Consider the following 54,144-nt stretch of genomic DNA (forward strand, 5'->3'; position numbering starts at 1 on the left):
GCGCTGGACCTGATCGACTCCGAACGGCGGCTGAGCACCGTCGACCGGCTGGCGTAGCTGCTCGGCGTGATGGCGCAGGACAGCGCGACCGGCGACATCGTCCGCGCGACGCAGCAACAGCTCGCCGACCTGATGGGGGTGTCGCGCGTCACCTTGGGCGCGGCGCTCGGCGAACTGGCGCGGCGGGGCGTGGTCGAGCGCGGCTATCGCCACATTCGCCTTTGCGGGTCGCTTTCGCCGCGTGGCTGACCGGGTTATAGCGGGTCGCATGATCGCGATCCTCCGCCGTATCGGCTTCCTCCTGACGCTCCTCCTGCTCGCTCCCCCTGCCATCGCGCAGGAGCGCGGGCCTGTCGTGCTCGCGGCGGCGAGCCTGCAGGAATCGCTCAGCGAAGCGGCGGACGCCTGGGCGGCGAAGGGGCACCCCAAGCCCGTGCTGTCCTTCGCCGCCTCGTCGGCGCTCGCGCGACAGGTGATCGCGGGTGCGCCCGCCGACCTCTTCCTGTCGGCCGACGAACCGTGGATGGATGCGGTGGCGAAAGCGGGGATGCTGCGTGCGGGCACGCGCGCGACCCTGCTCGGCAACCGCCTCGTGCTGATCGCGCCCGCCGCGAGCAAGCTCCGCCTGACCCCGGCGCGCGGCTTTCCGATCGCGCGGGCGCTCGGGTCCGGCCGCCTCGCGCTCGCCGATCCCGATGCGGTGCCGGCGGGCAAATATGCGAAGGCGGCGCTGACGCATCTCGGCGTCTGGGGCGGCGTCGCCGCAAAGGTCGCGCCCGCCGAGAATGTCCGCGCCGCGATGGCGCTGGTCGAACGCGGCGCCGCGCCGCTCGGCATCGTCTATGCGACCGACGCGCGCGCATCGAAAGCGGTGCGCGTCGTCGGTGTGTTCCCCGCGTCGAGCCACCCGCCGATCCGCTACCCGGTCGCGCTGCTCAAGGCGTCGCGGCACAAGGATGCGGCGGCGTTTCGCGCCTTCCTCTTCTCACGCGAAGCCCGCGCGATCTTTGCGCGCCATGGCTTCAGCCACCTTTAGGGACGGAACTGCCCATGACGCCAATAAATAGGGACAGTCCCTATTTAATTTCCTCCGGCGCGAGGATTTACGGGCCGTACCATCGATTAAATAGGGACTGTCCCTATTTATTGGCTGCGTCGCTGCCGCTTGCGGTTTCGGCTGTCTGATGCTGTCGCCCGAAGAATGGGGGATCGTCGCGCTGTCGCTGAAGGTCGGCGGCGTTGCGGTGCTCGCGACGCTGCCGGTCGCCTTCGGCCTGGCGTGGATTCTCGCGCGCTACCGCTTCCCGGGACGCGTTGTGCTCGACGCGCTCGTCCATCTGCCGCTTGTCCTGCCGCCCGTCGTCACCGGCTGGCTGCTGCTCATCGCGTTCGGCCCGCTCGGCCCCGCCGGCCGCTGGCTCGAAAGCTGGTTCGGTATGACCTTGATGTTCCGGTGGACCGGCGCCGCGCTGGCCGCCGCGATCATGGCGCTGCCGCTGATGGTGCGCGCGATGCGGCTGTCGATCGAGGGCATCGACCGGCGATTGGAGGGCGCGGCACGCACGCTCGGCGCCGGGCGCTGGCACGCGTTCCGTACGATCAGCCTGCCGCTCGCGCTGCCCGGCGTCCTCGCCGCGCTCGTGCTCGGCTTCGCGCGCTCGATCGGCGAGTTCGGCGCGACGATCACCTTCGTCTCGAACATCCCGGGCGAAACGCGCACGCTGCCGCTCGCCATCTATTCGGCGCTGCAGGTGCCGGGCGGCGAGGCGATGGTGACGCGGCTCGCACTATTGTCGGTCGCGCTTTCGCTCGGCGCGCTCGTCCTCTCCGAATGGCTCGTCCGCCGCACCCATGGCGAAAGGCAGCGTCGTGGCGATTGATATCGACGTGTCGCGCCGCCTCGGCGACCGGGTCATCGCCGCGCACTTCACCACCGGACCGGGGCTCACCGCGCTGTTCGGCCCGTCGGGCGCCGGCAAGACGAGCATCCTCAACATGGTCGCGGGGCTGCTCCGGCCCGACCGCGGCCATATCCGCATCGGCGAGCGCACCCTGTTCGACGGCGCGACCAACTTGCCGCCCGAGGCGCGCCGGGTCGGCTATGTCTTTCAGGACGGCCGGCTCTTCCCGCACCGCCGCGTCCGCGCGAACCTGCTCTATGGCCATGATCTCGCGCCGCCGGCGAACCGCTGGATGAGCCTCGACGAAGCCGCGCGATTTCTCGGCATCGATCATCTTCTGGGCCGCTGGCCGCAAAGCCTGTCGGGCGGCGAGGCGCAGCGCGTCGCGATCGGACGTGCCTTGCTCGCAGGACCCGAAATTCTGCTGATGGACGAGCCGCTCTCGTCGCTCGACGCGGCGCGGCGCGGCGATATCATGGCCGTGATCGAGCGGATTCGCGACGAACTCAAACTGCCGATCCTCTACGTCAGCCACGACCGCGCCGAGGTCGATCGCCTCGCGACGCAGATCGCGGAGATCGGCGAATAAAGTTTCACTTGAAACCATTTTGATGATAGAAGCTGTCATATGGAAAGCCAGTTTACCCACGTCCACGACACGCCGCCGCCCGGCGCCGCGGCCGACTGGACGATTTCGCAAAATTGGGACGCTTTCACCGCCGACGAACATGCGATGTGGGACCGGCTCTTCGCGCGCCAGTCGGACATGCTGCCCGGCCGCGCCGCCGACGCCTTCCTGCGCGGTATCGATGTGCTCCGGCTCGAAAAGCCGGGCGTTCCCGATTATCGCGAGCTCAACGCGCGGCTGACGGCGGCGACGGGGTGGCAGGTCGTCGCGGTGCCGGGGCTCGTCCCCGACGACGTCTTTTTCGACCATCTCGCGAACCGGCGCTTTCCGGCGGGCAATTTCATCCGCACCCCCGAACAGCTCGATTACCTTGAGGAACCCGACGTCTTCCACGACGTCTTCGGCCATGTCCCGATGCTCGCCGACCCCGTCTTCGCCGACTATATGGTCGCCTATGGCGAAGGCGGCCTCAGAAGCCTGAAGTTCGACGCGCTGAAGCAGCTCGCGCGGCTTTACTGGTATACGGTCGAATTCGGGCTGATCCGCGAAGCGGGCGGCTTGCGCATCTATGGCGCGGGGATCGTCTCCTCCTTTGCCGAGAGCGTCTTCGCGCTCGATTCGGACAGCCCGAACCGCATTGGTTTCGACCTCGCGCGCGTGATGCGCACCGATTACCGGATCGACGATTTCCAGCAGAATTACTTCGTCATCGACAGTCTGGAGCAGCTCCTGGATACGACGGTGAACACCGATTTCGCGCCGCTCTATGCCGCCAATGCCGCGCTGCCGCCGATCCCGATCGCCGATATCTTGCCCGGCGACGCGGTGATCACTCGCGGCACGCAGGACTATGCGCTCGCCAAGAGCGGCTGAGCGTCCGGGCCGTTACTCGTCGTCGATCGCTTCCACCAGTTGGCGCCGGTGCTGGCGCGCCTTGCGGTCGGGCGGCAGGCGATAGATGGCCTGCAGAAAGGCCACGTCCTGATCCGACAGGGTGTTGCGGTCGCTTTCGCCGTCGAACAGTGACAGGATCGATCGGCCGGGCGGCGGCGGATCATCGTCCATTTCCACCAACGCAACCATCGCGGCGAAAGAGGCGACGGCTTCGAGCGGATAGCCCGAAGCCCGCTCGACGTCGATAATGACCGTGGCCGTGCTCAACGCGCGGACGGCCTGGGTGCTTATGAGGCTCGAGCTATATTGCGAAAGGCTGGGGCCGCCGATCGTCGGAACGGCGCCTTCGCCGCTGCCGGCTCCCGGCATGGGGGCGCTCGAAATGGCGGCGCCATGGCGGCTCCGCATCCGCGTCGTATGAAACCAGCGTATCGCGTCGTCGCCTTCCAGCAGGCGCTCACGCGCCATCGGGCGCATCTGTTGGAATCGCTCGGGGCGCGCGTTCGCGCGCTTCCTCGCGCGTCCGCGGCGTGCCGGTCACGACGATGGAGTCGGTTTCACTGGTCGGAGGCGCACCGCCCGGCGGCGTGGCGGCTAGCAAGATGGCGGCAAGCAGTGGCACGACCCGGCTCCTCCAACTCAGGACGGCAGGTTAACATTTTGCCCGCCGTTGTCACGCCGGCCCTACCAGCTTCCAAAGCTTGCGTCCGACGGGCTGGCGCGGTGGAACGCGCGTTCCCTGCGCCGCCAGCCGTAGCGGCGGCGCTTGACGAGCAGCAGGCAGGGCCATTCGGCGCTGCCGCCGCGCGCGGCGAGGCGAAAGCCCTGCGCGCGATAGGCGGCGAGCACGGGCTCCATCTGCCGCGCGATCAGCCCCGCGAGGATCGCATGGCCGCCCGGCGCGGTCGCGGCGGCGATGTCGGGAGCAAGCGTGATCAGCGGGCCGGCGAGGATATTGGCGACGACAAGGTCATAGGGCGCGCGGTGGCGGATCGCGGGATGGTCGGTCCCCGGCGCGACCGCAAGCGCCAGCCGTCCGCCGCCCCGGCCGAGCGGGACATGGTTGATGCCCGCATTGTCCCGCGTCACGAAAATGCTTGCGGGGTCGATGTCCGACGCGATCACCTTCGCGCGCGGCCACAGCGCCATCGCGGCGAAAGCCAGCAAGCCCGTTCCCGTGCCGATGTCGGCGACGTTGCGCGGGCTCGCGCTATGCCGCGCCAGCCGGTCGAGCATGGCGAGGCAGCCCGCCGTCGTGTCGTGGCCGCCTGTTCCGAACGCCTGACTCGCGTCGATCAGGAACGGCGTCGCGCCGGGCGGGATGCGATCGGCGTAGCTGCTCGTATGCACGAAAAAGCGCCCCGCCCGCACGGGCTCGAGCCCTTGCTGGCTCAGCGTCACCCAGTCTTCGTCGGGCAATCGCTCGACGACGGGCTTCTTGCCCCTCGCGCTCGGGACGAGCGACTGGAGTAATGCGAGCAGCGCGGCACCCGGCTTGCCGTCCATATAGGCGTCGAGCTGCCACAGCCCCGCATCCTCGTCGATCTCGCGCGTCACGACGACCGGCGCCTCCGCCATCGCGTCGAGTTCGGGAATCTCCTCCGACAGCGCCTCGGCCTCGTCGCGCGTGCAGGGGAGAGAGACGATCCAGCTCATCTAGCGCACATAGCTCGCGCCGTTGACGTCGAGCACCGCGCCGGTCATCGACGCGGGCGCATCCATCGCGCACCAGCGCGCCATTTCGGCGACCTCGTCGGGCATCGCGACGCGCCCCAAGGGAATGTCGGCGAGCAATTTGTCGCCGCCGCGGCTCGCCAGATAATCGTCGGCCATGCCCGTCATCGTGAAGCCGGGGCAGATCGCAAAGGCGAGGATGCCATCCTTCGCATAGGCGCGCGCGATCGTCTTGGTCATCGCGACCATGCCCGATTTCGACGCCGCATAATGCCAGTGCGCCGGGCTGTCGCCGCGATAGGCGGCGCGGCTCGCGATGTTGACGATGCGGCCGCCCGTCTTTTCACCTGGCGCGCCGCGTTCGTGCCAGTGCAGCACCGCGTGGCGGCATAGTTGGGCGCTTGCGGTCAGATTGACCTGCATCGTGCGGTTCCAGTTCGCGAGCCAGTCGGCGTTGGGGTCACCCAGCGGATTGGCTTCGAACACGCCGGCATTGTTGACGAGTATGTCGATGCGGCCGTCCAGCCGGTCGAGGCTCGCCTGCCACAGCCGGTCGGGCGTCACGGGATCGGACAGGTCGCCATCGGCGCTTGACAGCGCGACGACCTTCGTCGCGTCGGACGTCAGCGCCGCCGCGATCGCGGCGCCGATACCGCGGCTCGCGCCGGTGATCAGGATGTTCGTGGTCATGGTTCGCGTCTCTAGCGACACGTGGACATCAGTGCAAAGGCGATGCCCCAAATCCGTTCTCCCTGAGCTTGTCGAAGGACCGTTCCTTCTTTTTGACATCGCAAGAAAAAGGACGGTGCTTCGACAAGCTCAGCACAAACGGGTGAAAGGAATTTACGCCACCCGGCGGCTGAATTCGCTCGCGGCCTGTTCGAGTTGCTGGAGCCGCCCGCCCATCTTGGCGAATTCCTCGCTCAGCACGCTGATCTCGTTCGCGACCATGCCCGAATCGTTGCGGATGCTCGCGATTGTCGACGACATCGAGTCGGCGGCGAGCGCCGTTTCATCGACCGCGGCGGTGATCGAGGTGACCGTCTGCGCCTGCGCGTCCATCGCGTCGCGGATGCGCTGCGCCGAGGTCTGCACCTCGACGATCGTTTGCTGGATCGACTGGTTCGCGAACACCGACCCCTTGGTCGCCTGCTGAATCGCGGTGATCTTGCCCGCGATGTCGTCGGTTGCGCGCGCGGTTTCGTTGGCGAGACTCTTCACCTCCTGCGCCACGACGGCAAAGCCGCGCCCCGATTCGCCCGCGCGCGCCGCCTCGATCGTGGCGTTCAATGCGAGAAGATTGGTCTGCCCCGCGATCTCGCGGATCAGGCCCAAAATCGACTCGATCGATTCGGCGTGGTGCGACAGCGTTTCGGACATCGCGACGGCTTCGCCCGCCTGTTCGGAGGCGCGCGTCGCGACGCTCGCCGATGCTTCGACTTCGCTCCGCGCATCCTCGATCGCGCGGATCAGCCCCGCGGCGGTCGAGGCGGCCTCGCGCATCGCCATCGCCGACTGTTCGGACGCGGCGGCGACTTCGCTCGTCTTCGCGATCATGCCCTTCGCCGCCTGGTCGGCCGATGCGGCCTGCTTCGCGAGTTGTTCGCGCACCCCGTCGGTGTCCTGTACCAGCGACGCGATCGAGCGGTCGAAATCGCCCGCGAGCGTCTGCCGCTCGCTCGAAAACACCGCGCGGTCGAGCTTCGCGGCATAACGTTGCATGATGTCGAATTCGAGCAGCGCGAGCCGGTTGATCGCGCTCATCAGCCGCGCGAGCCGCTCGGCATCGCCGATGCACGCCTCGACGACATATTCGATCGTCAGCCGCTGGCTTTCGGCGATGCACGACATGACCGAGGCGAGCGGCAGCTTCACGCGCCGCGCCATATGGGTGTTCTGGCACGCGATCGTCGCGACCTCCTGGCCCGCGGCGTCTGCATATTTGACCATGGAATGGCGCGCGCTGCCGCGGACATAGCTGTCGTAGAGCTCGCCCTCGACCTTGCGGTCGACGCTGGGCAACTCGTTGAATGCGTCCCAATAGGCACGCGCGACCGCATCCTCGCGGCCGGCGATGATTTGATGGATTTCGGCGCCGCAGGCGGCGAGCTGGCCGTCGAGGTCGTAATAGGGAAAACGCTCCGACATCAAAATCGGATCGATCTGTTGCTTATGAATCGGATTTTCCTTCACCATGATCTTGGCTTCCCTGATCGATCCCAAACGCACGAGTCTGCCGCCCGCAACGCATCCCGCGAAACTGGTGAACAGGATATGCAGTGGAAGTGGTAAAAGCGGTGTTAACCCGCGAGCGAGGTCTTGCCGTCGCCGCTGCCGGAAGGGCCGGGCAGCGGATAGCCCTCGAACGCCTTGATCGTGCGCAGCGCAAAGGCGCTGTGCATCGCCGCGACGCCGGGCAGGCGCGACAGGCAATGGCGGTGCAGCCGGTCGAAATCGGCGACGCTGCGCGCGGCGACGCGCAGCCGGTAATCCGACGCGCCCGAAAGCAGCTGGCATTCCAATATCTCGTCGAAACTCTTCACCGCGCTTTCGAACGCGGTCAGCGCTTCTTCGCTCTGCGACGTCAGGCTGATGTCGACGAAGACGTCGAGGCCGAGGCCGATGCTTTCGGGGTCGAGCCGCGCGGTATAGCCGGTGATGATCCCCGCCGCCTCGAGCGCGCGGATGCGGCGATGGCACGCCGAGGCCGAAAGTCCGACGATGTCGCCCAGCTCGGCCGCCGGACGCGGACCGGTGCGTTGCAGCAAGTCGAGCAGCTTTGCGTCGATCCGATCGATCATCGTGCGTCCTCAGGTCAATTCGCGCATAATTTGTGCGCATACTTCGCGAATACGGCCAGCATATGCAAGCACCTCGCGGGGCCTTTCTGCTACAAGCGCCGACAAGTTTTCGGCGGCGCATCACGATCGCCGATGACATCCATAATCGGAGAGCGACCATGATCATCGGCACCCCCAGGGAAATCAAGAATCACGAATATCGCGTCGGCCTGACCCCCGAAAGCGCGCGCGAACTCGTCGTCCACGACCACCGCGTGCTGGTGCAGACCGGCGCGGGCGAAGGGATCGGCGCGCACGACCGCTTCTATGTCGAGGCGGGCGCCGAGATCGTTCAGGCCGCCGAAGAGATTTTCGCCACCTGCGAGATGGTCGTGAAGGTCAAGGAGCCGCAACCGGTCGAACGCGCGATGCTGCGCGAAGGCCAGATCCTCTACACCTATCTCCACCTCGCCCCCGATCCCGACCAGACGCGCGATCTGATGAAATCGGGCGCCGTCTGCATCGCCTATGAAACCGTGACCTCCCCCCATGGCGGCCTGCCGCTCCTCAAACCGATGAGCCAGGTCGCGGGGCGCATGTCGATCCAGGCGGGTGCGACCGCACTCGAAAAGGCGCATGGGGGTCGCGGTGTGCTCTTGGGCGGCGTCCCGGGCGTTGCGCCGGGCAAGATCTGCATCATCGGTGGCGGCGTCGTCGGCTTCAACGCGGCGCAGATGGCGGCGGGCCTCGGCGCCGACGTCACGATCCTCGACCGCGACCCCGAAGTGCTCGAACGCGTCGGCACCTTCTTCGAGGCGCGCGCCAAGACGCGCTTCTCGAACCGCGCCAACCTCGCCGAATGCGTGGCAGAGGCCGACCTCGTCATCGGCGCGGTGCTGATCCCGGGTGCCGAGGCGCCCAAGCTCGTCACGCGCGAAATGCTCGGCACGATGCGCCCGGGCTCGGTGCTCGTCGACGTCGCGATCGACCAGGGCGGCTGCTTCGAGACGAGCCACGCGACGACGCACGCCGAGCCGACTTATGTGGTCGACGGCATCGTCCATTATGCCGTCGCGAACATGCCGGGCGCGGTCGCGCGCACCAGCACCTATGCGCTCAACAACGTCACCCTGCCGCACGCGCTGCGCATCGCCGATCTCGGCTGGAAGGACGCTTTGAAACGCGACGTGCATCTTGCGCAGGGTTTGAACGTTTGGAACGGTAAGGTGACGTTCGAGGCCGTAGCCGAAGCGATCGGAACCGATTATGTGCCTGTCGAACAGGCACTCGCCTGACAGGACCCGTGAAGGATATAGAAAGACGATGACCGACCAAGCGCCGCCTCCCCCGCCGCACGACGACGACGAGCAGGAAGAAAATGAAGTGCTGCGCGCCGCGCGCGAGCAGCGGCAGCAAAAGGAAGCGGCCGACGCCGCCGAGGCGGCCGATCAGGACGCGGCCAAGGGCAGGCGCGGCTGGAAAACCGCCGCCGCGGCGGGCCTCGGCATCGGCTCGGCAGCGGTGATCGCCGCGCTGCTCTATGTGAACCGCGACAAGATCAAGTAGCGTTCCTCCCCCTTGGGGGAGGGGGACCATGCGAAGCATGGTGGAGGGGCACATGACGTGTTTCCTCCCCTATCTGCGCCCGCGCGACTCCGCCGGTGCCCCTCCACCACCTTCGGTGGCCCCCCTCCCCGTGCCGGGGAGGATCGGCAACCGCCGCTTGAGACCAGCCCGACGCTTCCTCCAAATTGCCCATGCCCGCCATCAACCAATAATATATTGCAAATGACTCGCAATAACATATAAGCCCGCCGACGTCGCAATCATGCGCGTGGGAAAGGAAATCGATGTACGCCTTTGTCGACCGGCCGGTGGAAAGCCTCCGCAACGGCGGGCGTTTCCTGCTCTGGGCGATGCGGGCGTGGGTCTCGGCCGCCGAGCGCGGGCAATGTCCGCCGCAGATGCTGCACCGCGGATTTGCCGCCGTGAAGGCGGCGGGGGCGTTGCCCGATTTCCATATCGCGATGGCGCTGCTCGGCGGCGAAGCCGTCGAAACGCTCATCCTCGCGCCGATGCCGTGCCTCCAGATTTCAGAGGATGAAGCAATTCTGCTTGGACTCTGGCGCGATATTTCGCTTGGGAGTTCGGTAAATGCCCATGCGACGCTGGCCTTGCTGGCCGAGGGAGACAGCGTCGGCCCGATCGCAACGGCGATGGGCGCCGCGATCGACGGGTTGGTCGCGGCGGGATTCGATATGCCGGCCCTCGCGGCCGGCACCATGACACATCAGGAAAGTCCAAAGTGATGAGTGACCGTATTGCCGAAGCCGCCAAGCTGGCCCCCTCCGCCTCGCTGACCGTCGAGGAGGTGCGTTCGGTGCGCCACTGGAACGAGCATCTCTTCAGCTTCACGATCAGCCGCCCGCCGAGCTTTCGTTTCCGTTCGGGCGAGTTCGTGATGATCGGCTTGCCGGGCGAGGGGCGGCCGCTGCTGCGCGCCTATTCGATCGCCAGCCCCGCCTATGCCGACGAGATCGAATTTCTGTCGATCAAGGTGCCCGATGGTCCGCTGACCTCGCGGCTGCAAAAAATCCAGCCGGGCGACCCGGTCTATCTCGGCCGCAAGCCGACGGGGACACTCGTCGCCGACGCGCTGACCCCCGGGCGGCGGCTGTTCATGCTCTCGACCGGCACCGGGCTCGCGCCGTTCCTCAGCCTCGCGCGCGATCCCGACATCTATGACCGCTTCAACCAGATCGTCATGGTCCATTGCGTGCGGCAGGTCAGCGACCTCGCGTTCCGCGAGGAACTCGAGAGCCAGCTCGCGGGCGATCCGCTGGTGCAGGATCAGGCGCTGCTGCAATTCCATTACCTGCCGACGGTGACGCGCCAGCCCTTCCGCACGACGGGACGCATCGACGCGTTGATCGAGGACGGTTCGCTCTTCGGCCATCCGCTGACCGGCCCGACCGCCTTCGACCCCGCGACCGACCGCGTTATGATGTGCGGCAGCATGGCGATGATCCGCGACCTGCAGGCGCGTTTCGAGGAACTGGGCTTCAAGGAGGGATCGAACGCGGCGCCGGGCGATTTCGTGATCGAGCGCGCCTTCGTCGGCTGACCGATTGCCGCTGCCGGAAACCCGATGATATAGCCGGTCCGATGACGAACCGAACAGGCGCGCGCGACGGGGATTTGGGCGGCGAGGAAAGCTCCGCCGACGTGTCGGCGCTCGGCGACGCGCCGCGCATCCGCGCGATATTGATCGCGGCGGCGCGTGAGGGGCGCAGCGTCAGCTATTCCGAACTGCTCGGCGACCTCGGTTTCCGCTTCACGCGGCCCAAGATGCGCGCGGTTTGCAAGACGCTCGAAGAGGTCGACCGGCTCAGCGCGGCGGGCGGCGAGCCCGACCTCGCGGTGCTGGTGGTGCGCGAGTCCGATCGCTTGCCGGGGCAGGGCTGGTGGGTCGGCGGCGCGGCACTGCTGCTCGGCTATGACGGCCCATGGGAGGGCGCCGCGGCGGCGCGCTTCATCCGCGAGCGGCAGCAGGCGGCGTTCGACTATTGGGCGGGGCGATAGGGCGACCGCGTTCGGCGGTAGCGTCCCCCCCCCCCCCCCCCGAGCGGTGAGCCAAACTGGAAACCGCAACCCCTCACCCCAGCCCGGCGGCGTCGATCGCCGCCAGCGCGTTCTCGGCGCGCGCGTCGCCTTCGCCCTCGACCCACACCCAGGGAAGCCGGCGCCGGTCGAGTTCCCCGACCGCGACCTCCATGAACTGCGCGCGCGCGAGTTCGCTGCCGAACAGGCGCGTTCCATCCTCCTGCCAGGGCAGGTCCATCGCGGGGACGAGATAGAGGTCGGCGACCGCGTCCCAATGGTCGATTTCGGGCAGGCGGCGGCCGAGCAGCATGATCGCCCATGCCTGCGTCATCAGCGGATCGGTGTCCGATATCAGCCAGTCGGGTTCCTGCGCGAGCGCCGCCTCGGTCGCCGCGCGGTGCCCATCGAAGATCGCGAGCAGGTCGGTCTCGTCGAGGTCGGTGCCGTTCGCCTCGGCATAGGTGCGGCCAAATTCGGGGACGATAAGGCCGCCGAGCCGCAGCGCGAGCCGCGCGGCGAGCGTCGACTTGCCGGTGCTTTCGGCGCCGTGGAGGCAGATATGGCGCGTCACAGCGCCACCCTGCCCGTCGCGGCGGCGCGGCGCCACTGGATCAGCCCGTCGATCGACAGGCCGAGCAGCACGACATAGACCGCGCTGGTCGCATAGAGCCCGCGCGAAGCGAAGAGCGGCACCGCGATCAGGTCGACGATGATCCACAGCACCCAGCTTTCGACCCGGCGCCGCGCAAGCAGCCATTGCGCGGTGATGCTGAGCATCGCGATCGCGCCGTCGAGCCACGGCGCGGCGGCGTCGGTGTGGCGGTCCATCGCGAAGCTCCAGCCCGCCCAGGCGGCGACCGTCGCCAGCGCCCAGCCCCGGCGGGCGCGGCCGCTCATCCAGCGCACCGGCACGCCGCTGGCGCCCCGCGCGCGCGTCCATGCCGCCCAGCCATAAAGGTTGAGCGCGAAGAAAAAGCCCTGGAGCAGCATGTCGCTATAAAGTTTCGCTTCGAAGAAGACGAAAGCGTAGAGCGTTACCGCGACGAGCGCGAAGGGATAGTTCCACACGCTGCGCAGCGCGACGAGCGCGACGTTGACCAGCACGAACGCCGCGGCGATCCCCTCGATCGGGCTCACGCGGCCGGGTCGCGGCGCGGACGGGTCCACAGGCCGTCGCGGCTGATCCGCCGCTGCGGCGGGCGGCGCAGCACCGACCAGCCGGCGCGCGCGATCCAGCCGAGCTTGGCGACGAAGCTCGATGCGGCGCGGTGGTCCCACGCATGGTCGCCGCGGCGCCGCACCTCGCGCGCGATGTCGCCATAGATACCCGCGGCGGCGAGCACCGCCCAGCGGCTGCGCGCGGGCAGCTTGCGCGCGCCCCAGCGCCCCGATGCCTCATATTCCTCCGCCATTTCGGACAGCCATTTGGCCATCACCGACAGGCGCCCGCGAAAAGCGGGGTGCATGTGCTGTCCCGGCGGAATGTCGAGTTCGACCATCCATTCGACGGGCAGGTAACAGCGGTCGGCGGCGGCGTCCTCGGCGACGTCGCGCGCGATATTGGCGAGCTGAAAGGCGATGCCGAGGTCGGAGGCGCGGTCGAGCGTCGTTTCGTCGGCGGGGTCGATGCCCATGACCAGCGCCATCGCGACGCCGACCGCGCCCGCGACATGATAGGCGTAGCGCAGCAGATCGTCTTCGCTGCGCGGACGCCAGTCCTTCGCATCGAGTTCGAAGCCCGCGACGATGTCGTCGATGACCGCGCGCGGGATCGCGACGTCGGTGAGCAGAAAGCCGAGCGCGTCGAAGGCCAGGTCGCCGGTCGGCTCGCCGGCAAAGGCCTTGTCGGTCCGCGCGCGGATATGCGCGACGGCGGCGCCGGGGTCATGGTCGGGCTTCATCGCGCCGCCATGATCCTGCCCGTCGGTCAAATCGTCGGCGGCGCGGCACCAGGCATAAAGCAGCCAGACGCGCTCGCGCGTTTCGCGGTCGAACAGCTGGCTCGCCAAGGCAAAGCTTTTCGATCCGCGCGCGATGCTGTCGTGCGCGAAACCGTGGAGGGCATGCGCGTCATAGGCCCCCTCTTCGGTCATCAGAGATTTTCGGCCTTCATCGCGAAGATCGTTTTGTGCGGGACATAGGCCGCCATCTTGTCGAGCAGCTCGTCGAGCCCGGCGTCGACGATCATGATCCCGGCATGCGCGGGGCGGATGAAGCCGACCTCGATCATGTTGCGGTTGAACGCGATCAGATCGTTATAAAAGCCCGCGGCGTTGAGCAGCCCGACGGGCTTCGCATGATAGCCGAGCTGCGCCCAACTGATCGCCTCCCACAATTCGTCCATCGTGCCCACGCCGCCGGGGATGGTGAGGAAGCCGTCGGAGAGGTCGGTGAACATCTTCTTGCGCTCGTGCATGCCCGAGACGACGTGGAGTTCGGTGACGCCGCGATGCGCGACCTCGGCGCCGACGAGTGCGTCGGGGATGATGCCGATCACCTCGCCGCCGGCTTCCAATGCGCTGTCGGCGACCGCGCCCATCAGCCCGAGCCGGCCGCCGCCGTAAACGACGCCGATCCCGCGTGTCGCCAGCGTGCGCCCGACGTGGCGCGCGGTTTCGATATAGATCGGATCTTCGGGGGTCGCGGACCCGCAATAGACGGCAAGGCGTTTCATGATTCTTCCAACATCAATCGGGCGGTCGCCTTGGCGCTGCCGACGACCCCCGGGATACCCGCGCCCGGATGCGTCCCCGCGCCGACGAAGTAAAGATTGGAAATGAGATCGTCGCGGTTGTGGGCGCGGAACCAGGCGCTCTGCCAGAGGACAGGCTCGAGGCTGAACGCGCTGCCCAGATGCGCCGACAGGTCGCGGCCGAAATCCAAGGGCGTGTAGTGGAAACGCGTGATGAGATTCGCACGAAGGCCGGGAAGGACGCGGCGTTCGACCTCATCCAATATGGCGTCGGCGAAGCGGGTGCCGAAGTCGCCGTCCCAGTCGGCTTTTGCCTTGCCCAGATGCGCGACCGGCGCGAGCGCGTAGAAGGTCGAGTGCCCCGGCGGCGCCATGCCGCGATCGGTGACGCTCGGATGGTGGAGATAGAGCGAGAAATCGTCGGGTACGACGCCCCCGTAAATGTCGCTGAGCAGCCCCTTGTAGCGCGGGCCGAACAAGATGCTGTGATGCGCAATATCGGGATACTCGCCCTCCACCCCGAAATGGACGACGAACAGCGAGGGCGACCAGCGTTTGCGCGCCAGCCCCTTCGCCACCTTCGTCCCGCGCGGATGACCGCCGAGCAAGTCCCGATAGCTGTGCATCAGGTCGCCGTTGGTCGCGACCATGTCGGCCGCGCCATGCCAACCGCTCCGCGTCGTCACGCCGGTCGCGCGGTCGCCTGCGGTGTCGATCGTCGCGACCGGATCGCCGAGCCGCAGCGTGCCCCCCAGCCGTTCGAACAAGCGCACCATCCCCGACACCAGCGCATTGGTGCCGCCGCGTGCGAACCAGACGCCGCCCTCCTTTTCGATCGTGTGGATCAGCGCATAGATCGCGCTCGTCGTCATCGGATTGCCGCCGACGAGCAAGGTGTGGAACGATAGCGCCTGCCGCAGCCGCTCGTCCTTCACATAGGAGGAGACGACGCCGTAAACGCTGCGCCACGCCCGATATTTCATCAGCGCCGGCGCCGCCCGGACCATCGCGGCGAAGTCGAGAAAGGCGACCGCGCCGAGCTTGACATAGCCCTCCTCATAGACCCCCTTCGAATATTCGAGGAAGCGATCGTAGCCCGCGACGTCGGCGGGATGGAGCTTCGCGATCTCATCGCGCAGCGCGGCCTCGTCGTTCGAATAGTCGAAATTCGTGCCGTCGGGCCAGTTGAGCCGATAGAAGGGCGTGACGGGGATCAGGTCGACGTCCTGCCCCATATCCTGCCCGCCGAGCGCCCAGAGTTCTTCAAGGCACGACGGGTCGGTAATCACCGTCGGCCCCGCGTCGAAGGTGAACCCGTCCCGCTTCCAGTGATAGGCCCGCCCCCCGGGCGTGTCGCGCGCCTCGACGATCGTCGTCGGGACGCCCGCCGATTGCAGCCGGATGGCGAGCGCGAGCCCGCCGAATCCCGCCCCGACGACGATCGCGCGGCGGCTCATCGCCAGTCGAGCTTCGCCAGCGCCGAAATCGCGCGGCCGATCCGAACCGGCGGCTTGCCGATGAGCAGGCGCAGCTTGTCCGCCGTCGTCGAGCGCCCGGCATAGAAGCGCGCGATCAGCTGCGGCGACAGGCGGTAGAATCGCTCGAAGATACGAAACCGCTCGTCGGGCTCGGCCGCCCGGAACAGCATCGCGCCCAGCATCCGGTAGAAACGCTGGCGCCGCCACGCCGCCGCCGCGCGCCCGCGAAGCACGGCGGCGAGGTCGCCCCGATCGACGAGCGCGGGCAGCGCCGATGCCGTCCGCACCGCGTCGGGAAGCGAATAGCCGGTCGTCGCGTGGAACCGGCCCGCGCGAACGCCGATCCGCGCGGTGCGGTCGGACGCGGGCCACAGTCGTTCGAAATCGCCCGCGATGACCACCGGCAGCACGCCGCTTTCCTCGCGCGTCGTCGCCGCGACGTCCCAGCCCCGCGCCGCGGCATAGGCGGCGATCCGTTCGCGCACTTCCGCCGCATCGAGGTCGGCATCATCGCTGTAATAAGTATCCTCGACGAATATGGTCTCGGCATCGAAGGGGAGCAGATAGACGAAGCGATAGCCGTCCAGTTGGTCGACCGTGGCATCCATCACCACCGGATGCTCGACGCCATGCCCGCCTTTCACCGTCAGCGCCTGTCCGACGAATGTCTGCCAGCCGCAATCGAGCCCCGGAAATTTGCCCGCGCCGCGCGCATCGATGACATGCTTCGCCGACAATCGCCCGCCGCGCGCCAGCAGCAGATGGTCGGGCGCGACATGCTTCGCCTTGTCGGCGATGATATGCCCCGCGGGCAGCGCCGCCGCGACCGCTTCGGCAAGCGCCTCGCCGGTGATGCTCTTATACCCCATGCGTAGCCTGCGCTCGTGCGACGGAAAGCGGACGTCGTAGCGCGGCCAGTGATGGCGCACGAGCGGCGCGACGAGCCAGCGATCCTTTTTCGCGATGTCGCTGTCGAAGAAAGACCAGATATGATTGCCGCCGACCGGACCCGGTTCGACCAGCCGCACGTCGAGATCGGGCCGCTTCGCAGAAAGGGCAAGCGCCGCGAGCCCGCCGGCGAGCCCGCCGCCGACGATCGCGATGTCGCATTTATCGATCCTCTGCCCCGCCATCGCTCCGCCTTAGCCACCCGAGCGCGCGGGCGCAAAGCCATTGCAACGCGGCGGCGAGCGACTAGCCTTGCGTGATGACCGGCTGGGCGATCCTTCTTTCCGCACTCGCTATGACCGCGATCGTCGGGGTGCGCTATCTGGTCACCAGCGGCGCCTTCGCCTTCGCGACGAAGTGGAAGCACCCCGGGCTGTATCGCGGGCTCGAACCGCAGATGAAGCGCGAGATCGGCTGGAGCCTCGCGAGCGCCGCCATTTACGGGGTTCCGGCGGGCATCGTCGCCTGGGGCTGGCAGGCGCATGGCTGGACGCGCATCTATACCGACGTCCACGCCTATCCGCTCTGGTATCTGCCCGTCAGCCTGCTCGCCTATCTCCTGCTCCACGACAGCTGGTTCTATTGGACGCACCGCTGGATGCACCGCCCGGTGCTGTTCCGCGCCGCGCATGCGGTCCACCACGCGAGCCGCCCGCCGACCGCTTGGGCGGCGATGAGCTTCCACCCGCTGGAGGCGGTCACCGGCGCCATCGTCATTCCGGCGCTCGTCTTCGTCATCCCGATCCATGTCGCGATGCTCGGCCTCGTGCTCGCGATCATGACGGTGATGGGGGTCGGCAATCATATGGGGTGGGAGATGTTTCCGCGCGCGCTTGTTCATGGACCGGCAGGGCGATGGCTGATAACCGCGACGCATCATCAGGCGCATCATGCGGCTTATCGGGGGAATTATGGTCTCTATTTCCGCTTTTGGGACAAGGCGTGCGGCACGGATATCGGGCTTGGCACTTTTGCCGATGTTGCTGACCGCCGCAGCCCCGCCGCCGCCGACCGTTGAGGTCAGCGTCACCGGGCTGCGCAGCGAGAAGGGGCAGGTCCTCGTCTGCCTGACCACGAACCGCAAGGCCTTTCCCGATTGCAGCAAGGACGCGAACTCGGTGCGCATGGCGGTGAAGGCGGCCGACGCGGAAAATTTTGCCGTCCACGCGCCCGCCGCCGGAACCTATGCAATCGCGGTCGTGCATGACGAGAATAGCAACAACAAGCTCGACACGGCGATCTTCCTGCCGAAAGAGGGCTTCGGCTTTTCGCGCAATCCGACGATCACCGTGGGGCCGCCCAGCTTCAAATCTGCCAGCTTCGCGGTCGCGGGCGACATGCACCAGTCGATCAGAATGAAATATATGCTGTAGGGTTACGCGGCGGCTTTGGGGTGGAGAGTTGCCGTTGACGGGGTTTGGGGGCGAGGTAGAATATACCAGTGAGAGGAAGAAATGCCCTAGTCATCGTTGCATGCTCTACGCTTGTGATTTTTTGGCCGTGGTTAGGAAACCCTTTTAACTACTTGCACTTGAAAGATAGCATCCGCACATCGATACCATTTTCTCTCCTTCTTGGTGAGCCTTGCGCTACTTACAAAGACGGAGCGACGATCTACGACACGAGCCCGAGCTGTTATCGTTTCGGCCCACCAAAACGCTTCAAAGGCGTTTGGCTTTACGAGTTTGAGGGGTCCACATTTTTGGAGGGCGCTACCTCCGTACCGACAAGTCGCCCTGCATACCAAGATACTGCATGGCTAAATTACGATCCCGAGTCCATCAATCCCGGATTGGATTTCAATGGTTATGACACGGCGCGTGATTGCTATCCGATTCATGCCTTTGAAATTGAGTTTATCGGCCAGCGCAGTCCCGAAGGGCACGGGCACATGGGAATCTTCGGGTCCGAGATTTGGGTGCAAAAGATGCTTTCAGCCAAGTCTCTATCACCTCCGGAGTGCAATAAATATTAGGTCCGGTGATTGTCCGCAACCGGTCGCCTTCAGACCATCCCCATCCGCAATTCACCCCGCATAAGCATCCCGCAAGTCGCGCTTCAGCACCTTGCCGATCGGGCTGCGCGGCAATTCCGCGACTTGCCGGATCGCACTCAGCCGCTGCGTCTTGCCGACCTTGGCGTTGCAATCGGCACGCACGCTTTCGGCGTCCGCCTCCTCCTTCAGCACGACGAACGCCACCGGCGTCTCGCCCCATTCCTCGCTCGGCATCCCGACGACCGCCGCCTCGACGACGCGATCGTCGGCGATCAATATCGCCTCGAGATCGCTCGGGAAGATATTGAAGCCGCCCGAAATGATCATGTCCTTCGCGCGGTCCATCAGCGTCAGGAAACCGTCCTCGTCGATCCGTCCGATGTCGCCGTGGCGATAGAAGAGATTTCCTTCGGCGTCGTGCCAGTGCATCGCCTTGGTCGCATCGGGACGGTTGTTGTACCCGGTCATCATCGCGGGGCTGCGGCCGACGACTTCGCCGACCGATCCTTGCGGCAGCTCGTTGCCCTCTTCGTCGATCACCTTCGCGATATGGCCGGGCGCGGGCTTGCCGACAGTGTGCAGCTTGTCCGGGAACTGATGCGCCTCGAGGATAAACGCCGCGCCGCCTTCGGTCATGCCGTAAATCTCGACCAGCCCGCCGGGCCAGCGTTGCAGAACATCGGCCTTGAGCGCGGCGGGGAAGGGCGCCGAGGTGCAATATTTGACGACGAAGCTGGAGAGGTCGAAGTCGCCGAAATCATCGAGCGCCATGATCCGGCGGTACTGCACCGGCACCAGCATCGTGTTCGTCGCGCGTTCCCGTTCGGCAAGTTCGAGGAAGCCGCGCGCGTCGAATTTCTTCATCAGCACCACCTGTCCGCCCGATCCGACCGTCGGCATGAAGCTTGCCATCGTCGTATTCGAATAGAGCGGGGTCGACAGGATCGTCACCGCGGCAGGACCATAAGCGGGGGCGCCGCGGATGATATGCTGCCAGCGCATCGCATGGCTGTGGACGATGCCCTTGGGCGTGCCGGTGGTGCCCGACGAATAGATGATATTAAACCCGTCCTCGGGCAAAATTTCGACCGGCGCCGGCTTCGCGCCAGCCAAAGACAGCCAGGCGTCCAGCGGCGTCCCGGTGTCGCTGCCGTCCATCGCGATCAAGTCGCTCGCGGTGATGACATGTCCTTCGAGGCTCGCCTTCGCCGCGCTGTCGAGGAACAGGTGGCGTGCGCCGGTGTCGGCGATCATCGCCGCCATCTGCTCGCCGGTCGCGCTGTTGGTGACGAGCCCCGCGACCCCGCCCGCGCGCAACGTGCCGAGGATCACCGCCATCTGCTCGACGCTGTTGAGGCCCGCGATCGCGGTGCGCTCTCCCTTCGCGAATCCGTCCTGTTGCAGCCGCGCGGCGATTCGGTCGGTCAATTGATCCAGTTCGGACCAGCTCAGCCGCCGCAGCGGATCGGCAGCCGCTACGGCATCGGGACGTTCCGCGGCATGGACACGGACAAGGTCGGGCAGGGTGGCGAAGTCGCCGTCAAGCATTTCGATACTGGTCATGCCCAAGGGTTAGCACAGCCGAAAGGCGGTGCAATGCCGGTGGGGCGGCGGCGCGACAGGATGTTGCGGTGGAGACGGGGGTCGGGGATGGCATCATCGGGTATGGAAGAGGGTGGCGACAGGAAGTTGCTCGTCGCCATCTATCATCCGCTGGCGGCACGCGCCGATGCCCTGAAGGCCGCTTTCGACTCCGCCGGCCTCGCGGTGCAGCTCCTGCCGCAACATATCGACGGACTCCGGGCATGGGTCGACAGCTGTTTCGACCTGCTTCTCGTCAATCCGTTTCTGGGTTGGCAGGAACCGTTCGAGTTCGTCCGGCTGGCGCGATCGATCGCCGGACGGCGGCCGCTGCTGGTCGTATCGGACCGCGATTCGCTGGGCGACCGGATGGCGGCGCTTTCCGCGGGTGCCGACGACGCGGTGGGATGGACGAACAATCTTCCTGAGCTGCTCGCACGGATCGCCGGCCTGCTGCGGCGCAGCCGCATCGCGGCGGGGCAGCTGGGCGAAGGCGAACTGCGCATCGACCTGATCGACCGGCGCGTCGAGCGCGCGGGGCGGCTCATCCGCCTGCCACTGCGCGAATTCGACCTGCTCGCCAACCTCGCGCGCGTCCCCGACCGACCGGTGTCGCGCGATGCGTTGCTGCGCGCTGTGTGGCGGATCGACTTCGATCCGGGCACCAACCGGGTCGAGGTCCATATGTCGCGGTTGCGCGCCAAGGTCGATCGCGGCTTCGACTGGCCGATGCTGCACACGGTGAAAGGGCGGGGCTATGCGCTGCGCTCGCGGCCCGATTGACGACCCTGTCACGAGCCCCAGCTTGCTTGACCAAAAGTTTCAGGTTGCTACTCATCTTCGACATAAAGAAATCAGCGATTCCGGAGATGATGCCCGATGCACCCTTCAGTCCATGCCCGCGCCAATCCCGATAAAGCCGCGATTACCGTCGCGGAGACGGGCGAGGCGATCAGCTATGGCGAACTCGACGCGGCCTCGAACCGCGCCGCGCAGCTCTTCCGGTCGCACGGATTGGGGCATGAGGATGTCGTCGCTTTCATGCTCGACAATACACCGCATTATTACGGGCTGACCTGGGGCGCGCAGCGCGCGGGGCTGCGCTACGTGTGCATCTCGTCGCGGCTGACGCAGGACGAGACCGACTATATCCTCGAAAATTCGGGCGCGCAGATCCTCGTCGTTTCGGCGAGCCTCGCGGGCGCGGCGCAGCAGCTGACGACCGGGATCAAGCGGTTCGCGATGGGCGGCGATATTCCGGGCTACGCAAGCTGGGAGGATGCCGTCGCGGCGATGCCCGCGACGCCCGTTGCCGACGAGCGCGCCGGGGTCGACATGCTCTATTCGTCGGGCACCACCGGGCGTCCGAAGGGCGTGCGCGTGCCGCTGCCCGAGGATCCGGCGATCGACGCGGTCAACAGCCTCGTCATGCTCGCCTCGGCGGTGTTCCAGATCAATTCGGACAGCGTCTATCTCTCGCCCGCGCCGCTCTATCACGCCGCGCCCTTGCGCTGGTCGATGACGATCCACCGCCTCGGCGGTACCGTCGTCCTGATGAAGAAATTCGATCCCGAAGCGGCGCTGTCGCACATCGAGACTTACCGCGTGAATTCGAGCCAGTGGGTGCCGACGCATTTTGTGCGGATGCTCAAGCTGCCCGACGACGCCCGCACCCGCTACGACACCTCGTCCTTGAAGGTCGCGATCCACGCCGCGGCGCCGTGCCCCGTGCCCGTCAAGCAGGCGATGATCGACTGGTGGGGGCCGGTGCTCTTCGAATATTATGCCGGCTCCGAAGGCAATGGCATGACCTTCATCTCCAGCCCCGACTGGCTGACGCACCAGGGCAGCGTCGGCCGCCCGATCCTCGGCACCGTGCATATCATGGGCGAAGACAACGAGACCGAACTCGGCCCGAACGAGGAAGGCACCATTTTCTTCGAAAGCGAAAATATCTTCGAATATCATGGAGATAATGAAAAAACCGCCTCCAGTCGCAATGCCAAGGGCTGGTCAACTCTGGGCGATGTGGGCAAACTTGACGACGACGGCTTCCTCTACCTCACCGACCGCAAGAGCTTCATGATCATCTCGGGCGGCGTGAACATCTATCCGCAGGAAATCGAGAACCATCTCGTCACCCACCCCAAAGTCGCCGATGTGGCGGTCGTCGGCGGCCCGCACGACGAAATGGGCGAGGAAGTGATCGCGGTGATCCAGCCCGCCAACATGGCCGATGCGACCGACGCGCTGCGCGACGAATTGATCGCCTATGCGCGCGAGAAATTGTCAGGCGTGAAGATCCCGCGCCGTATCGACTTCCTCGAAGCGCTGCCGCGCCACGACACGGGCAAGCTCTACAAGCGGCTGCTGCGCGACCAATATTGGGAGAAGGCAAAGGCGGAGGCCTGAGCATGACGGCGCGCGTCGAATTTTTCTTCGATCTCTCCTCGCCCTGGACCTGTCTCGCGTTTCATAACCTGCCGGGCGTTCTGGAACGTACGGGCGCGACGGCGGTGTACCGCCCGATCCTCGTCGGCGCGGTGTTCAACGCGGTGAACCCCGCCGTCTATGCCGCGCGCGAACAGGTCGACAACCGGAGGCTCCAGCATAGCTGGAAGATACTGAAGGACTGGGCGCGGCTCGCGGATGTGCCGATGAATTTCCCGTCGCAATGGCATCCGGCCAAAAGCATCGCCGCGATGCGCTTCTGCTGCGCGCTCGAGGAGGATCAGGCGGCGCTCATCCGCTTTGCACGCGGCGCCTTCGCGAGCTATTTCGACCGGCAGGAAAATCTCGACGACCCCGCGGTGCTGGCAGCGGTCGCCGATGGCGAGGGGCTGGGCGGCGTCGCGCTCGCCGCCGCGGCTGGCAGCGATACGGTCAAGGCGCGGCTGCGCGCGAATACCGATGAAGTGATCGCGCGCGGCGGCTATGGTTCGCCGACGATCTTTGTCGACAAGGACGACATGTATTTTGGCAACGACCAGCTCCCGCTCGTCGAAGCCGCGCTGAAACGATGAAAAGGACTTTACCGTGAAAGACCGTATCTCGATCACGATGCTCGAGGGAGGCATCGCCGACGTCCGGCTGATCCGCGCGGACAAGATGAACGCGCTCGACACCGCGATGTGGGAGGCGCTGGCCGAGGCGGTCGACCAGTTGAAGGCGACGGCCGGGCTGCGGGTTGTCGTCCTGTCGGGCGAAGGCCGCGCCTTCTGCGCCGGGCTCGATCTTTCGAGCCTCGCGGGCGATCGCGATCCGGGCGCGAGCAGCGCGGGCGGTGGCCTGTCGGGCCGGACGCGCGGGATAGCGAACAACGCGCAATATGCGGCGTGGGGCTGGCGTGAGCTGCCGGTGCCGGTGATCGCCGCCGTTCATGGCGTCGCCTTCGGCGCGGGCAGCCAGATCATGGCGGCCGCCGACATCCGCATCGTTCACCCCGACACGCGGATCGCGATCATGGAAATGCGCTGGGGCCTCGTCCCCGATGTCGCTGGCATGGCGCTGTGGCGCACGCAGGTCGCCGACGATGTCCTGCGCGAGCTCATTTATACCAACCGCGAATTCAACGGGTCCGAGGCGAAACTGCTCGGCTTCGCGACGCATGTATCGGACGATCCGCTGGCGCGGGCGATGGAGCTTGCCGAAGTGATCGCCGACAAGAATCCTCACGCGATCCGCGGTGCGAAGCGGCTGTGCAACATGCTCGGTCATGCGAGCGATGCCGAAATATTGCAGGCCGAAAGCGACGAGCAAGTGAAGGTTATCCGGACCCCGAACCAGATGGAAGCGGTGATGGCAGGGATGCAGAAGCGAAAGCCGAATTTTACCGACTAGAGCCCGAGTTCCGATATCCCGTTCGTGTCGAGCGAAGTCGAGACACCCATCGAGATCGCGCCAGGCTGAGGGGCATCTCGACTTCGCTCGATGCGAGCGGGCTTCTGGATTAGAGAAAATTTAGAAACCGTGCCGCATTGTCCCAGTCGCGTTTGTGAATGGCGCGCGCCTTTTGCGCCTCGCCGTCGGCGCCCCAGCGGCGCTCCTGATAGAGTTCGTCGAGACTGACCGAGTTCCAAAGAATATCGGCTTCGAATGCGTCCTCGATCAACGCGAGGCCGGCGACGAGCGAGCCGCCGATCGTCACCAGCGGCGTCAGCGCGGCGAGGCGCCAATGATCCTGCGCCAGCACTGCATCGCGCAGTGCCGCGACCGTCGCCGCGGGTTGGTCGACCGGCAGCACACCTTGCGTCAGCGTGAATTCGACGCCGTAGTGCGCCTCGGCCCAAGCGAGCAGGGGGTTCCACGCCGCCGCCTGTTCGGCCTGGAGCGCCGCGTCGCGCGCGTCGCGGTAACAGAAGAGGTCGCTTTGCGCATAAGCCGCGACCGGCGCGGCAAAGGCGGCAGGGTCCGGCGCCGCAAGATCGATCGCGGCGTTGGCGAGCCCCGTCATCGGCATCGCCGCGGGATCGATCGTCTCGCCAGCCTCGCGCCATTCGGCAGCGACGGCTTCGGCAAGCATGGCGTTCGCGACCGCCAGCGGCGCGCGCTGCGGCGTGCGCACCGGCCGCCCGTCGAGCGCGATGCCCCAGCCGCCGTCTTCGGCGACGACGGCAACCTCTTTCCAGAAGTGCTTCACCGCTCTTTGGGTGAACGCCAGCGGCGCGCGAGCAGCAGCGGCATTACCGCGAAATCGAACGCGCCGACCAGCACGATCGCGACGCCGATCCAGCGGTCGGTCGGCTGGCCCGCGAGCGAAAAACCGCCGCCCATCAGGATGAAGCCGATCGCCACAAAGGCGGCGCCCATAAGGCGCATGATCGAGAGGACAAAGAAGCGTTTCTTGGCAAGAGCATCGTCGGCTTGGGTCATGCGTCCTCCCTATCGCCGCCAAGGTGTCGCATCAACTGCGCGAGCGCGCCATGGCCGCTCGCCTCGACCCCCCGCGATCACACGCTCGCGCTCGTCGGCGGACTTGTTCTGCGACAGCTTGATCGTCGGACGCCACGCGGCGATCCGCATCTCGAAGCCGACAATGGCGCCGGTCATCTTGCTGAAGAGTGCGGGGTTCATCTTGGCTCGCGTCCATGGCGGATGGGCGCCGATGCGAGCCTCATGCGCTGCGGACAAAGTGTCGAGCTGCGCTACCAGTTCGGCGCCATCGAGCTTGCGCGCCACGCCTTCCATCTCGATCGCCACATAATTCCACGTCGGCACCTGATCGGCATCGGTGTACCAGCTCGCGCTGACATAGGCGTCGGGGCCCTGCACGACGGCGAGCGCGCTCGCGCCGCTCAGGTGGCGGGTGAGCGCATTGCCGCGCGCGAGGTGGAATTGCAGCGTGGCCCGGTCGTCGCTCAACACCACTGGCGCATGCGCGACGCGTGGCCCGTCGGGCGTGCTCGCAAAGATCGCGGCAAAGCCGATCTCGCGCACGAGCAATTCGGCGAGATCGTCCTGCCGCGGGCGGAAGGCGGAATTGGGGTGCATCAGCTTGCTTTGGGTGGGCGCGCCGCATGTTTCTTCGCGCTCGGCTTCTTGCCGGCAAGCTTCTTGGGCGCGGGTTTGCCGGGTTTCGCCTTGGCTTTCGGCTTTGGCTTGCCGACGAAATCGGTGGGCTTGCCCTCGGCCGTACGCCCGCGCCGTTCGCCGCGCCGTGCCTTGCGGATCTGCTTGCTGTGCGCTTTCGCTTGCGCCTTCAGCGCCGATTTGGGCGGCGGACCTTTTTCGCCCGCCTCGATCCCGATATCGCCGAGCAGCAGGTCGAAGCCCAGATCGTCGAGGCTCGCGGCGAAATGATCGGGCAGTTCGGCGCTGATATCGATTGCGCCGCCGTCGGGATGATCGATACGTAGCCGGCGGCTGTGGAGGTGCATCTTGCGGCTGATCGTGCCGGTCAGGAACGCGCCCTTGCCGCCATATTTTCCGTCGCCGACGATCGGGTGGCCGATCGCCGCCATATGGACGCGCAGCTGATGGGTGCGCCCCGTCAGCGGCTGCAGTTCGACCCACGCCGCGCTGTTCCCCGCGCGCTCGATCACGCGGTAGCGCGTCTTCGATGCGAGGCCGCTGTCGTGGACGTGCATTTTCTCGCCGCCCGAACCGGGCTGCTTGGCGAGCGGCAGGTCGATCTCGCCCTGCTGGATGTCGGGCACGCCGACAATCAGCGCCCAATAGGTCTTTTTCGCGCTGCGGTTCGAAAAGCTCTTGGCGAAATAGGCTGCGGCGCGCGGGGTGCGCGCGATCAGCAGCGCGCCCGACGTATCCTTGTCGAGCCGGTGGACGAGCTTCGGCCGCGTCGGTCCGTCGAATTTCAGCGCATCGAGCAGGCCGTCGACGTGCTGCTCGGTCTTCGTGCCGCCTTGCGTCGCGAGTCCCGGAAGCTTGTTGAGTATGATCGCGCTCGCATCGCGGTGGATCATCATCCCCGTCGCCAGTTCGACATCGGCGTCGGTCAGCGGCCGCCCCTTGCGCGCCGGCCGCGCCACGGTCTCGACCGGCGGCGTGGGCATGACGAGTTTCTGTCCGGTCGCGATGCGATCCGACACATCGGCCTTTTTGCCGTCGAGCGTCAGCTGGCCCGAGCGCGCCCAGCGCGCGAGTAGTGCGTGCGGCGTCCCTTCGCGGTGACGCTTGAACCAGCGGTCGAGCCGGATGCCGTCATCCTCCTCGGCTATCGTTGCGCTGTCGAGCGGGGTTCTGGCGTCCGTCATGCCGGCACCTGCCGCATCAGGAACAGGCCGAGCCCGCAAGCGGCGATCGCGCCGGTCACCGACGCGAGGACATAGGCGGCCGCTTGCGCTTCATGGCCGCGTTCGAAAAGCATCCAGAATTCCATGCTGAAAGAGGAAAAGGTCGTGAAACCGCCGAGGATCCCGACGCCGATGAGCAACCGCGCGGTTTCGCCGCCATCGCTGCCGCGCGCAAGCGTGCCGACGAGCACGCCCATTAACAGGCTGCCGGCGATATTGATCGTCAGCGTCTCCCACGGGAAACCGGGGCCGAGCCGCGCGAGTATCGCCTGCCCGACGAGATGGCGCGCACCGGCGCCGATCGCGCCGCCGATCATGACGGGAAACAGGCTGTGCATGGTTTCGCCCTAGCCGGAAACGGCGGCAAGGCAAAGGCGGCATTGCTATGCGTCGGGCGGCATCAACGCTGTCGCGGGCCGCTCGTGGGTCGCCCGCCAGTCGGCGGGACGGATGAAGTCGCCCCGCCAGATGCTGCGGCGCTTCGCCTGGGCCTCGCCTTCTTCGGGCAGATAGGCGTCGCTCGTCGACACCGCCCAGCCCGACCGCACCATTTCGGCGCCGAGGTCGATGCCGTCGGGGAAGGGGGCGGTGCGACAGGCGGCGAGCGTGCGTCCATAATGGTCCTTCGCCGCGAGTTCGCAATGAAGCGGCCCGCGGCCGGCCAGCTTTTCGAGCGCCGTCCGCGCTTCGCGGCCGCACGGCCAGCGCGTGGCGGCGCTACCGCAATCCTGCCGATATTCGACCGCGTCGAGGCCGGTCAGACGAATGGTCAAGGTCGCCCCCTCCTGCCTTGCCGTCAGGCTGTCGCCGTCGATCACCTGCACCAGCGGCACGGTTGCGACCGGCGCGGGCAGCCATATCCATGCCGCAAACGCCAGCCCGCCAAGCAGAATGAGCGCCAGCAGCGACCGGAAACGCCGCCGCCACCGCAACCGCGTCAAAGAAAGGCCGGGCTTCATAAGGATCGACTGGCGCGCGCGCAGCGGTTTGGCAAGCGTGAATAATCGGTTGACGATGAGAACAAAGCATGTCCAAAATGGACCTAATCAGTTCCGCCGCGGCGGGCCGAATTGGACGCCGCCATCGGGCTTGAGTCCGGATTGGCGGCAAACAGGAACGAACAAAAGGGGAATGATGCCGAAATGACGGCATGATCACGCCAGGGTGGAGCGATGGCAAGGGGGACGGCATTATGATCGATCAGGATATCATTGATGGCGGGATGGGCGCATCGGCGGTCCATGCCCGCCCGCTTGCGGCGCTGCGAGGGCCGATCGCCAAGGGCAGCGCATCGCCGCTCCTGTTTATCGGGCCGCGCGACGACTGGTCCGACATGGCGTCCCTGGCGGATGTGCGTCTTGCCGGCATAGCGTCCCCATCCGGCGCGGCCGACACTATCCGGCGGATGCCGACGCTCGACATCGTCTGGCTCGCCGCGGCGGAGACGGTCGAAGCCGATATGCTTGCCGGGATATGCGCGGCGACCGAAGAGGGCGGCTGCAACCTGATCTGCGAAACCGCGCTGGAGGCGCTCGATCGCGTGGCCGCGGCCGTCCCCGCGTCGGTCAATGTCCAGTTCCTCGTCGATGCCGATCCGGCCGACCGGCTCGTCGCATTGGCAGCGGCCCGGCGCACGCGCGACTGGACCCTCAACGATGTCGCGCGCGGCGATGCGATGGAGCGGATCGACCGGTTGCAGGAAGAGGTCGCCCGCATCTCGCGCCTGTTGGGGGACCTGGCGGCACAAAGTGGCGGGCTTCCCGGCGCGCCGGCGGGTTTTGCGCCGCGCGGCGAGGAGTTTGCGGATTATCCGGGTCAGGTGCGCGCGCCGGCGCGGGACTATGCCGCGATGCCGCGCAGCTTCGTTCCCGAAGAACGAACGCTCGACCGGCAGCGTGCGAAAGCGGTGCGGCGGATGCTGCGTCAGCGGCGCATGCGTGAACAATATTTCCCCGCCGATCTGTTCGCCGATCCGGCGTGGGACATGTTACTCGACCTTTATGCCGCGCGGCTCGAACGCCAGCCGGTCTCCGTGTCGAGCCTGTGCATCGCGGCCGCGGTTCCCGCAACCACGGCGCTGCGCTGGATCAAGACGATGACCGACGCGGGTCTTTTCGTGCGCGAGGCCGATCCGCACGACGGCCGGCGCATCTTCATCGCGCTGGCCGAAGGCGCATGCGATGCGCTCGCACGCTATTTCGAGGCGCTCGAAGAATAAGCGTGGTCCGGCCGTCGCGAGCCCGCTAGCTTCGCGCGATGAAAGATGCCGTCGAAGTGGTCGTGAACGACCGGATGCAGCAGGGCTATCGCTATAGGCGAACCGCGCCGATGGGCGGGTGTTTCGATCCCGGTTTCGAGCCCGAACTGACGCCAGCCGAGATGCTGAACCTCGGCATATTCTGCGGCAAATATATGACCGACTGCACCGCCGAATTCCCGGCGAGCTGGTTCAGGCGCGCGAAGCTCGCGCCCGAACGCCCCGACTGTTCGCTGAACTATTTCGGGATTCGGGCCAGCGTGTCGCTCCGCGTCTGGATCGAGAAGGGCTGGATCCATCCCGACGATCCGCGGGGCTGGTTTCAATGGTATTGCCGCTATTATTCTGGGCGGCGGATGCCGGACGAGGATCGCCGCCAGATCGCGCGATGGCGGGCGTTCCGGCGCCACGCCGCGCAGATACGCAAGCATTGCGAGCCGGGCGATCCCTTTTGCCGGCCGAAGCAACGGCAAGCGCTGCTGCAATGGGCCTATGACAGCCGCGATATCTAGCGACGGGTTAAAGACATTTCGCTTCAGGCGGGCGCGCACTATGTAACCCCCACATCAAGGGAGTTTTCGCCGATGCCGATCATGGCCGCCCGCGTCTATCATGCCGGCAAGCTCGTCCGCGACCTCGGCCCGGACGAGGCGATTCCGGAGGATTGCGACCCCGGCGATTTTTTCTGGCTCGGCCTCTACGAGCCGACGCCGGCCGAGCTTGCCGGTATCGCCAGGCGGTTCGGCCTGCATCCGCTCGCGGTCGAGGATGCGCTGAAGGCGAACCAACTCCCCAAGGTTGAAACCTATGGCGACCAGCTGTTCGTCATCTCCCGCACCGCCAATCTCGACGGCGATACGATCCAGCCGGGGGAGACGGCCTTCTTCATCGGTCCGCATTTCTTCGTCAGCGTCCGCCACGGGTCGGCGCGGACGCACACCGACGTCCGGGCGCGGCTCGAAACCCTGCCGGCGAAACTCGCGCACGGCCCCGACTATGTTCTCTATGCGGTGCTTGATTTCATTGTCGACGGCTATTTCCCGGTGATCGATGCGATCGAGGAGCGGATGTTGGGGGTCGAGGACAGCGTGATGGACACGCCGCTCGACGCTTCGGAAATTCGCCACCTTTACAAGCAGCGGCACGAGATCATCCGTTTCCAGCGGCTGGTCGGGATGATGAAGGAGGTCGCCGGCCGTTTGACGACCGACGATGATCTGCCGAATATCGACGCCGCGGTGCGCCCCTTTTACCGCGACGTCTGGGACCATGTGCAGCGCGCCGAATATCGTCTCAACGGGCTGCGCGACATTGCCGCGTCGGTGATCGAAACCAACGGCATGCTCGAACAGCAGCGTCAGGGCGTGATCACGCGGCAGCTCGCCGCCTGGGCGGCGATCCTCGCCGTGCCGACCGCGATCGCCGGCATCTACGGCATGAATTTCGAGTTCATGCCCGAACTCGACTGGGCCTTTGGCTATCCGTTCGCGCTGGCCCTGATCTTTGGCGGTTCGGGGCTCGTCTTCTGGCGCTTCAAGCACATCGGCTGGCTTTGACCTCTCGCGACGCATCGCTTGCCAGGGGCGGAGGCTTGTGGCAGGGGCGCACATCCCGCTGATGGCGACATTATTGGGGGCGCTTAGCTCAGTTGGTAGAGCATCTCGTTTACACCGAGAGGGTCGGCGGTTCGAGCCCGTCAGCGCCCACCACGAACCTTCCTTTCGATCGCGCGTTGGCGCTAGCGACCCTTAATCGCGCGAAAGGACATTCCATGCCGACCAAACTCGATGGCTCTTGCCGCTGCGGCGCGGTTCGCTTTTCGGTGAAGAGCCACACGCCCGCTCCGTATCAGCTCTGTTATTGTTCGATCTGCCGCAAGCAGCAGGGCGGCGGTGGCTATGCGATCAACCTCGGCGCCGACGCGACGAGCCTGACGATCGATGGCGAGGAGCATCTGGGCCTCTATCGCGCGCGGATCGAGGATGACGAGCATCCGATATGCAAGCTGTCGAGTGGCGAACGGCGCTTCTGCCGTGAGTGCGGGTCGGCTCTATGGCTCTTGGATCCGGACTGGCCCGAACTCGTCCATCCCTTCGCAAGCGCGATCGATTCGGAGCTACCGACGCCGCCGTCACGCGTTCATCTGATGCTCAAATACAGGGCCGGCTGGGTCGAACCCGCCATCGGACCCGACGATGCGGCCTTCGACCTCTATTCTGAAAAATCGATCGAGGAATGGCACAAGGACGAAGGCGTCTGGGTTGCTTGATCTCGCCCCCGATCGGGCTAAGGGCAGCTATCCGGAAAAGAGGTTGCCGCCATGAAACAACTGTTATTCGCTCTCGCCCCGATTCTGCTCGCTTTCGCGCCGCCTGCGCTAGCCGCGCCGAAGCAGGGCGACGTGATCATCCGCCATGTCTCCATCGTCGATGTCGAAGCGGCGAAAACGATCGCAGAGCAAGCGGTGGTGCTGAAGGGCGAGGATATCGTGGCGGTCGGAAGCGATTCCGCGATCGCCAAAGACTGGCGGGCTGACCGGATAATCGAGGGCGAGGGGCGTTACCTCATCCCCGGCCTGTGGGACATGCACGTCCATTTCGGCGGCGGCCCCGAACTGATCGAAGAGAATAGGGCGCTGCTGCCGCTCTATGTCGCGAACGGCATCACGACGATCCGCGACGCGTCGGGCGACCTGCCCGATCAGGTGCTCGCATGGCGCGGCGAGATTGCCGGCGGAAAACTGTTCGGACCCCGGCTGTTGACCTCGGGCGCCAAGATCGAAGGGATCGCGCCGGTGTGGAAAGGCACGATCGAGGTCGGCAGCGAGGCCGATGTGGATGCCGCGCTCGACCGCTTGAAAAACCGGGACAAGGTCGATTTCGTCAAGATCACCGACAGCACGCTGAAACCCGAACTCTTCCTCTATGCGCTGCGGCGGGCGAAGGCGCTCGGCCTCAGGACGTCGGGGCACATCCCGATGGCCCTGACCGTCGATCAGGCGGTCGACGCGGGGATCAGTTCGATCGAGCATCTCGACTATGCCTATAATGCCGGCGCGAAGGACGAAGCCGCGATCGCCGCCGATTTCGCCGCAAAGCGCATCGACCGTGCCGAGGCGAACCGCCGGCTCGACGCGGGATTCGATCGCGATACCGCGATGGCGGCCTATCGCCGCTTCGCCGCAAAGGGCGTGTTCGTGACGCCGACGCTCAACGGCAGCCGCATCATCGCCTATCTTGACCGCGACGATCATTCGACGGACGAGCGTCTCGCCTATATCGGGCCGAAGCTGCGCAAGACCTATGACTGGCGGATCGAGCGCGCGGCGAAGGCCGATGCCGCGGCGATCGCGGCGCGACATAAGCAGATCGAGGATGTCGCCGCGATCCTGCCGATGCTCGCCGAAGCGGGGGTACCGATCATCGCGGGGACCGATGCGGGCTTTTTGAACAGCTTCAACTATCCCGGCTTCGGGCTGCACGACGAGATCGAGCTGTTCGTCGAAAAGGGCCTGACTCCGGCGCAGGCGCTCGCTTCGGCGACGCGTGCGGGTCCGGCATGGTTCGGCCAGCTCGATCGTTATGGCGCGATTCTGCCCGGCATGGCGGCCGACCTTGTGTTGCTGACCAAGAATCCGCTCGAGGACATCGCGGCGACGCGCGCGATCGATACCGTGGTGTTGCGCGGCGTGGTTCAGGACCGCGCCGCGCTCGACAAGATGCTCGCCGACACACGGGCGAAGGTCGCGGCGTGGAATGCCGAGACCGCGGCGCGTTAGGGGATAACGGCGCGTGCGGATTGCCGTGCGCGCCAGACGCTCCACAGCGTGAACAGCCCCATCGCCGCCCAGACGATGTTGAGCACGGCCGACGGGATTGCGCCGTTATAGCCCGAGTTGACGATGAAGCCGCCCGCACCGATCACATTCATCCACTGATAAAGATAGCTGCGTCCTTCGAGCTTGCCGAGCGACAGCAGGATATAGGCGGCGAGGATGATCGCCGCGGCGGTCCAGCCGACGACTTCGACGATGATGACTTCGGCGCCCATCGCGCTTCTTCTCCAAATGAAAACGCCCACCCCCATAGGGGGCGGGCGCTCATAGCATCAGCTGTTTGCCGCGTCAGGCGGCGAGTTTGCGCAGCACATAGTGCAGGATGCCGCCGTTCATATAATATTCGACCTCGTTCGCCGTATCGATGCGGCAGAGCGTGTCGAAGGCGAAGGTCGAGCCGTCGGCGCGGGTGACGTTCACCGTCACCGTCTGGCGCGGCCCCAGGTCCGCGACGCCGGTGATGGTGAACTGATCGTCGCCGGTGAGACCCAGCGTCTCGCGGCTCTGGCCTTCGAGGAACTGGAGCGGCAGCACGCCCATGCCGACGAGGTTCGAGCGGTGGATACGCTCGAAGCTTTCGACGATCACCGCGCGGACGCCCAGCAAATTGGTGCCCTTCGCCGCCCAGTCGCGCGACGAGCCGGTGCCATATTCCTTGCCGGCGATGACGACGAGCGGCGTGCCGTCGGCCTTGTGGCGCATCGCGGCGTCGTAGATCGGCATGACTTCGGTGCCATAGCGCGACATGCCGCCTTCGATGCCGGGGACCATTTCATTCTTGATGCGGATGTTGGCGAAGGTGCCGCGCATCATCACGTCGTGGTGGCCGCGGCGGGCGCCGTAGCTGTTGAAGTCGGCCTTGCTAACCTGATGTTCCATAAGCCATTTTCCGGCCGGCGAGTCCGCCTTGATCGAACCGGCGGGCGAAATATGGTCGGTCGTGATGCTGTCGCCGAGGATCGCGAGCGGCTTGGCGTTGACGATGTCCGACACCGGCGCCGGGGTCATCGACATGCCCTCGAAATAGGGCGGGTTGGCCACGTAAGTGGAGCCCGCGCGCCACTGATAGGTGTCCGAGCCCTCGACCTCGATCTTCTGCCAATGCTCGTCGCCCTTGTAGACGTGCGCGTAGCGTGCGACGAACATGTCGCGGTCGACCGCGCCGGCGATCGCGTCGGCGACTTCCTGATTGGTCGGCCAGATGTCGGCGAGGAACACGTCCTTGCCGTCTTGATCCTGCCCGATCGGGGTGGTGGTGAAATCCTCGGTCACCGTGCCCTTGAGCGCATAGGCGACGACGAGCGGCGGCGAGGCGAGATAATTGGCGCGCACGTCGGGCGACACGCGGCCTTCGAAGTTGCGGTTGCCCGACAGCACGGCGGCAGCGACGATATTGTTGCCGTTGATCGCCTCCGAAATCGGCGCCGCGAGCGGTCCCGAATTGCCGATGCAGGTGGTGCAGCCATAGCCGACGAGATTATAGCCGACCGCGTCGAGATGATCCTGCAGCCCCGCCTTGGCGAGATAGTCGGTGACCACCTGCGACCCCGGGGCGAGCGACGTCTTGACCCACGGCTTGGGCTTCATCCCGCGCTCGTTGGCCTTTTTGGCGACGAGCCCCGCGGCGACCATCACCCCGGGGTTCGAGGTGTTGGTGCAGCTGGTGATCGCGGCGATGACGACGTCGCCGTCGCCGATGTCGTGATCCTTGCCCGCGACCGCGACGCGCTCTGCCGCATCCTTGTTGTAGATTTTCTTGAGGTCGGCGTTGAATTCGTCGTCGACCGCGGTGAGGATCACCTTGTCCTGCGGCCGCTTCGGCCCGGCAAGGCTGGGCACCACGCTGCCCATATCGAGTTCGAGCGTGTCGGTGAATACCGGGTCGGGCATATCGGCCGACAGCCACAGGCCCTGCGCCTTGGCATAGGCTTCGACCAGCGCGATATTTTCGGCGCTGCGGCCGGTCAGGCGCATATAATCGAGCGTCTTGTCGTCGATGCCGAAGAAGCCGCAGGTCGCGCCATATTCGGGCGCCATATTGGCGAGCGTCGCGCGGTCGGCGAGGGTCAGCGAGGCGAGCCCGGGACCGTAATATTCGACGAAGCGCCCGACGACGCCCTTGGCGCGCAGCATCTGCGTCGCGGTGAGCACGAGGTCGGTCGCGGTGACGCCCTCCATCAGCTTGCCGGTGAGCTTGAAGCCGACGACTTCGGGGATGAGCATCGACACCGGCTGGCCCAGCATCGCGGCCTCGGCCTCGATCCCGCCGACGCCCCAGCCGAGCACGCCGAGCCCGTTGATCATCGTCGTGTGGCTGTCGGTGCCGACGCAGGTGTCGGGATAGGCGACGGTTTCACCCGACGCGTCTTCGCTGGACCACACCGCCTGCGCGATATGTTCGAGGTTGACCTGGTGGCAGATGCCGGTGCCCGGGGGCACAGCCTTGAAATTGTCGAGGCTCTTCGATCCCCATTTCAGGAAGTCGTAGCGTTCGCCGTTGCGATAATATTCGATCTCGACATTCTGTTCGAACGCCTTGGGATGACCGAATTCGTCGACCATGACCGAGTGGTCGATGACGAGGTGGACGGGGACCAGCGGGTTGATCTTGGTCGTGTCGCCGCCGAGCGTCGCGATCGCGTCGCGCATCGCGGCGAGGTCGACCACACAGGGAACGCCGGTGAAATCCTGGAGCAGCACGCGCGCCGGGCGATACTGGATCTCGCGGGTTCCCCGCGGGTCCTTCTGCCAGTCGACCAGCGCCTGCACGTCATCCTTCGACACGGTGAAGCCGCCATCCTCGAAACGCAGCAGGTTTTCGAGCAGCACCTTCATGCTGAACGGCAGCCGCGACACGTCGCCGAGCTGTGCCGCGGCCTTGTCGAGCGAATAATAGGCGTATTTTTTATCGCCGACGCTCAGCGTCGAACGGGTGGCCAGCGTGTCGTTGCCCGTGGTCGTCATAGGATTGCAGTCCCCATGTTGGCGCGGCGGGGAATGACTGTCCGGTGGCGAAGCGGGAGAGCGGGGCCAGCGGGAGTCGCACGCGCGGGTTTATGTTGGCGCCGCCTTACGCCGGGGGGTGGGAAATGCAAGGGGGTGGGGGATTTGGTTCGCGCGGAGACGCGGAGGCGCGGAGGCGGAGAAAGGGCGCGCGTCCCAAACTCGTCACCCCGGACTTGATCCGGGGTCCATGCGGCGCCGGCGGAATGGATCCCGGATCAAGTCCGGGATGACGATAAGAGGTGTAGTCCTTGACTACATTGTAGTTATAGACTACACATGTCCGATGAAGCCGATCAGCTACACGCGATCCGCGATCAAGGCGCTGCGGCGCATGCCCGCGACCACATCGGCGCGGATCGTCGGCAAGATCGAGGCCTATGCCGCCGATCCCGCGTCGCAGGCGAATAATGTGAAGGCGCTGAAGGGCCGCGATGCGATCCGCCTGCGCGTCGGCGACTGGCGCGTGATCATGGAGGATGGCGTCGTGCTGGCGGTGCTGGAAATCGGCCCGCGCGGCAGCGTCTATGAATGAAGGAATGATCCCATGAACAAGATGGTGACGATCCCCCGCGAAGAATATGACCGCCTCCGCGAAGCGGCCGAGGATCTGGCCGACCTGCGCGCCTATGACGGCACCAAGGCGGCGCTGGCGGCGGGCGAGGAGGAACTGGTGCCCGCCGAATACGCCAAGCGGCTGATCGCCGGCGAAAGCCCGCTGCGGGTGTGGCGCGAACTGCGCGGGCTGTCGCAGGTGGCGATGGGGAAGGTGTCGGGGGTCAACCGGGTGCAGATCGCCGATATCGAGGCCGGGCGCGGCAAGGGGTCGGTGGAGACGGTGCGGAAGCTGGCCGATGCGCTGGGGGTTCGGGTGGATGATTTGGTTTGAGGGTAGGCGCTAATTGGTGATTGTTGCACCTGTAACCGAAATTGCCGCCCACCCTAATTGCACCGTCATTGGATTTAAGACTAAAAAGCAGCAAGTAAGACGATTCCGCCGATCAAGGCGCAGTCCGGAGTTTCAAAGCGGTTCGAAAATCGTTCGACACATCGCTTCAAAATCTCGACCATTTTAGGAACTTCGCGTTCTCGTTTTTCGATAAAGCCCAATTCCAACTGGGAGTATAGGGCGACATAATCTTCTTCTTTTTGCGACCGTGGCCCTTAAGAACCGACCGTCCTTTGTCGACACGAAATGACCTGTCAGGTGATCGTGGGCTAGCCATATATATCATCAGACGATGTGAAGTGCTTTCGTCAAGTGCTCATGCGCATGTGCGGGGAGCGGGAGCAGCGTGAGGGAATTTTTCTTCTTTCCTAAATTATCCAAATAGGTTCTAAATGATCCTGATTCATTCCAAGTGATTCGGGAGATGAGCTATGATGCGTAACGTGGAGCGGGGTTCGCGGGGGAAATCGGCTGTTGTTTCGGGCGGCGGTGAGGCGCGGAACGGGCCCTCCCCCAACCCCTCCCGCAAGCGGGAGGGGAGTCAGAAGGCGCTGCGTAAGGGCGCCACCCACCCCCGGCCCCTCCCTGAAAGGGAGGGGGTGAAGGAAAATCCCTTCATGCCCGGGCTGCGCATTCGCGAGGATGGGTGGACGATGGTGCGGACGCGGCGGTTTCTGGCGGTGCTTGCGCAGTCGGGGTGCGTGACCGATGCGGCGCGCGTCGCGGGGATGAGCCGCAAGTCGGTGAACGACGCGCGGCGGCGCTTTGCCGCATTCGATCGCGCCTGTTCGACCGCGCTGGCGCGCGCGCAGCGCGGGCTTACGGCGATCGCCTATGAACGCGCGGTCGTGGGGCGCGAGATGGTGATCATTCGCGACGGCAAGGAGGTCGAGCGGCGGATCATGCCGTCGGACTCGATGCTTGGGCTGCTCATCAAGCGCGGCGAGCTGGGCGCGGGCGAAGGTGGCGGCGGCGGCGGGGCAGCGGGGACGCATTACCGGCGCTATGACGGCGATGCGGCGATCAGCGCCGAGGAGCATCTGGCAGGCTGGCGCTTCGACGGCGCGGGAATCAAATATTTCTATCCCGGAAGCGCGGTCGACAAGCTGGGCAGCAAGCTGGAGCGGATGCGCGCCCGGATGGTGGCCCAGGAGGCCGAGACCGGCGCGTGCATGCGCTGCGGCCAGTTCGCGAGGGGGGAAGCCGCCGGGCGGCTCGCCTCGCAGCGCGCCAGCGACGCGGCCCTGGCAGCCGCTTCTAGGTATTAAGCGCGTCGTTGATCGTCGTGAAGATGGTTTCGAGATTGAGGCCGAGCGTCTGGAAGGCGATGATGCACGCGAGCGCGATCAACGCGGCGATCAGGCCATATTCGATCGCGGTGGCGCCGCTTTGGTCCGCTAACAGTCCGGTTCCCCGCATCATCCGCTTGTCCCTTCGGTCTTGGTCCGGTGCCGCGATAAGACGGCGCGGGTGGGGAGCGGGTTGAGGAAGAGGCTTAACGCGCCGATAAGCCGGGGCTTGCCGCGCGATCAGCCGCCGTTGGCGCTGCGCACCGGCTTGGGGGCGAAGGCGCGGACGCGGTTGCGCCCCGTTCGCTTGGCTTCGTAGAGCGCCTGGTCGGCTTCGTGCATCAGCGCGGGCAGGCCGGTGCCGGGGGCGCCGATCGCGATGCCGAAGCTCGCGGTGGGGCAGAGGCTGGCCGGGATGCGGCCGGCGCAGGCGGCGGCGAGGCCGGTGCGGACCGCCTCGGCGAGCTGGCGCGCCGCCTCGATACCCGCGCCGGGGAGGAGCAGCGCGAACTCCTCGCCGCCGATGCGTCCCGCGACCATCTCGGCGGGGCCGATCAGCCGGACATGCGCGCCGAAGGCGGCGATGATCGCGTCGCCAACCGCGTGGCCGTGATTGTCGTTGACCGACTTGAACCGGTCGAGGTCGGCGATGATCAGCGCGACGGAGCGCCGTTCCTCGAGGCAGCGGCGGAGCGCGGTCGCGGCCTGGGTTTCGAACCCGCGGCGGTTGAGCAGGCCCGAGAGATTGTCGGCGTCGACCTCGCGGCGGAGCTCGGCGATCTGGTCGACCGCGACCGCGACCATCAGGCTGATCGCGGCGGCGATCGACACCATCGCCTGGCTGAACTGGACGGTGGTCCAATAGAGCGATTGCTGGAAGCCGACATAATCGTCGAAGCCGCCGTGGAGCGAGAGCAAGACGGCGGGGCGGACGATGAGGTTGAGCGCCGAGATCGCCGCGACCCAGAAGAGCACGCGGTCGATGAGGTGGCGCTTTTCGATCGGCCAGAGCGCGACGACGACCATGATCGCGATGATGCCGGCGCCGATGCTGATCGACAGGATGCGCGCGGCGATGCTGGGGCTGGCGAGGAGGAACCAGAGGAAGACCGCGATCGAGATCGCGACGGTCGCCGCCATCGTGCGCCACGGGACGGGGAGCGCATAGCGTTTGATGATCGCGGCGGCGAACAGCACGCCGGTGATGAGGAAGAGGAAATTGGCGGGAAGCCGCTGCAGCTCCATCGGGAGGACGGGGCCGACGTCCTGGATCAGGAAGGCGAGCGCGGTCGCGGTATAGGCGCCGGCGGCATAAGCCACGTACCGCTCGCGGCGGTTCAGCCACAGCAGGAAAAAAGCGACAGCGAACAGCAGGCCGATGCCCGGGTTGAGCAGCGAGATGAATAATTGTCCGTTCACACTAGCGCTTTCTGCCCCCGCCCCCGGCGGTAGCAGCCGCGTAGATAACGAAGCGTTACTTTTCGGGGAGTTAAGTCACGGTAACGTGGGCAGCCGGGCGCCTAGGCGGTGCCGCGGACGACGAGGTGGACGGGGATGCGGGTGCCGCTGCGCGTGCGTTCGTCATCCTCGAGGGCCATCGCGACGAGCGCCTCGCCCGCGGCGTCGAGGTCGGGCTCGAGCGTGGTGAGCGCGGGGTCGGCGAGGGTGCCGGCGCGGATGCCGTCGAAGCCGATCAGCGCGACATCCTGCGGCACGCGGCGGCCGGCCTCCTTGAGCCCCTGGAGCACGCCGAGGGCCAGCATGTCCGAGGCCGCGAAGATCGCATCGGTTTTGGGGTGTGCTTCGAGCAAAGCCTGCACCGCGGCGACGCCCTGCGCGTGGCGGTCGGCGGCGGCGGGGGGCTCGGCGACGACGGGCGTGAGGCCATGCGCGGCGAGCGCGGCGGTGAAGCCGTCGCGGCGCTCGTCGAACTGGCGCTGCGGCGACTGCTGCGGCCCGACGAAGGCGATGTGGCGGCGGCCGGTCGCGATGAAATGCTCGGCGGCGAGCTGGCCGCCGATGTCATTCTCGCTGCGCATCCAGTGGAAGGGGCTGCCCGGGCTGCCCCAGCAGACGAAGTCGAGGCCCGAGGCCTGCGCCTGCGCGAAATAATCCCACGCCGCGCGGTTGCTGGTGGTGCCGATGACGATCATCGCGTCGGCGAGGCCGGAGGCGACGAAGTCGGCGCGGAAATTGTCGGGATTTTCCTGGAACGAGACGAGCAGGTTGAACCCCCGCGCCGAGGTCGCGGCGGCGATGCTGCCGAGCAACGCGAAATAGAAGGGGTTGATCGCGCTGCGGTCCTCGCCGGGGCGGCAGATGGTGACGAGCGCGATCGTCTCGCTGCTTTTCAGGCGCAGCGACGAGGCGTGGCGGTCGACGACATAGCCAAGCTCGCGCGCGGCGGCGGAGACGCGCGCGCGCGTTTCGGCGTTGACGCCGGGGCTGTTGCGCAAGGCGCGCGAGACGGTCGATTGCGACACGCCGGCGCGCTCGGCGACGTCGAACGATGTGGGACGCAGCATCTTTCCGTTCACCTCTGGCTTCTCCCCCTTGCGCCGTCTGTTGCCGCGCGCGCGGGGCTTGTCAATCGGGTGTCAAAGGCCGTCGAGCGCGAGGAGCGCGAAGCTCGCGAGCCAGTGTTCGCCCATATAGTCGCCGGTGACGTGCGGGAGTGCGGCGGCGAGGTGGCGCTGGGCCGCGGCTTCGGCGACGGGCGCGGCGGGGTGCGCGGGGCCAAGCGCGGCGGCGATGGCGCGCCAGTTCCACGCGCGGCTGAGACCCAGGCCGTCGAGATGCGCGATCTTGCCGTCGCTGCGGTCGGAAACGGTGGCGGGAGTGAAGAGGGTGGCGGGTTGTTCCTGCGCGGCGCGGGGGAGGAAGACGTCGAACCAGCGGGTGAAATCGCCGCCGAGGAGGACGGCCATCAGATGCGCTTCGGTGAGGGCGGAGGAGAGGAATTCGTCGCCGCCGGGCTCCCATGCCTGACAGTCGCGGTCGGCGCCGAACCATTCGTTGGCGCGGCTGTCGATGAGGGTGACGAGCGCGGGGTCGCGGGTTTCCGCCCAGTGACGCGCGAGGAGCAGGGCGAAGGCGATGTTGAAATGGGTACCGACGCGCAAGGGGTAGGTGAGTTTGGGCAGGAAGGCATGGAAACGCGCCGCGAAGGCGAGCGCGAGCGGTTCGAGCGCCGCGCTCCACGGCGCGTCATGCCGCTCGGCCTCGTCATGGAGCGCGAGGAGCCAGGCCCAGCCATAGGGGCGCTCGAACGCCGCGGAGTAAGGACGGTCGAGGAAGGCGCGTTCGCCCGCGACTTTTTCGGGCACCAGCATTTCGTCGGCGCGCGCGCGGATTTCGGCGGCGACGGGCAAGTCGGGGAAGCGGCGCGCGAGGCGGAGGATCTGCCACCAGCCATGGACGCAGCTGTGCCAGTCGAAGCTGCCGTGGAAGATCGGATGGTGCTCGCGCGGGGGTCTGGCGTCTTCGGGGCCGGTGAGGACGAGGTCCATCTTGTAGGGATATTCGCGGCCGAGGTGCGCGAGGGTGGCGGTCGCGAAGCGGGTTGCGTGGGTGGGGGTGAGGTGCATGGGATTTTTCCTAGCCAAGATGATCCTCCCTGTCGCGCAGCGATGGGGAGGTGGCAGCGGCGTGGCCGCTGACGGAGGGGCTGTGGCGTAAGCGTCGCTGGCCCCTCCACCACGCCCTTCGGGCGCGGTCCCCCTCCCCATGGCTTCGCCACAGGGAGGATCTTCAGAAAGCAAACAGCCAGATGAAGACGATGTTCACCGCGAGCAAGGGCACCGCGGTGCCGATCTGCGCCTTGATCACGCCATAGGGGTTTTTGAGCTCGAGCAGCGCCGCGGGGACGAGGTTGAAGTTCGCGGCCATCGGGGTCATCAGCGTGCCGCAGAAGCCCGCGAGCATGCCGATCGCGGCGACGACCGCGGGGTCGCCGTCATATTGCTCGATCAGCAGCGGCATGCCGACCGCCGCGAGCATCACCGGGAAGGCGGCGAAGGCGTTGCCCATCACCATGGTGAACAGCGCCATGCCGAGCCCGAAAGCGAGCGTCGCGCCGAACAGGCTGCCTTCGGGGATCGCGGTGCCGATGAGGTCGCCGACGACTTCGCCGACCCCGGCGAGCGCGAAGACCGCGCCGAGGCTGGCGAGCATCTGCGGCAGGATCGCGGCCCAGCCGACCGCGTCGAGCAGGCGGCGGCCTTGCTGAAGCGGGAGCAAAGGCGGGGGTTTGAGACGTGTCATGCCGACCGCGAGCGCGATGAGCACGCCGAGCGCGAGCGAGATGAGCGTCGCCTGCTTCGGGTCGGCGAGGCCGGGGATCCATTTGAAGAGGAAGGTGCCCGCGAGCGCGACGGCGGGGATGATCAGCGCGACGAGGAGCAGGAAGGGGCCGTGCCTTGCGGCGCGTGTCGCTTGCACGTCGGCGGGAACGTCGCCGCCGGGCGCGCGGCCGATCTGGCCGGTGCCGGCGATCGCGACGAGTGCGAGGACGAGCAGGCCGTTGCCGAAGTCGCCGAGCCGGTCGCCCGCGAGCATCGACAGCGCGAGCAGGCCCCAGAAGGCGGCGTTGCCGAAACGCCTGGGGTTGGTGCGATCGAGAAGGCCCAGCAGCGCGAAGGCCGCGAAGGTCAGGCCCGCGAGAACATAGACGAAGTCGAGGGTGATCATGCGCTCGCCTCCTGCCCCATGGCCTTTTGCGCCATCCGTTTTTCGAGGCGGCGGAGGCGGAGGCCGTGGATGATGAAGGCGGCGATGGCGGTCGGGATCGCCCAGAGCGAGAAGTGCAGCGGCTCGATGATATAGCCATAGCCTTCGAGCACGCCCTTCATCAGCAGGATCGAGCCGATCGCGAGGAAGATATCCTCGCCGAAGAAGAGGCCGACATTGTCGGTGGCGGCGGAGAAGGCCTTGACCTCCTCGCGCTGGTCGTCGGTGAGCGCGTCGTTTTTCGCTTCGGCCGCCGCCTCGGCCATCGGGGCGACGAGCGGGCGGACGGTCTGCGGGTGCCCCGCGACCGAGGTGAGGCCGACCGCGGCCATCGCCTGCCGCAGCAGCAGATAAGAAGTGAGCAGGCGGCCGAGCGTCGCGCCCTTCATCCGGCCGATCAGCGTGCGCGCGTGCTGTTGCAGGCCGTAAGCTTCGAGCAGGCCGATGACGGGGAGGACGATCCAGACGATGCTGACATAGCGCGTGTCGTTGAACGCCTTGCCGAAGGCGGCGACGATCGCGGTCAGGTCGAGCCCGGCGGCGAGCCCGGTCGCGAGCGCCGAGGCCATGATCACGAGCAGCGGATTGAAGCGGAGCAGGAAGCCCGCGATGATGATGAGGATGCCGATCAGGACGAGCATCAGGTGCGCGCCTGCGACCGCTGGGAAATTTGTTCACGCGGAGACGCGGAGGCGCGGAGAGAATATCCCAAAACCGTTTGTGCTGAGCTTGTCGAAGCACTGTTCTTCATTCTGCCGCGCTGAAGAAAAGAACGGCCCTTCGACAAGCTCAGGGCGAACGGCTTTAATGTTTCAATATTCTCTCCGCGTCTCCGCGTCTCCGCGTGAACTATTGTCATTGGCGCTCGTCTCCCGCTTTCCCATATCCGCCGCCGCCGGGCGTTTCGATCACGAAGGCGTCGCCTGATTCTAGGTCGGCGCTGCCCGTTGCCGCCAGCATCTCGACCGAGCCGTCGGCGCGCTCGACCCAGTTGCGCCCCGGCGCGGCGTCTTCGCCGCCTGCGAGGCCCTTGGGTGCGATCTGGCGGCGGTTCGCGAGGATGTTCGCGGCCATCGGCTCGCGGAAGCGGATGCGGCGCCTCGCGCCGTCGCCGCCCGTCCAGCGGCCCGCGCCGCCCGAGCCTTTGCGGATCGAGAACTCCTCGACGATGACGGGGAAGCGCGTTTCCATGACTTCGGGGTCGGTCATCCGGCTGTTGGTCATGTGGGTCTGGATCACGCTGGTGCCGTCGAAGCCGGGGCCGGCGCCCGAGCCGCCGGCGATCGTTTCATAATATTGATAGGCGTCGTTCCCGAAGGTGAAATTGTTCATCGTGCCCTGCGCCGGGGCCATCGCGCCGAACGCCGCGAACAGCGCGTCGGTGATGACCTGGCTGGTCTCGACATTGCCCGCGACAACCGCGGCGGGATAGCGCGGGCTGAGCATCGAATCCGCAGGGACGATCAGGGTGACGGGGGCGAGGCAGCCCTCGTTCATCGGGATCGGGTCGTCGAGCATCGTGCGCAGCACATAGAGGACGGCGGCGCGGACGACGGGCAGCGGGGCGTTGAAATTGTCGGGGAGGGTCGCCGACGAGCCGGTGAAGTCGATCGTGACGTGGCGGGCCTCGCGGTCGACCCTGACGGCGACCGCGACCTTGGCGCCATTGTCCATGGCATAGGTGAAGCTGCCGTCGTCGAGGCGCGCGATGAGTTGGCGGACGGCGGCTTCGGCCTGGCGCTGGCCGTGCGCCATATAGGCGGCGACGGTCGCGGCGCCGTGCGTCGCGCTGAGGTCGGCGAGCGCGCTCGCGCCGCGCTGGCAGGCGGCGACCTGCGCCTTGAGGTCGGCGATGTTGAGCGCGGGGTTGCGGGCCGGGTGGTCGCCGGTGGTGAGGTGCGCGTGGACCTCGGCGTCGAGGAAGTGGCCGTCGTCGACTATGGCCACATTGTCGAAGAGGATGCCTTCGTCGGCGATGGTCCTGCTGTCGGGGGGCATCGAGCCGGGGGCGATGCCGCCGAGGTCGGCGTGGTGGCCGCGCGCGGCGACGAAGAAGGCGGGGGCGTCCCGGTCCTCGACGAACACGGGCATGATGACGGTGATGTCGGGAAGATGCGTGCCGCCGTCATAGGGCGCATTGAGCGCATAGGCGTCGCCGCGTTTGATGCCGCGGGCATCGGTGGTTCTTTGGCGAAGGATGGTGCGGACGCTTTCGCCCATCGAGCCGAGATGGACGGGCATGTGCGGGGCATTGGCGACGAGACGGCCCTCTGCATCGAAGATCGCGCAGGAGAAATCGAGCCGCTCGCGGATGTTGATCGACGAGGCGCTGTGCTGAAGCGCGCCGCCCATTTCCTCGGCGATCGCCATGAACAGGCTGTTGAAGATTTCGAGGCGGATGGGGTCGGGATGGACAAGGTCGTCCTGCGCCGCGACCGCGACGTCGGCAGCGCGGGTGCGGGCGAGCAGTAGCGTGCCTTCGTGCTGGACTTCGGCGCGCCAGCCGGGTTCCACCACCGTTGTCGACAGCGCGTCGATGATGATCGCGGGGCCGGCGATGGTGCGGTCGGGAGCCAGATTGGCGCGCTGATGGAGCGGGACTTGGTGCGCGGCGCCGGAGAGCCACGCGGTGACGGTTTCGGGTTCGGTTTCGGCCGACGCGGCGGGTGTCGGCAGAGCGGCCGGCGCATCGCCCGCCTCGGTCAGTTCGACGCGGATGCGGTCGACGACCAGATTGTCATGCGGGGCGTAGCCGAAGCGTTGGCGGAAGGCGGCGGCGAAGGCGGCCCTGACCTCGGCGGGCGGCGCGAGCGCGAGTTCGATCGCATTGTCGCTGTCGGCGAGGCGGACGAAGAGCAGGGTTTCGCGGGTGGTTTCGGCTTCCGGGGAGAGGTCGGCGCGGGCTTGCTCGGCGAGGTCGGTTTCGGCGGCGGCGAGCGTCGCGGCGCAATCCTCGTCGAGCGTCAGCGCGAGCGTGCGCTCGCGGATTGCCGAAGGTTTGGCGAGGCCCATGCCATAGGCCGAAAGCACCCCGGCGAGCGGGTGGAGCAAAATCTCGTCCACGCCGAGCGCGTCGGCGACGAGGCAGACATGCTGGCCCGCGGCGCCGCCGAAGCCGACGAGGCTGTAGCCCTGCGTCACATCATGGCCGCGCGCGATGGTGATGCGCTTGATCGCGTTCGCCATCTGCTGGACCGCGATCGCGAGCAGGCCCTCGGCGAGGGCTTGCGCGGTGATGTTGCCGACTTCGGCGGCCATCGCGGCGAATTTTTCGGCGACGACATCGCGGTCGAGGGGCTGGTCGCCATTGGGGCCGAAGAGCTTGGGGAAGTGACCCGGCTGGATTTTGCCGAGCAGGACATTGCAGTCGGTGACCGTCAATGGCCCGCCGCGGCCGTAGGCGGCGGGACCGGGGTTGGCGCCGGCGCTTTCGGGGCCGACGAGAAGGCGCGCGCCGTCCCAGCGGCAGATCGAGCCGCCGCCCGCCGCCACCGTGTGGATGCGGAGCATCGGCGCGCGGATGCGCGTGCCCGCGACGATGGTCTCGTTATCGCGCTCGAGGCGGCCGGCATAATGGCTGACGTCGGTCGAGGTGCCGCCCATGTCGAAGCCGATGAGGCGGGTCTTGCCCAAGGGCGCGGCGCTGCCGACCATGCCGACGATGCCGCCCGCGGGGCCCGAGAGGATCGCGTCGCGGCCGTGGAAGGCGGCGGCGGAGGCGAGACCGCCCGAGCTTTTCATGAATTGCGGGTCGATGCCGTCCCCCAGCTGCGCGACGAATTGATCGACATAGTGGCGCAGGACCGGCGAGAGATAGGCGTCGGCGAGCGTCGTGTCGCCGCGGCCGACGAGCTTGATCAGCGCGCTGACGTCGTGGCTGGTCGAGATTTGCGTGAAGCCGGCCTCGCGCGCGATTTCGGCGAGGCGCCCCTCGTGCGCGGGGTGGGCGTAGCCGTGCATGAGGACGATCGCGATGCTGGCGAGGCCGCGGTCGCGTGCGGCTTCGAGCGATGCGCGGGCAGCCTGTTCGTCGAGCGGGGTCAGGATGTCGCCCTCGGGGCTCACGCGCTCGATGATCTCGGCGACTTCGGCGTGGGGCGGGGGAATGCGGTCGAGGCGGCGCGCGAACAGCTCGGGGCGGTCCTGATAGCCGATCGTCAGCGCATCGCCGAAACCGCGGGTGATCGCGAGCAGGGTCGGCGCGCCCTTGCGTTCGAGAAGCGCGTTGGTCGCGACCGTGCTGCCCATGCGGATCGCGAGCGGCGGCAGCGGACCCGCGCCCGCGCCGGTGAGGTCGCGGATCGCGCCGACCGCGGCGTCGCCGGGGCGCGCGGGATCTTCGCTGAGATATTTGGTCGTGACCACCGCGCCGCTCGGGCTTCGCGCGACGACATCGGTGAAGGTGCCGCCGCGGTCGATCCAGATATGCCAGTGAGGGTCAGAACCCATGTCGTCAGTCGGGGGTGCCATCGTCGGGCCAGCGAATGACGATGGAGAGGCTGTTGTCAACCGCGCTGCGGCTCCAGCTGCCCTTGAGCTGCCGCTCGATCAGGGTGCGGATGAACTGGGTGCCGAAGCTTTCGGTGTCGATGTGCGGGGTTTCGGGGAGATCGCTTTCGGTCCAGTCGAGCTCGATCTCGCCCCCGTCGCGGTGCCAGCCGACCGCGAGGTGGCCGTAGCCGGCGAGCGCGCCATATTTGATGCTGTTGGTGACGAATTCGTGGACTGCGAGCGACAGCGCCTGCGCCGCTTCGTCGTCGAGTTGGACCTCGGGACCGGCGACGTCCGCGAGCTGCTCGGCCGATACGCCCGCCAGTTCGAGTTCGCGGCGGACGATGCAGCCGAGCTCGACGCTGCCGACCGCGCCGGTGACGAGCATCTGCTTCGCGTCGGACAGCGCGCGCATACGGCCGTCGAATTTGGTTTCGAAATCCTCGAGGCTTGTCGATTCGCGCAAGGTGATCCGCGCGAGCGCGCCGATGCGCGCGAAGGCGTTTTTCATGCGGTGCGCCATTTCGCCGATCATCAACTCGCGGTCGGCGGCGTGGCGCGCCTGTTCGTCGGCGAGCGCCTGAAAAGCGCCGACGCGGCGTTGCTGGAGGCGGTGGAGCTGCATCGCGAGCAGCATGATCGCGAAGCCGAAGAGGAAGATGCCGAACGGCCGGCCGATCCGCTCGAGCAGCCGGCCGTAAGAGATGCGCATCGTCCATTGCCGATCGCCGATGCGGAGTTTCTCCTCGTGCGTATCCCAGCCCATCGTGCCGTGGCTGAAGACGAGTGGTGCCGCCGGCCCCTCGCCGGCATAAATCTGCAACCCCTCGATCGTGTCGATCTGCGACCCGAGCACCGCGGTCATCAGGTCGCCGATGCGGAAAGGAGCATAGACGAAGGCCTCGATCGGCCGCGCGTTCGGCGCGGTGGCGAAGGCGGCGGGCGGGAACGTGTCGCCGGGCGCGGTGCGGCCGGCATAGATGGGGACATAGATCAGGAAGCCCGGCTGGCGCTTGGCGACCCCCTTTTCCTGGACGAGCTGGACGATCCCGCTCGCTGCGGGCTGACCGGTCTGCCACGCGCGGCGCATCGCCTCGCGCCGGACCCGCTCGCTGTACATATCATAGCCGAGCGCATCGTCGCGGCGCGGCGTATAGGGTTCGACGAGCACGATCGGAAAGCCGATCGGCTGGCTGGTCGCGGGCCAGACGGGAATGTCGCGGCCGTAATTCTGGCGCAGCATCGCCTCGGCCGCCGCGGGCGTTCCCTGCCGCATCGCCACCGCGATGCCGATCCCTTCCATCCCGGGCGCGTGGACCTGCGGCCGCAGCGACGCGAGATAGGCGCGGATGCCGGGGCCGCTCGACTGGCTGTCCGATTGATAAAGCGCGCGCACGCCTTCGAGCACCGCGACATGATCGCGCAGCCGCATGTCGATCTGCATCGCGACGCGGTCGGCGCGGTCGGCCTCTTCGCGGCGATTGTAGAGAAAGCTCGCCGCCGCGGCGAGCAGCGTGGCGATCAATATGACAAGACCCACGAAGCGGGCGGAGAGCGCCAGCAACCGGTCTGCCCATAACGAAGGGCGCATCACTATATCCTGCCTGATGGCTGCCGCGGCAGCGCCCCCCTCCATCGCCGGATGTTCCATGCCGCGCCGCCGATGGCAAGTTTATTTCGTGCCAAGGTGGCAGCGGGGGGCGGGTTGCGAAGCGCAACCTTTCGCCTATGGTGGCGCGAGAAAAAGGGAGAAGCGCGATGATCATTTACGGGTCGGTGGTGTCGCCGTTCGTGCGCAAGCTGCTCGCCTATCTGGGCGAGAAGGGGATCGAATTCGAGTTGAAGGGCGTCGGTATCGGCGATCCCGACCCGGGGTTCCGCGCCGCCTCGCCGCTCGGCAAGATGCCCGCGATGGACGACGACGGCTTCCTGCTCGCCGATTCGAGCGCGATCATCCAATATGTCGAGGCGAAACATCCCGAGCCGGCTTTGATCCCCGCCGATCCGCAGGAGCGCGGGACGGTGATCTGGTGGGAGGAATTCGGCGACACGGTGTTCGCCGCGTGCAGCGGCAAGATGTTCTTCAACCGCATCGTCGCACCCAAATTCCTGGGGCGCGAAGGCGATCTTGCGGCGGCGGCCGAGGCCGAAGCGGATGAGTTGCCGAAGCTGCTCGCCTATCTGGAAAGCGCGATCCCCGCGTCGGGCTTCCTCGTCGGCGACCGGCTGACGCTCGCCGATCTGGCGGTCGCGTCGCCGCTGATGAATTTGCGGCATTGCGGCGCGGGCATCGACGCGGCGGCGCATCCCAAAATCGCGGCGTGGAGCGAGGCGATATTGTCGCGGCCGAGCATGGCGCCGTGGATCGCCAAGGAAGAGCGGCTGATGGCGAAGGTGCTGGCGGGCTGAAGGCGGCGAACGGAAGGGCTGGAAGCGGCCGGGAACGGACGTAGCTGCCCTAAATCCGTTCGCATCGAGCGAAGTCGAGATGCCCATCGGGCTGGCGCTACATCGATGGGTGTCTCGACTTCGCTCGACACGAACGGAAAGTGAGGATGGCCGCAAACGACTGGTTGCGGACGTTAATCCTCCCTGTGGCGAAGCCATGGGGAGGTGGCAGCGCGGAGCGCTGACGGAAGGGCTATGGCGCGACGTCGCTGCCCCTCCACCATCGCCTACGGCGACGGTCCCCCTCCCCATCGCTGCGCGACAGGGAGGATATGCTCCTCATCGTCACCCCGGACTTGATCCGGGGTCCATGACTCCGATGCCGCCATGGATCCCGGATCAAGTCCGGGATGACGAAAGTTCAGGAACGTCCGTTTCCCATCCCAAAGAAGGCAGACCCGCCTAAGGCGCGATCGCCAGCCCGTCGGATAGCCAGAGCAGCCCGTGCGGCCGCTGGTTGGGGCTGAGGTCGATCGTCCTGAGCTTCGTGCGGCCGGCGATGTCGAATATATCGATCGTCGTGCCGCCATAGGCGACGACCGCGGCCTGTTTGCCGTCGGGCGAGATCGCGATCTCGTGCGGCATCCGGCCCGTCGGCAGCCGCGCGAGCTGCGCCCCGCTGTCGAGCGCGATGACGCTGAGCGTATCCTCGCCCTTGTTACCGATGAGCAAGGTCTCGGCGGTGGCGGGGCCGGCGAGCAGGATCCCGGTAAGGGCGGCGAATAGGGCGCGGCGCATGGGCAATCTCCCGGTTGTGACGGCGCATCCTACTCCGTCGGCGCGCGCCGGCAACCGTGCTTCGACCGGCGACAAGACACGGATTACGTTAAGTTAACTCGGCGATCGCCCCGCGCCCACCTAGCCCTGCGGGTGGCGGCAGGTCGCGCCGCCGGTCAGGACAGGAGGAAATATGGAACTGCCGCCCGTTGATATCGCCGCGCTGCCGTTGCTCGACACCGCGGTCGGGCTGTTCGGGTCGCTGATGGGCGAAAGCGCCACGTCGGGGCCATCGATCTTCGAGATCGCGGTGACCATCGCGCTGATCGTCCACGATTGATCGCGGGCGGAACGGGCGGCGCGCTCCGCCGCCCGTTTCCGCGCCTTTCGCATGACCGCCCGCTCGCGCCACGACCATTTCCCCCGCGCCGACCTTGCGCGCCGCCAGCATATCCGCGACGCGGTCGCCGCCACCGATGCGGCATGGCGCGCCGCCGACGCCGCGCCCGGGGGCCTGCTCGCCGCGATCGACGCGGTCGAGGGCGCGCCCGCCGAGGTTGCGCTCGCGCGGCTTATCCCCTGGCTCGAGGACACGGCGTGGCTGCAAGCGCGGCTCGAGGCCGCGCTCGCGCTCCTCGCCGCCGACCCCTTCGCGCGCCCGCCGCTGCGGCTTGTCGGCGGCGGGGATGGCGGCGCGGGCGGACTCGTCCTCGCCGACCGCCGCGGCGTTCGCGTGACGCTCCTCGTCCGTCCCGCGGGCAGCTGCGTCGCGCCGCCCGCCAGCGCCGTCTTCGTTCCCGGCCGCGCCGCGATTCGCGTCCTCGCGAGCGGGGACGCCTCGCTCCTGTGGCACGAGGTTGCGGTGGACGAGGCCGAGGAAGGGGGCGGCTTCACCGCGGCCGCCGCCGCGCCGTGCCGCAGCGAGCCCGCGCGCGCGCTCCGGACCGGCGAACTGCTCCAGCTCGATACCGCGCGCCAAAGCTGGTCGCTCGCCGAGGCCCGCCGCGACATATTGCTGCTCGAACTCGCGGTGCAGCCGCCGTCGCCGCTGCCGATCCGCGCCTATGACATCGCGAGCGGCCGGCTGATCCATGTCAGCGCCTCGCGCCGCGACAGCAGCTTCCGCACGATGGCGCTGACCTTACTCCGCCATCTCGGCCGCACCGACGCCGCGCCGCTGTTCGCCGCCGAAACCGGGGCCGAGGATTTCGCCGCGCGCTGGCACGCGATGCGCGAACTGGTCGCGCTCGACCGCGTCGCGGCGCGGTCGCATCTCGCCGCGATGGCGGCGGGCGATCCGCATCCCGAGGTGCGCCGCGCCGCTGCGGCGACCGCGGCGCTCTTAACTCTCCTCCCGCTGGCGGGAGGGGTTGGGGAGGGCCTGTTTCTGTCCATGCGGGCGAACATGCCCCACCCAAACCCTCCCCTGAAGGGGAGGGCTTAAGCGCCCCATGCCCCGCCTGATCGACCCGCCTGCCGGCCCCGCGCTCGACCTCGCCGAAGTCACCGCGCGCCTCGACGAAAGCGGCGTCGACCTCGCCGACGAAACAAGCGTTGCGCGCTGCGCCGCGCTGCTCGCCGGGCTCGGGCGCAACCGCGACTTTCTCGCCGACCGCGTCATCGCGGCGCTCAAGGCAAGCTACGCCGACCAGCTCGAAATCAACCGTTATTCGGCGCAGGTCTTCCTACTCCACCGCGGCGCGCGCGGCTTTTATCTCCGCGCCAACCTCTGGCCCGCCGCGACCGATGCCGTCACCGCCGCGAGCGGCCCCGCCGCCTTCTCCTACGACGTCCCGCACGACCATAATTTCAGCTTCCTGACCGCGGGCTATTTCGGCCCCGGCTATGTCAGCGACTATTATGATTACGACCCGGAAGCCGTCGACGGCCGCCTCGGCGAACCGCTGAACCTCAGCTTCGCCGGGCGCAGCCAGCTCGGCGAAGGCAAGATGATGCTCTACCGCGCCCACCGCGACATCCACAGCCAGCTCCCGCCCGAAAGCCTGTCGGTCAGCCTCAACATCATGGACGAGGGCGAGCACATCCCCTGGCGCGACCAATATATCGTCGATCTGGAAGCCGGCACCATCGCGCGGCGCCCGACCCTGACCAGCGGCGAGCTGCTGCTCCGCTGCGCGGTGCATCTGACCGCCAATGGCCGGGACATCGCCGACCATTTCGCGAGGGCGCACCCGGTCCCGCGCGTCCGCGCGAATGCCCTCGCCGCGCTCGCGGCGGTGGCGGCCGATCCGCGTGCTATTCTCGAACGCGGGATGGCCGATGCCGATGCCCGCGTCCGCGACGATTGCGCGCGTTGGCTGGCGCATGGTCAAGCCTGCTGACAGCGCGGCTTTCCGCTGCTAACGGCGCCCGATGACAACTCCGCTCTCGCATATCCGCAACTTCTCCATCATCGCGCACATCGACCATGGCAAGTCGACGCTCGCCGACCGGCTGATCCAGTTCACCGGCGGGCTGACCGCGCGTGAGATGTCGGCGCAAGTCCTTGATAATATGGACATCGAGAAGGAACGCGGGATCACGATCAAGGCGCAGACGGTGCGCCTGAAATATACCGCGAAGGACGGCGAGACCTACGAGCTCAACCTGATGGACACGCCCGGCCACGTCGACTTCGCCTATGAAGTGTCGCGCAGCCTTGCCGCGTGCGAAGGCGCGCTGCTCGTCGTCGACGCGGCGCAGGGGGTCGAGGCACAGACGCTCGCCAACGTCTATCAGTCGATCGAGCATGATCATGAGATCGTGCCGGTGATCAACAAGATCGACCTGCCCGCGGCCGACGTCGACAAGGTGAAGGCCGAGATCGAGGACATCATCGGCCTGCCCGCCGACGATGCGGTGCTCGCCAGTGCCAAGGCCGGGATCGGCATCGAGGAAGCATTGGAAGCGATCGTCACCAAGATCCCGCCGCCGAAGGGCGACGCGGCGGCGCCGCTGCTCGCGATGCTCGTCGACAGCTGGTACGATCCCTATCTGGGCGTCGTGATTCTGGTGCGCGTCGTCGATGGGGTGCTCAAAAAAGGCCAGCAGATCAAGTTCATGCAGGCGGGCACCACCCACCTGATCGACCGCGTCGGCTGTTTCACGCCAAAGCGCGAGGAGCTGACCGAGATCGGCGCCGGCGAGATCGGTTTCATCACCGCGCAGATCAAGGACGTCGCGCAGGCGCGTGTCGGCGACACGGTGACCGACGCGAAAAAGCCCGCCGCGGCGCCGCTGCCGGGGTTCAAGGAAGTCCAGCCGGTCGTCTTCTGCGGCCTGTTCCCGACCGACGCCAATGATTTCGAGAAACTGCGCGAGAGCATCCAGAAGCTGCGGCTCAACGATGCCAGTTTCTCGTTCGAAATGGAAAGCTCGGCGGCGCTCGGTTTCGGCTTCCGCTGCGGTTTCCTCGGCTTGCTGCACCTTGAGATCATCCAGGAGCGGTTGACGCGCGAGTATGACCTCGACCTCATCACCACCGCGCCGTCGGTGGTCTA

General features: G+C 66.8%; 60 protein-coding genes and 1 tRNA gene (2 of these 61 only partly in view). 32 read left to right on the forward strand and 29 right to left on the reverse strand.

Features of this window, described 5'->3' with window-relative positions; genetic code table 11:
- The 6 genes from GGR90_RS16525 to phhA all read left to right on the forward strand — a co-directional run.
- Nucleotides 1-57, forward strand: the final stretch of a protein-coding gene (locus tag GGR90_RS16525) for a Crp/Fnr family transcriptional regulator (protein WP_167922476.1). Its footprint begins 378 nt before the window's first position; only the last 57 of its 435 coding nucleotides appear in the window; its start codon lies beyond the left edge, outside the window; the stop codon is at nt 55-57.
- Nucleotides 58-69: 12 nt separating this feature from the next.
- Entirely contained in the window at nt 70-249 is a 180-nt protein-coding gene (locus tag GGR90_RS16530; protein ID WP_167922477.1) for a helix-turn-helix domain-containing protein, read from the forward strand.
- 19 nt (nt 250-268) lie between these two features.
- Nucleotides 269-1,036 carry a molybdate ABC transporter substrate-binding protein gene (gene modA / locus GGR90_RS16535; RefSeq protein WP_167922599.1) on the forward strand — a complete coding sequence of 256 codons (768 nt, stop codon included), beginning with the start codon at nt 269-271 and terminating at the stop codon, nt 1,034-1,036.
- 148 nt (nt 1,037-1,184) lie between these two features.
- Nucleotides 1,185-1,880 carry a molybdate ABC transporter permease subunit gene (modB, locus tag GGR90_RS16540; protein ID WP_167922478.1) on the forward strand — a complete coding sequence of 232 codons (696 nt, stop codon included), beginning with the start codon at nt 1,185-1,187 and terminating at the stop codon, nt 1,878-1,880.
- A complete protein-coding gene (locus GGR90_RS16545) occupies nt 1,870-2,490 on the forward strand; it encodes an ATP-binding cassette domain-containing protein (protein WP_167922479.1) in 621 nt (206 codons plus the stop codon). Before modB ends, GGR90_RS16545 begins: the two co-directional genes overlap by 11 nt.
- A 39-nt stretch (nt 2,491-2,529) precedes the next feature.
- Nucleotides 2,530-3,402: a phenylalanine 4-monooxygenase gene (gene phhA, locus GGR90_RS16550; RefSeq protein ID WP_167922480.1), complete on the forward strand. Its 873-nt coding sequence runs from the start codon at nt 2,530-2,532 to the stop codon at nt 3,400-3,402.
- Nucleotides 3,403-3,414: 12 nt separating this feature from the next.
- Here the strand turns inward: phhA and GGR90_RS16555 are convergent, their stop codons facing one another.
- The 5 genes from GGR90_RS16555 to GGR90_RS16575 form a co-directional block, all read right to left on the reverse strand.
- On the reverse strand, nt 3,415-3,891 hold the full coding sequence (locus GGR90_RS16555; protein ID WP_167922481.1) for a hypothetical protein: 477 nt from the start codon (nt 3,889-3,891) through the stop codon (nt 3,415-3,417).
- Nucleotides 3,892-4,107: 216 nt separating this feature from the next.
- The gene (locus GGR90_RS16560) at nt 4,108-5,079 is read right to left on the reverse strand and encodes a 50S ribosomal protein L11 methyltransferase (protein WP_167922482.1); all 972 of its coding nucleotides are present in this window, start codon (nt 5,077-5,079) and stop codon (nt 4,108-4,110) included.
- Nucleotides 5,080-5,787, reverse strand: coding sequence for an SDR family NAD(P)-dependent oxidoreductase (locus GGR90_RS16565; RefSeq protein ID WP_167922483.1), 708 nt, complete (start codon nt 5,785-5,787; stop codon nt 5,080-5,082).
- 153 nt (nt 5,788-5,940) lie between these two features.
- Nucleotides 5,941-7,326: a methyl-accepting chemotaxis protein gene (locus tag GGR90_RS16570; RefSeq protein WP_342449957.1), complete on the reverse strand. Its 1,386-nt coding sequence runs from the start codon at nt 7,324-7,326 to the stop codon at nt 5,941-5,943.
- Between the two features lie 71 nt (nt 7,327-7,397).
- Nucleotides 7,398-7,898 carry an Lrp/AsnC family transcriptional regulator gene (locus GGR90_RS16575; protein ID WP_209023812.1) on the reverse strand — a complete coding sequence of 167 codons (501 nt, stop codon included), beginning with the start codon at nt 7,896-7,898 and terminating at the stop codon, nt 7,398-7,400.
- A 158-nt stretch (nt 7,899-8,056) separates the two neighbouring features.
- Here GGR90_RS16575 and ald point away from each other — a divergent pair, with 158 nt between their 5' ends.
- The 5 genes from ald (at nt 8,057) to GGR90_RS16600 (ending at nt 11,459) form a co-directional block, all read left to right on the forward strand.
- Complete coding sequence (gene ald, locus GGR90_RS16580) at nt 8,057-9,172, forward strand: alanine dehydrogenase (RefSeq protein ID WP_167922484.1); 1,116 nt, start codon at nt 8,057-8,059, stop codon at nt 9,170-9,172.
- Between the two features lie 28 nt (nt 9,173-9,200).
- Nucleotides 9,201-9,443 (forward strand): hypothetical protein, encoded by a 243-nt coding sequence (locus tag GGR90_RS16585; protein WP_167922485.1) that lies wholly within the window; start codon nt 9,201-9,203, stop codon nt 9,441-9,443.
- 284 nt (nt 9,444-9,727) lie between these two features.
- Nucleotides 9,728-10,186 (forward strand): hypothetical protein, encoded by a 459-nt coding sequence (locus GGR90_RS16590; RefSeq protein WP_167922486.1) that lies wholly within the window; start codon nt 9,728-9,730, stop codon nt 10,184-10,186.
- Nucleotides 10,186-11,001 carry a ferredoxin--NADP reductase gene (locus GGR90_RS16595; protein ID WP_167922487.1) on the forward strand — a complete coding sequence of 272 codons (816 nt, stop codon included), beginning with the start codon at nt 10,186-10,188 and terminating at the stop codon, nt 10,999-11,001. The genes GGR90_RS16590 and GGR90_RS16595 overlap by 1 nt, the downstream gene beginning before the upstream one ends.
- Before the next feature lie 41 nt (nt 11,002-11,042).
- Nucleotides 11,043-11,459, forward strand: coding sequence for a ribose-phosphate pyrophosphokinase (locus GGR90_RS16600; protein WP_167922488.1), 417 nt, complete (start codon nt 11,043-11,045; stop codon nt 11,457-11,459).
- Nucleotides 11,460-11,532: 73 nt separating this feature from the next.
- On the opposite strand, the gene GGR90_RS16605 is transcribed toward GGR90_RS16600, so the two are convergent.
- From GGR90_RS16605 to crtY, 6 genes are read right to left on the reverse strand one after another with little or no spacing between them, the layout of a single operon-like run.
- Nucleotides 11,533-12,051, reverse strand: coding sequence for an AAA family ATPase (locus GGR90_RS16605; protein ID WP_167922489.1), 519 nt, complete (start codon nt 12,049-12,051; stop codon nt 11,533-11,535).
- Nucleotides 12,048-12,617, reverse strand: a complete 570-nt coding sequence (gene pnuC, locus GGR90_RS16610) for a nicotinamide riboside transporter PnuC (RefSeq protein ID WP_167922490.1) — start codon at nt 12,615-12,617, stop codon at nt 12,048-12,050. The genes GGR90_RS16605 and pnuC overlap by 4 nt, the downstream gene beginning before the upstream one ends.
- Nucleotides 12,614-13,573, reverse strand: coding sequence for a phytoene/squalene synthase family protein (locus GGR90_RS16615; RefSeq protein WP_167922491.1), 960 nt, complete (start codon nt 13,571-13,573; stop codon nt 12,614-12,616). Before GGR90_RS16615 ends, pnuC begins: the two co-directional genes overlap by 4 nt.
- On the reverse strand, nt 13,573-14,154 hold the full coding sequence (locus tag GGR90_RS16620; protein WP_136175781.1) for an LOG family protein: 582 nt from the start codon (nt 14,152-14,154) through the stop codon (nt 13,573-13,575). The genes GGR90_RS16615 and GGR90_RS16620 overlap by 1 nt, the downstream gene beginning before the upstream one ends.
- A complete protein-coding gene (locus GGR90_RS16625) occupies nt 14,151-15,629 on the reverse strand; it encodes a phytoene desaturase (RefSeq protein ID WP_167922492.1) in 1,479 nt (492 codons plus the stop codon). The genes GGR90_RS16620 and GGR90_RS16625 overlap by 4 nt, the downstream gene beginning before the upstream one ends.
- Nucleotides 15,626-16,783 (reverse strand): lycopene beta-cyclase CrtY, encoded by a 1,158-nt coding sequence (crtY, locus tag GGR90_RS16630; RefSeq protein ID WP_167922493.1) that lies wholly within the window; start codon nt 16,781-16,783, stop codon nt 15,626-15,628. Before crtY ends, GGR90_RS16625 begins: the two co-directional genes overlap by 4 nt.
- A gap of 74 nt (nt 16,784-16,857) precedes the next feature.
- Here crtY and GGR90_RS16635 point away from each other — a divergent pair, with 74 nt between their 5' ends.
- The 3 genes from GGR90_RS16635 (at nt 16,858) to GGR90_RS16645 (ending at nt 18,573) form a co-directional block, all read left to right on the forward strand.
- On the forward strand, nt 16,858-17,616 hold the full coding sequence (locus tag GGR90_RS16635; protein ID WP_167922494.1) for a sterol desaturase family protein: 759 nt from the start codon (nt 16,858-16,860) through the stop codon (nt 17,614-17,616).
- Nucleotides 17,576-17,971: a DUF2141 domain-containing protein gene (locus GGR90_RS16640; RefSeq protein WP_209023813.1), complete on the forward strand. Its 396-nt coding sequence runs from the start codon at nt 17,576-17,578 to the stop codon at nt 17,969-17,971. The genes GGR90_RS16635 and GGR90_RS16640 overlap by 41 nt, the downstream gene beginning before the upstream one ends.
- A 158-nt stretch (nt 17,972-18,129) precedes the next feature.
- Nucleotides 18,130-18,573: a hypothetical protein gene (locus GGR90_RS16645; protein WP_167922496.1), complete on the forward strand. Its 444-nt coding sequence runs from the start codon at nt 18,130-18,132 to the stop codon at nt 18,571-18,573.
- Nucleotides 18,574-18,624: 51 nt separating this feature from the next.
- On the opposite strand, the gene GGR90_RS16650 is transcribed toward GGR90_RS16645, so the two are convergent.
- Nucleotides 18,625-20,157, reverse strand: a complete 1,533-nt coding sequence (locus GGR90_RS16650; protein ID WP_167922497.1) for a class I adenylate-forming enzyme family protein — start codon at nt 20,155-20,157, stop codon at nt 18,625-18,627.
- 87 nt (nt 20,158-20,244) lie between these two features.
- On the opposite strand from GGR90_RS16650, the gene GGR90_RS19555 reads away from it, so the two are divergent.
- From GGR90_RS19555 to GGR90_RS16670, 4 genes are all read left to right on the forward strand, one after another.
- Complete coding sequence (locus tag GGR90_RS19555; RefSeq protein ID WP_245198741.1) at nt 20,245-20,958, forward strand: response regulator transcription factor; 714 nt, start codon at nt 20,245-20,247, stop codon at nt 20,956-20,958.
- A 96-nt stretch (nt 20,959-21,054) separates the two neighbouring features.
- Complete coding sequence (locus GGR90_RS16660; RefSeq protein WP_167922498.1) at nt 21,055-22,587, forward strand: acyl-CoA synthetase; 1,533 nt, start codon at nt 21,055-21,057, stop codon at nt 22,585-22,587.
- A gap of 2 nt (nt 22,588-22,589) precedes the next feature.
- Nucleotides 22,590-23,198: a 2-hydroxychromene-2-carboxylate isomerase gene (locus GGR90_RS16665; RefSeq protein WP_167922499.1), complete on the forward strand. Its 609-nt coding sequence runs from the start codon at nt 22,590-22,592 to the stop codon at nt 23,196-23,198.
- 13 nt (nt 23,199-23,211) lie between these two features.
- Complete coding sequence (locus GGR90_RS16670) at nt 23,212-24,015, forward strand: crotonase/enoyl-CoA hydratase family protein (protein ID WP_167922500.1); 804 nt, start codon at nt 23,212-23,214, stop codon at nt 24,013-24,015.
- Nucleotides 24,016-24,124: 109 nt separating this feature from the next.
- Here GGR90_RS16670 and GGR90_RS16675 read toward each other — a convergent pair whose 3' ends face one another.
- Genes GGR90_RS16675 through GGR90_RS16700 form a run of 6 tightly spaced genes read right to left on the reverse strand, consistent with a single transcriptional unit; the run spans nt 24,125 to nt 27,886 of the window.
- The gene (locus GGR90_RS16675; RefSeq protein ID WP_167922501.1) at nt 24,125-24,814 is read right to left on the reverse strand and encodes an ATP12 family protein; all 690 of its coding nucleotides are present in this window, start codon (nt 24,812-24,814) and stop codon (nt 24,125-24,127) included.
- Complete coding sequence (locus tag GGR90_RS16680) at nt 24,811-25,047, reverse strand: hypothetical protein (RefSeq protein ID WP_167922502.1); 237 nt, start codon at nt 25,045-25,047, stop codon at nt 24,811-24,813. The genes GGR90_RS16675 and GGR90_RS16680 overlap by 4 nt, the downstream gene beginning before the upstream one ends.
- Nucleotides 25,048-25,056: 9 nt before the next feature.
- A complete protein-coding gene (locus GGR90_RS16685) occupies nt 25,057-25,665 on the reverse strand; it encodes an FMN-binding negative transcriptional regulator (RefSeq protein WP_342449958.1) in 609 nt (202 codons plus the stop codon).
- Entirely contained in the window at nt 25,665-26,888 is a 1,224-nt protein-coding gene (locus GGR90_RS16690) for an RluA family pseudouridine synthase (protein ID WP_167922503.1), read from the reverse strand. The genes GGR90_RS16685 and GGR90_RS16690 overlap by 1 nt, the downstream gene beginning before the upstream one ends.
- Nucleotides 26,885-27,265: a fluoride efflux transporter CrcB gene (gene crcB / locus GGR90_RS16695; protein ID WP_167922504.1), complete on the reverse strand. Its 381-nt coding sequence runs from the start codon at nt 27,263-27,265 to the stop codon at nt 26,885-26,887. The genes GGR90_RS16690 and crcB overlap by 4 nt, the downstream gene beginning before the upstream one ends.
- Before the next feature lie 45 nt (nt 27,266-27,310).
- Nucleotides 27,311-27,886, reverse strand: a complete 576-nt coding sequence (locus GGR90_RS16700; RefSeq protein ID WP_167922505.1) for a thermonuclease family protein — start codon at nt 27,884-27,886, stop codon at nt 27,311-27,313.
- Between the two features lie 191 nt (nt 27,887-28,077).
- On the opposite strand from GGR90_RS16700, the gene GGR90_RS16705 reads away from it, so the two are divergent.
- The 6 genes from GGR90_RS16705 to GGR90_RS16730 all read left to right on the forward strand — a co-directional run bounded on the left by GGR90_RS16705 (nt 28,078) and on the right by GGR90_RS16730 (nt 32,962).
- On the forward strand, nt 28,078-29,145 hold the full coding sequence (locus tag GGR90_RS16705; protein ID WP_245198743.1) for a MarR family winged helix-turn-helix transcriptional regulator: 1,068 nt from the start codon (nt 28,078-28,080) through the stop codon (nt 29,143-29,145).
- Between the two features lie 38 nt (nt 29,146-29,183).
- Nucleotides 29,184-29,696 carry a hypothetical protein gene (locus tag GGR90_RS16710; protein ID WP_209023814.1) on the forward strand — a complete coding sequence of 171 codons (513 nt, stop codon included), beginning with the start codon at nt 29,184-29,186 and terminating at the stop codon, nt 29,694-29,696.
- A 72-nt stretch (nt 29,697-29,768) separates the two neighbouring features.
- Nucleotides 29,769-30,740 (forward strand): magnesium and cobalt transport protein CorA, encoded by a 972-nt coding sequence (locus GGR90_RS16715; protein ID WP_167922506.1) that lies wholly within the window; start codon nt 29,769-29,771, stop codon nt 30,738-30,740.
- 77 nt (nt 30,741-30,817) lie between these two features.
- Nucleotides 30,818-30,893 (forward strand) — tRNA-Val (locus GGR90_RS16720).
- Between the two features lie 62 nt (nt 30,894-30,955).
- The gene (locus GGR90_RS16725; RefSeq protein ID WP_167922507.1) at nt 30,956-31,453 is read left to right on the forward strand and encodes a GFA family protein; all 498 of its coding nucleotides are present in this window, start codon (nt 30,956-30,958) and stop codon (nt 31,451-31,453) included.
- A 51-nt stretch (nt 31,454-31,504) separates the two neighbouring features.
- The gene (locus GGR90_RS16730) at nt 31,505-32,962 is read left to right on the forward strand and encodes an amidohydrolase family protein (RefSeq protein WP_167922508.1); all 1,458 of its coding nucleotides are present in this window, start codon (nt 31,505-31,507) and stop codon (nt 32,960-32,962) included.
- Here the strand turns inward: GGR90_RS16730 and GGR90_RS16735 are convergent.
- Nucleotides 32,959-33,234, reverse strand: a complete 276-nt coding sequence (locus GGR90_RS16735) for a CBU_0592 family membrane protein (RefSeq protein WP_167922509.1) — start codon at nt 33,232-33,234, stop codon at nt 32,959-32,961. The two genes, GGR90_RS16730 and GGR90_RS16735, sit on opposite strands and share 4 nt — an antisense overlap.
- A 73-nt stretch (nt 33,235-33,307) precedes the next feature.
- Nucleotides 33,308-35,983, reverse strand: a complete 2,676-nt coding sequence (acnA, locus tag GGR90_RS16740) for an aconitate hydratase AcnA (protein WP_167922510.1) — start codon at nt 35,981-35,983, stop codon at nt 33,308-33,310.
- Nucleotides 35,984-36,308: 325 nt separating this feature from the next.
- Here acnA and GGR90_RS16745 point away from each other — a divergent pair, with 325 nt between their 5' ends.
- The 3 genes from GGR90_RS16745 to GGR90_RS16755 all read left to right on the forward strand — a co-directional run bounded on the left by GGR90_RS16745 (nt 36,309) and on the right by GGR90_RS16755 (nt 38,239).
- Nucleotides 36,309-36,557, forward strand: a complete 249-nt coding sequence (locus GGR90_RS16745) for a type II toxin-antitoxin system RelE family toxin (RefSeq protein WP_167922511.1) — start codon at nt 36,309-36,311, stop codon at nt 36,555-36,557.
- 12 nt (nt 36,558-36,569) lie between these two features.
- Nucleotides 36,570-36,911 (forward strand): helix-turn-helix transcriptional regulator, encoded by a 342-nt coding sequence (locus GGR90_RS16750; protein WP_167922512.1) that lies wholly within the window; start codon nt 36,570-36,572, stop codon nt 36,909-36,911.
- Nucleotides 36,912-37,588: 677 nt separating this feature from the next.
- A complete protein-coding gene (locus GGR90_RS16755) occupies nt 37,589-38,239 on the forward strand; it encodes a hypothetical protein (protein WP_167922513.1) in 651 nt (216 codons plus the stop codon).
- Here the strand turns inward: GGR90_RS16755 and GGR90_RS16760 are convergent.
- The 8 genes from GGR90_RS16760 to GGR90_RS16795 all read right to left on the reverse strand — a co-directional run bounded on the left by GGR90_RS16760 (nt 38,229) and on the right by GGR90_RS16795 (nt 49,070).
- On the reverse strand, nt 38,229-38,393 hold the full coding sequence (locus GGR90_RS16760; RefSeq protein ID WP_167922514.1) for a Flp family type IVb pilin: 165 nt from the start codon (nt 38,391-38,393) through the stop codon (nt 38,229-38,231). The two genes, GGR90_RS16755 and GGR90_RS16760, sit on opposite strands and share 11 nt — an antisense overlap.
- A gap of 107 nt (nt 38,394-38,500) precedes the next feature.
- Nucleotides 38,501-39,679 (reverse strand): diguanylate cyclase domain-containing protein, encoded by a 1,179-nt coding sequence (locus tag GGR90_RS19710; protein ID WP_167922515.1) that lies wholly within the window; start codon nt 39,677-39,679, stop codon nt 38,501-38,503.
- 101 nt (nt 39,680-39,780) lie between these two features.
- Nucleotides 39,781-40,785 (reverse strand): LacI family DNA-binding transcriptional regulator, encoded by a 1,005-nt coding sequence (locus GGR90_RS16770; protein ID WP_209023815.1) that lies wholly within the window; start codon nt 40,783-40,785, stop codon nt 39,781-39,783.
- A gap of 72 nt (nt 40,786-40,857) precedes the next feature.
- Nucleotides 40,858-41,847, reverse strand: a complete 990-nt coding sequence (locus tag GGR90_RS16775; protein WP_167922517.1) for a DUF2891 domain-containing protein — start codon at nt 41,845-41,847, stop codon at nt 40,858-40,860.
- Between the two features lie 163 nt (nt 41,848-42,010).
- Nucleotides 42,011-42,949 (reverse strand): DUF979 domain-containing protein, encoded by a 939-nt coding sequence (locus GGR90_RS16780; protein ID WP_167922518.1) that lies wholly within the window; start codon nt 42,947-42,949, stop codon nt 42,011-42,013.
- A complete protein-coding gene (locus GGR90_RS16785) occupies nt 42,946-43,629 on the reverse strand; it encodes a DUF969 domain-containing protein (RefSeq protein ID WP_167922519.1) in 684 nt (227 codons plus the stop codon). Before GGR90_RS16785 ends, GGR90_RS16780 begins: the two co-directional genes overlap by 4 nt.
- Before the next feature lie 214 nt (nt 43,630-43,843).
- Nucleotides 43,844-47,437, reverse strand: a complete 3,594-nt coding sequence (locus GGR90_RS16790; protein ID WP_167922520.1) for a hydantoinase B/oxoprolinase family protein — start codon at nt 47,435-47,437, stop codon at nt 43,844-43,846.
- Nucleotides 47,438-47,441: 4 nt separating this feature from the next.
- Nucleotides 47,442-49,070: a CHASE domain-containing protein gene (locus GGR90_RS16795; protein WP_167922521.1), complete on the reverse strand. Its 1,629-nt coding sequence runs from the start codon at nt 49,068-49,070 to the stop codon at nt 47,442-47,444.
- 167 nt (nt 49,071-49,237) lie between these two features.
- Here GGR90_RS16795 and GGR90_RS16800 point away from each other — a divergent pair, with 167 nt between their 5' ends.
- Nucleotides 49,238-49,888 carry a glutathione S-transferase family protein gene (locus GGR90_RS16800; protein WP_167922522.1) on the forward strand — a complete coding sequence of 217 codons (651 nt, stop codon included), beginning with the start codon at nt 49,238-49,240 and terminating at the stop codon, nt 49,886-49,888.
- A 441-nt stretch (nt 49,889-50,329) separates the two neighbouring features.
- Here the strand turns inward: GGR90_RS16800 and GGR90_RS16805 are convergent, their stop codons facing one another.
- Nucleotides 50,330-50,665, reverse strand: a complete 336-nt coding sequence (locus GGR90_RS16805; RefSeq protein WP_167922523.1) for a YncE family protein — start codon at nt 50,663-50,665, stop codon at nt 50,330-50,332.
- Nucleotides 50,666-50,837: 172 nt separating this feature from the next.
- Between GGR90_RS16805 and GGR90_RS16810 the strand changes: the two genes are divergently transcribed.
- The 4 genes in view from GGR90_RS16810 to lepA are tightly spaced (at most 51 nt apart) and all read left to right on the forward strand, a layout consistent with a single transcriptional unit that may run on beyond the window.
- Entirely contained in the window at nt 50,838-50,984 is a 147-nt protein-coding gene (locus GGR90_RS16810) for a hypothetical protein (RefSeq protein ID WP_167922524.1), read from the forward strand.
- A 51-nt stretch (nt 50,985-51,035) separates the two neighbouring features.
- Nucleotides 51,036-52,088, forward strand: a complete 1,053-nt coding sequence (locus tag GGR90_RS16815) for a hypothetical protein (RefSeq protein ID WP_167922525.1) — start codon at nt 51,036-51,038, stop codon at nt 52,086-52,088.
- A 7-nt stretch (nt 52,089-52,095) separates the two neighbouring features.
- Nucleotides 52,096-52,986, forward strand: coding sequence for a transposase (locus GGR90_RS16820; protein WP_167922526.1), 891 nt, complete (start codon nt 52,096-52,098; stop codon nt 52,984-52,986).
- Nucleotides 52,987-53,017: 31 nt separating this feature from the next.
- On the forward strand, nt 53,018-54,144 hold the 5' portion of the coding sequence (gene lepA, locus GGR90_RS16825; protein ID WP_167922527.1) for a translation elongation factor 4. Its footprint extends 697 nt past the window's final position; only the first 1,127 of its 1,824 coding nucleotides appear in the window; it begins with the start codon at nt 53,018-53,020; its stop codon lies beyond the right edge, outside the window.

It is taken from the genome of Sphingopyxis italica, from assembly GCF_011926545.1.
Lineage (GTDB): Bacteria > Pseudomonadota > Alphaproteobacteria > Sphingomonadales > Sphingomonadaceae > Sphingopyxis > Sphingopyxis italica.

Coding starts and splice junctions, on each gene's coding strand:
- GGR90_RS16530 (WP_167922477.1), top strand. CDS start 70: ATGGCGCAGGACAGCGCGACCGGCGACATCGTCCGCGCGACGCAGCAA.
- modA (WP_167922599.1), top strand. CDS start 269: ATGATCGCGATCCTCCGCCGTATCGGCTTCCTCCTGACGCTCCTCCTG.
- modB (WP_167922478.1), top strand. CDS start 1,185: ATGCTGTCGCCCGAAGAATGGGGGATCGTCGCGCTGTCGCTGAAGGTC.
- phhA (WP_167922480.1), top strand. CDS start 2,530: ATGGAAAGCCAGTTTACCCACGTCCACGACACGCCGCCGCCCGGCGCC.
- GGR90_RS16555 (WP_167922481.1), bottom strand. CDS start 3,891: ATGGCGCGTGAGCGCCTGCTGGAAGGCGACGACGCGATACGCTGGTTT.
- GGR90_RS16560 (WP_167922482.1), bottom strand. CDS start 5,079: ATGAGCTGGATCGTCTCTCTCCCCTGCACGCGCGACGAGGCCGAGGCG.
- GGR90_RS16565 (WP_167922483.1), bottom strand. CDS start 5,787: ATGACCACGAACATCCTGATCACCGGCGCGAGCCGCGGTATCGGCGCC.
- GGR90_RS16575 (WP_209023812.1), bottom strand. CDS start 7,898: ATGATCGATCGGATCGACGCAAAGCTGCTCGACTTGCTGCAACGCACC.
- ald (WP_167922484.1), top strand. CDS start 8,057: ATGATCATCGGCACCCCCAGGGAAATCAAGAATCACGAATATCGCGTC.
- GGR90_RS16585 (WP_167922485.1), top strand. CDS start 9,201: ATGACCGACCAAGCGCCGCCTCCCCCGCCGCACGACGACGACGAGCAG.
- GGR90_RS16590 (WP_167922486.1), top strand. CDS start 9,728: ATGTACGCCTTTGTCGACCGGCCGGTGGAAAGCCTCCGCAACGGCGGG.
- GGR90_RS16595 (WP_167922487.1), top strand. CDS start 10,186: ATGAGTGACCGTATTGCCGAAGCCGCCAAGCTGGCCCCCTCCGCCTCG.
- GGR90_RS16600 (WP_167922488.1), top strand. CDS start 11,043: ATGACGAACCGAACAGGCGCGCGCGACGGGGATTTGGGCGGCGAGGAA.
- GGR90_RS16615 (WP_167922491.1), bottom strand. CDS start 13,573: ATGACCGAAGAGGGGGCCTATGACGCGCATGCCCTCCACGGTTTCGCG.
- GGR90_RS16620 (WP_136175781.1), bottom strand. CDS start 14,154: ATGAAACGCCTTGCCGTCTATTGCGGGTCCGCGACCCCCGAAGATCCG.
- GGR90_RS16625 (WP_167922492.1), bottom strand. CDS start 15,629: ATGAGCCGCCGCGCGATCGTCGTCGGGGCGGGATTCGGCGGGCTCGCG.
- crtY (WP_167922493.1), bottom strand. CDS start 16,783: ATGGCGGGGCAGAGGATCGATAAATGCGACATCGCGATCGTCGGCGGC.
- GGR90_RS16635 (WP_167922494.1), top strand. CDS start 16,858: ATGACCGGCTGGGCGATCCTTCTTTCCGCACTCGCTATGACCGCGATC.
- GGR90_RS16640 (WP_209023813.1), top strand. CDS start 17,576: ATGTTGCTGACCGCCGCAGCCCCGCCGCCGCCGACCGTTGAGGTCAGC.
- GGR90_RS16650 (WP_167922497.1), bottom strand. CDS start 20,157: ATGACCAGTATCGAAATGCTTGACGGCGACTTCGCCACCCTGCCCGAC.
- GGR90_RS19555 (WP_245198741.1), top strand. CDS start 20,245: ATGGCATCATCGGGTATGGAAGAGGGTGGCGACAGGAAGTTGCTCGTC.
- GGR90_RS16660 (WP_167922498.1), top strand. CDS start 21,055: ATGCACCCTTCAGTCCATGCCCGCGCCAATCCCGATAAAGCCGCGATT.
- GGR90_RS16665 (WP_167922499.1), top strand. CDS start 22,590: ATGACGGCGCGCGTCGAATTTTTCTTCGATCTCTCCTCGCCCTGGACC.
- GGR90_RS16680 (WP_167922502.1), bottom strand. CDS start 25,047: ATGACCCAAGCCGACGATGCTCTTGCCAAGAAACGCTTCTTTGTCCTC.
- GGR90_RS16685 (WP_342449958.1), bottom strand. CDS start 25,665: ATGCACCCCAATTCCGCCTTCCGCCCGCGGCAGGACGATCTCGCCGAA.
- GGR90_RS16690 (WP_167922503.1), bottom strand. CDS start 26,888: ATGACGGACGCCAGAACCCCGCTCGACAGCGCAACGATAGCCGAGGAG.
- crcB (WP_167922504.1), bottom strand. CDS start 27,265: ATGCACAGCCTGTTTCCCGTCATGATCGGCGGCGCGATCGGCGCCGGT.
- GGR90_RS16700 (WP_167922505.1), bottom strand. CDS start 27,886: ATGAAGCCCGGCCTTTCTTTGACGCGGTTGCGGTGGCGGCGGCGTTTC.
- GGR90_RS16705 (WP_245198743.1), top strand. CDS start 28,078: ATGATCACGCCAGGGTGGAGCGATGGCAAGGGGGACGGCATTATGATC.
- GGR90_RS16710 (WP_209023814.1), top strand. CDS start 29,184: ATGAAAGATGCCGTCGAAGTGGTCGTGAACGACCGGATGCAGCAGGGC.
- GGR90_RS16715 (WP_167922506.1), top strand. CDS start 29,769: ATGCCGATCATGGCCGCCCGCGTCTATCATGCCGGCAAGCTCGTCCGC.
- GGR90_RS16725 (WP_167922507.1), top strand. CDS start 30,956: ATGCCGACCAAACTCGATGGCTCTTGCCGCTGCGGCGCGGTTCGCTTT.
- GGR90_RS16730 (WP_167922508.1), top strand. CDS start 31,505: ATGAAACAACTGTTATTCGCTCTCGCCCCGATTCTGCTCGCTTTCGCG.
- GGR90_RS16735 (WP_167922509.1), bottom strand. CDS start 33,234: ATGGGCGCCGAAGTCATCATCGTCGAAGTCGTCGGCTGGACCGCCGCG.
- acnA (WP_167922510.1), bottom strand. CDS start 35,983: ATGACGACCACGGGCAACGACACGCTGGCCACCCGTTCGACGCTGAGC.
- GGR90_RS16745 (WP_167922511.1), top strand. CDS start 36,309: ATGAAGCCGATCAGCTACACGCGATCCGCGATCAAGGCGCTGCGGCGC.
- GGR90_RS16750 (WP_167922512.1), top strand. CDS start 36,570: ATGAACAAGATGGTGACGATCCCCCGCGAAGAATATGACCGCCTCCGC.
- GGR90_RS16755 (WP_167922513.1), top strand. CDS start 37,589: ATGCCCGGGCTGCGCATTCGCGAGGATGGGTGGACGATGGTGCGGACG.
- GGR90_RS16760 (WP_167922514.1), bottom strand. CDS start 38,393: ATGATGCGGGGAACCGGACTGTTAGCGGACCAAAGCGGCGCCACCGCG.
- GGR90_RS16770 (WP_209023815.1), bottom strand. CDS start 40,785: ATGCTGCGTCCCACATCGTTCGACGTCGCCGAGCGCGCCGGCGTGTCG.
- GGR90_RS16775 (WP_167922517.1), bottom strand. CDS start 41,847: ATGCACCTCACCCCCACCCACGCAACCCGCTTCGCGACCGCCACCCTC.
- GGR90_RS16780 (WP_167922518.1), bottom strand. CDS start 42,949: ATGATCACCCTCGACTTCGTCTATGTTCTCGCGGGCCTGACCTTCGCG.
- GGR90_RS16785 (WP_167922519.1), bottom strand. CDS start 43,629: ATGCTCGTCCTGATCGGCATCCTCATCATCATCGCGGGCTTCCTGCTC.
- GGR90_RS16790 (WP_167922520.1), bottom strand. CDS start 47,437: ATGGGTTCTGACCCTCACTGGCATATCTGGATCGACCGCGGCGGCACC.
- GGR90_RS16795 (WP_167922521.1), bottom strand. CDS start 49,070: ATGCGCCCTTCGTTATGGGCAGACCGGTTGCTGGCGCTCTCCGCCCGC.
- GGR90_RS16800 (WP_167922522.1), top strand. CDS start 49,238: ATGATCATTTACGGGTCGGTGGTGTCGCCGTTCGTGCGCAAGCTGCTC.
- GGR90_RS16805 (WP_167922523.1), bottom strand. CDS start 50,665: ATGCGCCGCGCCCTATTCGCCGCCCTTACCGGGATCCTGCTCGCCGGC.
- GGR90_RS16810 (WP_167922524.1), top strand. CDS start 50,838: ATGGAACTGCCGCCCGTTGATATCGCCGCGCTGCCGTTGCTCGACACC.
- GGR90_RS16815 (WP_167922525.1), top strand. CDS start 51,036: ATGACCGCCCGCTCGCGCCACGACCATTTCCCCCGCGCCGACCTTGCG.
- GGR90_RS16820 (WP_167922526.1), top strand. CDS start 52,096: ATGCCCCGCCTGATCGACCCGCCTGCCGGCCCCGCGCTCGACCTCGCC.